The organism is Asanoa hainanensis, from assembly GCF_900188485.1.
GTDB lineage: Bacteria > Actinomycetota > Actinomycetes > Mycobacteriales > Micromonosporaceae > Asanoa > Asanoa hainanensis.
The window spans coordinates 1-57,671 of record NZ_FZPH01000006.1; the positions used below are offsets into that span (position 1 = coordinate 1).

The window sequence follows — 57,671 nt, forward strand, 5'->3', positions numbered from 1 at the left end:
GCCGCGGCGGTTGCAGGAGCTGCGGCTGGCGATCTCGGAGGCCAACAGCTCGCTGCTGCAGACGCTGGGCCGCTCGCCGACGGTGGCGGACGTCGCCGCGCACCTCAAGATCTCCGAGGAAGAGGTCCTGGAGGGCCTGGAGGGCGCCCGGGCGTACAACGCGGTGTCGCTCTCGACGCCGACGGGCGACAGTGAGCGGGGCACGGAGCTCGGCGACCTGCTCGGGTCGGAGGACACCTCGTTCGAGCTGGCCGAGCTGCGCGTGGCGCTCGGGCCCGCGCTGGCGACGCTGGACGAGCGCGAGCAGAAGATTTTGACGCTGCGCTTCTACGGCAACCTGACCCAGTCGCAGATCGCCGACCAGATCGGCGTCTCCCAGATGCACGTCTCCCGACTGCTGGGGCGCGCCCTGACGAAACTGCGCGGCGAGCTGACCGAGAGCAGCTTCAGCTGAGCGCTTCGAGCCGCCAGGCCACCTCGTGTCGGTCGGGTGACTCGGACTGGTCGAACAGGGCCAGGGCCAGCTTCAGCAACTGCCAGGCCCGATCCGGGTGGTCGTCGGTCAGGCAGATCGCCATCCCGAGGGCAGCTCGGGCGCGCTCCCGCACGTATCCGATGGCGGCGGCCAACTGTGCCGCCTGCTCGTACGCCTCGAGCGCGCCCGGCTTCCCCGCGGCGATCAGCGTTTCGGCGAGGTCGCTGAGGGCCGTTGCCCGCACGTGGTTGGTCCGGGTCGAGCTGGACGCGTCCAACGCCAGTCGGTGGTGCCGCTCGGCCTGGTCGTACCACCCGAGGCCCCGATAGGCACTGCCCAGGTCGTTGAGCACGTCCGCGGCGTCGAAGTTCCGCTGTCGCTGGTGCAGCGCCAGGCAGCTGCGCAGGATCCGGCGGGCCGGCTCGAACTGGCCGAGGCGGAGTCGGGTTGCCCCGAGCGCGGCCAGCGCGGTGAGCACTCTGCGCACGTCGGTCGCCTGGCGGGCGACGAACAACGCGGTCCGGCCGGTGCGCAGGGCCGCTTCCGTGTGGCCAAGCTGCGCGTAGCACATCCCCAGAATCGTCAGCCAGCTCGACGTCATGTCCGGGGCGGGGTCCTGCGCGATGGCGTCTTCCAACATGCGAGCCGCGGCCGAGACCCGCCCCTGCACCAGGAACACCGTCGCCAGGTTGCTTCGACTGACGTAGAAGCCGCTCTGATCGCCGATGGCGCGCCGGATGTCGATGGCCTCCAGCAGGTGGCGCTCCGCCAACGCCACCTCGCCCATGGTGAAGTGCCCGGACGCCAGGTAGTTGTGGGCGGCGGCGGCCAGGCCGTCGTTGCCCAACGTCCGGGCGGCCTCCAGCGCGACCGTCTGGGTCTCCACGATCTCTTCGAGCGCGCTGTTGTTGAAGAGGTGTCGCCAGATCGCCGTCGCCAGCTGTGCGCCGCGTTGGTGGTGACCTGACGCCGAAGCCGAACGGATCAAGCTGAGCAGGTTCGCGTGCTCGGCGGCGAACCAACCGGGACCCGGGCTGCCCGGCGTTAGCTCGGGGCGAAGGGTCGGCGCCTGCTCGAAGTGGCGGAGAACCACCCCGGAAGCCTCGCCCGGAGCCAGGCTCAGCGCCGCCGCGGCCGCGTAGTAGTCGTAGCAGTTGGTCGTCCAACCCGCCCGGACCTCGGCGGCGTCGATCGCGCTCGCCAGGCTGGCCGCGAAGCTCTTCATCAGGTCGTGCAGTCGGTAGCGCTCCACGTCGTGTTCGACCAGCAGGTTCGCGTCGGCCAGCGCGTCGAGGTCCTGCTGGGTGCGCTCCACGGCACCGCCCGTCGCGGCGGCGATCGACTGCGCCGACACGTCGTCGAGTGGCAGCGCGCCGATCGCGCGGAACGCGGTCTGCGCGCCAACGGTCAGCCGCTCGTACGAGGTGCTGAACGCGGCGGTCACCGTGCGGTCCTCGGCGGACAGGTACGCCAGCACCGCGCCCTCACCCAGCCGCTTCGCGAGGTCGGCGAGGGTCCAGGCGGTGCGGCGGCGCACCCGGGCGCCGGCCAACCGCAACGCCAACGGATGGCGACCGCAGAGTTCGACGATCCGGGCAGCCGCCTCGGGCTCGGCGTCGACCCGTTCCCGGCCGACGATCGCGGCCAGCAGCGCGACGCCCTCACCACCGCTGAGCACCGGCAACGACTCGGACCACGTGCCGGTCGTGTCGGTCAGCCGCCCCCGGCTGGTCACGATGACGAGGCTGCCGGGAGCGTCGGGCAGCAGCTGGGCGATCTGCTCCGAGCTCGCGGCGTTGTCGAGCACCACCACGCAGCGCCGGCGCGCGAGCTCGCCCCGCCACACCGCGGCCCGCCCGTCCGCGCCCGGCGGCCGGGCCGCGGCCGGATAACCGAGCTGGTCGAGCAGGATGCCCAGGGCCACGCTCGTCTTGCGGGCGGATCCCTCGGCGTGGCCCCGCAGGTCGACGAAGAGCTGACCGTCGGGATAGCGGTCCTTGACCAGGCGGGCCGTGTGTACGGCCAGGGTGGTCTTCCCGATCCCGGGCATCCCGTCGATCATCCAGACCAGGCTCTCGTCGGCCTCGGCCAGCTTGTCGACGGACGCGGTCAACCGCTCCACGACGTCGTCGCGGCCGATGAATCCGTGCGGTGGCCGGGGAAGCCACGACCTCGGTGCCGGCCGCTCGGGCTCGACCTCGCCCGCGTCCCGCAGGATGTGCCGCTCGAGGTCGAGGAACTTCTGCGACGGATCCAGGCCCTGGTGCTCGCGCAGGTGGGCCCGGACCGCTCTCCCCACGGCGAGCGCCTCGGTGCGCCGGTCCGTGCGGTGCAGGGCGAGCATCAGCAACGCGGCCGGGCGCTCCCGCTCCGGATGGGTGGCGACGATCTCGCGCAGCACCGGGATCTGCTCGTCGGGGAATCCGATGTGGATGCGCGCCTCGGCCAGCCGCTCGGTCGCATCCAGCCGCTGTTCCTCCAGCGCCGCCCGAGCCGGGCCGGCGAAGGCCGCGACGACGTCGGCCAGGGCGCTGCCCCGCCACAGCGCCACGGCCTCGCCCAGCTTGCGGGAGGCGGCCGTCCAACTGCCACGGTCGGCGGCGTCGGCCGCCTCCGACACCCGGCGGCGGAACACCTGGTAGTCGAGCTGTTCCGCGGTGCTGACCAACAGGTAGCCACCGGTCGTGGTCACGATCGCCTCGGGATGGCCGGCAGCGAGCAACACCTTGCGGATCGCGGCCACGTCGTTCTGGATCTGGCTGCGCGCGGTCGACGGCGGAAGCGCACCCCAGATCGCCTCGACCAACTCCGTGACCGTCACGGCACGGTTCGGCGCGAGCAGCAGGTAGGCCAGCACCGCGCGGCGCCGGGGACGATCGAGGCGAACCCACCCTTGCCCGGCGCGAATATCGAGCGTGCCGAGCACCCGAAAGCGCATCTGTTCCTCACGCGTCGCGATCGCCCAAGCGTAGAGGACTGCCCGCGACCATGCGGGTCGCGGGCAGTCCCACCCGTCAGGCGGTCGGGCCGGTGAGCAGGTCGTGCATCTCGCGTACGACCGTGTCGGCGTCGATCTCGCCGCTGGCGTGCTTGTCGAGCAGGGTGCGCAGCCGACCGTCCAGGGACACGTCGGCGGCGACCTCCTTGATCGTGGCGAGGGTGGCGTCCTGGTCGGCGTCGATGCGCTTGAAGTCGTCCTGGAGCCGCCGCTCCACGTCGGGTGCGACGGACGCCACGGCCCGGCTGACGGCCTCCAGCTTGAGCGCCAGCGCCTCGAGCCGCGTGGTGGCGCCGATGGGTGCCTTCTTCGTCGGGCCACCGGCGACGGCGGGCCGGCCCGCGGCCAGGCCTTCCACTCGCCAGATCAACGCGTCCCAGTCTTGTTGCTTCACGGTTGCCATGAAATCGCCCTCTTCGGAGATCGCCTGGTTGATCAGGCGCAGCAGGAGTTTCCGGTAGGCGCCGGCGCGGCGGCCTTCACTGTCGCGGAAGAAGCTGGTGTGGGTGTGCGTCCGATGGTTGGAATCGCCGCCGCTCCTGATCTTCAGGACGTCGAAGGTCTTTACCTCGTCCCCATCGGGCGTATAGATGATTTCCCGGATGTCCTCCGTGCCCGGCACCTTGGCCTTGAGCGCCGCGACGTAGAGGTGGTTGAACCGCAGGAACGCCCGCTGCGCCCGCTTCTTGGCGGCCGTGTCGTTGGCCGCCTCGAAGCGCCACTCGTTGCCGAGGTCGAACGCGCTGGCCGCGTTGGTCGCGTGCTTGTCCCGGTTCGACTGGGTCAGCGAGTAGGCGTCGTCACGCAGTTGGTTCTTGCCGAGGTGGTAGCTGGTGCCGCCATCGGCGTGGTCGGTGTCGCCCAGGATGCCCAGGGCGTTGAACGGGATGTGGATCAGAGCTTTCACGTCGCGCTGAACCTCGACCAGATCAGCGGGATTGAACGTCACGTCGAGTACCTCCTCCCGGTGCGAACGCAAGCGTAGGACCGGGCATCCCGCCGACGGGACCGTCGATCAGCCGCATTCGCAGCGTCGCGCGCCCGACAACGGCCGCTGATCAGGCCTTTCTGGACCGGTCGCGTATCACCGACCGGTCCGGCACCTCCGTACTCCGTCAACGATCGCGGTACAGGTTCTCGGTGAAGAAGGCGGCTAGTTCCATGGCGGCCTGCGGGACGTACCGGTCGTAGAGGTCGACGTGGCTGGCGCCCTCGATCCAGTGGAGGCGTTTGGGCCCGCCGGCGTTCTCGAACGCGTGCTGGCTCATCCACGCGGTGACCGCGCGGGTGCCGACCACCATGAGCAGGGGGCGGGGCGCGATGAGCCCGATGTGCGTGAACGGGTCGAACGTCGCGATCCGGTCGATGCTGGAGACGGTGAACTGTTTCGCCGAGGCTGGGTGCTGTGCCCGATCAGTGCGGTAGTACTCCCAGCCGTCGAAGACGTGCTGGCCCGCCGAACGGGCCTCCTCCTCGGTCGCCGGGAAGAGGTCGAACATGCGCGGCGCCGCGCCCGCCGCCTCCGCCGTCCGCGCCTCGGCGGCCGCGTCCAGCAGGGCCTGCAGCACCGCCGGATCCTGTGTGCCGTCGGCGCCGACGCGGAACTGCCGGCCGATGTCGGCGGCGCTGACGGTCGCGACCGCCCGGATCCGGTGGTCGGCCGCGGCCGCCGGGATGACGTACCCGCCGGACGCGCAGATCCCGAGCGCGCCGATGCGCTCGCGGTCGACCTCGGCGCGGGTGGTGAGGTACGACACGGCGGCCTTCAGGTCCTCGATCCGCTGGGCCGGATCCTCGAGCCCGCGCGGCTCGCCGCCGCTGGCACCCTGGTGGGCGGCGTCGAAGGTCAGCGCGACGAACCCGGCCTCGGCCAGCCGTACGGCGTACGCGCCGGCCGCCTGTTCCTTCACCCCGCTCGCGGGGTGCCCCACGACGATTCCCGCGCGGGGCCTGCCGGTGTCGCCGGAGGGTGTGTAAAGGTGTCCGGCGAGAGTGATGCCGGCGCTCTGGAAGGTCACATCGGTTCTCATGGGTCGAGCGTCCGTCGCGGCACGCGAACCGTGCAGAGGCGAGTTCCAGCCTGGGAAGAATCCTTCCCTCCCAGCACCGGGACGGGCCGAGCAACACTTGTCGCATGCCCGAGATGCGCCGCTCCGAGCTCGGGGCGTTCCTCAAGGCCCGCCGTGCGGACCTCCGACCCGCGATGGTGGGACTGTCGGAGGACGGCACGCCGCGCCGGGTGCCCGGGTTGCGGCGGGACGAGGTGGCCCGGTTGGCCTCGGTCAGCGTCGACTACTACACCCGGCTCGAACAGGGCCGGCTGCCGGCGTCCGCGACCGTCCTCGGATCGCTGTCCCGCGCGCTGCGGCTGGACGAGGCTCAGCGGGCCTACCTCTACGACCTGGCCGGCAAGCCGATGCCGAGCCGACCGCACCGGCCCGAGCAGCGCGTGCGTCCCGCGATGCAACGCCTGCTCGACCGGCTCGACCAGGCCCCGGCCATGGTGCTGGGCCGATACAACGACATCCTCGCCTGGAACGCGGCCGCGGCCGCCCTCTACGAGGACTTCGCCCGGCTGACGCCCGCCGAGCGCAACTACACGCGGCTGGTGTTCCTCAGCCCGACCTTCCAGGCGCTGCACGTCGACTGGGAGGACGCCGCCCGGGTGGGCGCCGCGACGCTGCGGATGGAGGCGGCCCGCGACCCCGACGACCCGCGCCTCGCGGACCTGGTCGACGAGCTGTCCCGGCGCAGCGCCGAGTTCCGGCAGTGGTGGTCGGGCTGGGTCGTCTCGACCGCCAGCTATGGCACCAAACGGTTCCGGCATCCGCTCGTCGGCCCGCTGACCCTCGACTGTGACACCTGGGCCAACCCGGACGATCCCGAGCAGCGGCTCGTCGTGCTCACCGCCGAGGCGGGCAGCCCGTCCGACGAAGCCCTGCGCATCCTGACGTCGTGGAACGCCGAGCTGATCACCCCGTCAGGCGGCCGACCGCGGCCAGGACCAGCGCCTCGGCTTCGGTGACGAGCAGCGGCGGCGCCTTTCGGCGGCGGCGGACCGCCCAGGTGTGGTTGAGGTCGTCGACGAACCGTTGCCGCTCGACCAGGAACGCCAGCTCGGGGTCGGCGCGGGCCTGGTCCCACATGAGGTCTTCGGTCGCCGCCAGCAGCGCGCGGCCGAGGTAGGACCACGCCTTCGGCAGGTAGGCGACCTTCTCGACGCGTTCGGCCGCGCACGAGTAGAGGCAGGCGATGGCGTAGAGGGTGCGGGCGTCGCCGGCGGCCGTCGGTGGCTGGTCGCGTAGCTCCTCGGCGGCGACCGCGGTGGCCGCCAGATCGCCCGAGAGGATCGCGCACTTCAACCGGCGTACGCGCTGCCGCTCCCGTTCGTCGGCCAGCTCGGTGGCCGTGCTCGACCGCACGTTGTCACCCGGGTTGGTGACCAGCCGCTGCTCGGCCTCGGCCCAGCTCTCGCTCGCGTCGAGGAACGCCCGGCGGGCCTTGGTCTCTACGTTTTCCGCACGGTAGGCGAAGCCGAGCCGCTCCTGGACGGCCCCGCGGATCGCCGCCGGACGGTGGTAGGCGCGCAGCGCGAACCCGACCTGGTCGAGGTCGTCGAGCGCCTCGGCACCGAAGGCCAGCGTGTGCCCCGCGTATTCCTTCATCGCGTCGAGGGTCAGCGCAGCCGCCAGCATCCGTTGGAGCTCGAGCCGGGTGGCCAGCGAGCGGCGGCGGCTCAGCCACGGCACCCGGAGCCCACCGGCCGGCATCGCCCGCAGGCGGCGGGCGACCAGCCGCAGCGCGACCCAGTGTGCGGCGGGCTCGATCAGCGCGACGAGCCGCTCCTGCCACGACTGTCCAGAAGGGTCGGTGCCGAGGGGTTCCCATAGCGTCGTCGCGGCGATCGGCGAGCCGTCGAGCTCGTGCAGCTCGATCGCGAGCCCGAGCCGCTGGTTGCCGGCGTCACCCCGCAGCAACGGTGCGGTCTGCACCAGGCAGCCGCGCGGGCTGGGCAGCGCGGAGCTGAGGGCGCCGAGGATGCCGTCGGCCTGGCCCGGTGCGACGGCCCGCAGGCCGTTGGCCACCGTCGCCATCGTGTCCTTGGCGGCCGACGTGATCGGCTCGGTGTCGTCGGTGATCGCGATCTCGGTCGGCAGTCGCTGCAGCCGCACGTCGCGCTGGAACACGTCGTCGACGATGCCCCGCGCGGCCGCCGCCTCGTCGGCGAGTGCCGCCTGGACCCGTTGCCGCAACCAGGGCGACAGCGTCAACGCCTCGCCCTCGCTGCCGGCGATCGCCGCCGGCAGCGGGGCGGTGTCGTTGATGACCAACTGCTGCCGCAGCCGTTCGCGGATCGCCCGGGTCAGCCCGACCAGGATCACCACGACCGCCACGACCGCGGCGGCGGCCAGCGTCGCCTTGCTGATCGTGTCGGCCAGCGCGCCGACCTCGTCGATGCTGAACGCGGCGGGGGTCATCGGGTCGGGTCGTCCCCTTGCGGCTCGCCGTCGTCTGCGAAGGTCGGCCCGATCCAGCCGCGCTCCGGACGCTCCTCGGTCGCGCCGGGCCACTGCTCGGGCTGCTCGGGCTGTTCGGGCTGCTCCGCGGCCAGGCCCTCGCGGACCAACCGGACGAGGGTCTCGTCGTCGACCTCGACGACGCTGCCGGCCGGATGGTTGATGCCGTCGCCGTCTGTCCACTCCTGATCGAGTCGTGCCCGCGCCATTGCATCTCCAATCGTCCCGGCTCAATCTAGAGAAAGCGCCGCCGCTGAGCGACCCCTGTGGACAACCGTCGAGGGAGGGAAGATGTCGGATAACTTCCTGCCGTCACGCCACGGGTTCACGTTCGACAACGTGTGGCCCGCCCAACCCGCCGTCGTCGTGCCCACCCCGTTCGGCGACGTGCCCTTCGGCAAGGCCAACGGCGGCCTCTGCGGCGGCATGGTGTTCGCCGCCCTCGACTACTGGAACGCCGGCCGGCAACCGCCCGCCAGCCGCCCGCCGCTGGGCACCCCGCTCTACTCGTTCATCGTGCGCCGGCTGCTGGAGTCGTGGCGGCTGCCGGGCGGGGTCGCCAAATACTACGAGTGGATGGGCATGCCCGACACCGACTCACCGACGTTCCAGCTCTTCGGGCGCCCGTTGCTGACCCGGCGCGGCATCGTCTACCGCACCGTCAGTGGCGAGTGGCCGAGCATCCGCACCGAGCTCGACCGTGGCTCGCCGGTGCCCCTCGGCGTGATCACCGTGTCGTCGCGACAACCCAAAGACCTGGCCCTCAACCACCAGGTCCTGGCGTACGCGTACGCCACCAACGGAAATGCCGTCACGGTTCGCGTCTACGACCCCAACCGGGGCAAGCGCGACGACATCGGGATCACGTTCCAGGCCGGTGCGTTCACCCACAACCTCGGCATCGGCGGGCGACCGGTGCGCGGGTTCTTCCGCACCGGCTACCGGGCGCAACGGCTACCGGGCGGCTGACACGGCCTTGGCCAGCTCCGGCGCGGTCTCCTCGGGCCGGCTGGGGTTGACCAGCAGGCCGGTGGCCAGTTCCAGGCCGGCGAACGTGGTCGTCCGCGGGTGGATCTCGACGTGCCACTGCCACCACCGGGCCACCTCTTTGGCCTCCACATCGGATGGTCCGGCGTGGACGACCAGGTTGTAGGCCGGGTTGTCGAGCACCTCGGCGAGACCGCGCAGCAACGGCGGCAGGATCCGGGCGACGGCCGCGAGCCCGTCGTCCGTGGCGTCCGCGAGGGTGCCGCGCCCGTCGCCGGGCACCAGGACCGTCTGGTGCGGCACCGCGGCGGCGTACGGCTGGTAGACCAGCACTCCGTTGTCGGCGACCACCCGTTCGGCCGCCGTGCGCTCGGCGGTGGCCAGGTCGTCGACCAGCCGGCGGCCGGTGTCGGTGTAGTGGCCGCGAGCCAGCCGCCACCGCCCCATCAGCCCCGGCGGGGCCTGGTCGAGCGCGACCAGTTGGCTGTGCGGGTGCCGCAACGACGCCCCGGCGGCGACACCGTAGTTCCGAAACACCACGACGGCGGCGGGTCGCGGCCCGCTCAGCGCCCGGGACCGCTCCCGAAGGGCCCCCAGGACGTCGAGCGCCTGCTCGTACGTGGCCGACTTGAGATCCCAGTCGTGGTCCGGCGACTCGACCAGCACCTCGTGGTCGCCGGTCGCCGGAAACCTCGGGAACAGCCCGGTCGCGCTCTCCAGGTCGGCGGCGGGGCTCACGATCGGGTATTTGTTGGCGAACGCCCGGACCCGCCAGGCCCCGTCGCCGGCGGCCGGCACCCGCAGCCGCTCGGGCGGCGTCTGCTCCTCGTGCCCCGGACAGAACGGGCAGCCCGTCGAGGCCCGCCGCGCGTCGTCCGGCCGCTCGGCCCGCTTCGGCGCGCTGAGGCGCCACTCGCCTGTCTCGGCGTCGACCCGTGTCTCGGTGATCACGATGTTCAACTTAATGGATCAAGCCACCCGTTAGCACTGTTGTGCTAAAGCGCGCTACGCTGCGGTTATGCACGGCATCGCACACCAGCCATCGATGTTCGACCTGGTCGAGGAGCCAACGCTCGGCCAGCTCGACGGGCGCGTCCAACGCACCCAGCTCACCCGGGGCGCCTGGGTCGACCACCTGCCCGGCTGGGTCGACGGCTCCGAGGTCATCCTCGAGACGCTGCTGGGAGACATCGGTTGGCGAGCCGAACGCCGCGAGATGTACGAGCGAGAGGTCGACGTGCCGCGCCTGCTGCGCTGGTACGACGCCGACGAGGAGCTGCCGCACCCGCTGCTCACGTCGGCGCGCGAGCACCTGACGTCCTACTACCAGCAGGAGCTGGGCGAGCCGTTCGTGACGACGGGCATGTGCCTCTACCGAGACGGCCGCGACAGCGTCGCCTGGCACGGCGACACGACGGGCCGCTCGTCGAGCCAGGACACCCTGGTCGCGATCGTCTCGTTCGGCTCACCCCGCCCGCTGCTGCTCCGCCCCCGCGGCGGCGGCTCCGACAGCCTGAAGTTCCCCCTGGGCCACGGCGACCTGGTCGTGATGGGCGGCTCGTGCCAACGCACCTGGGAACACGCGATCCCGAAGACCGCCAAGAAGGTCGGCCCCCGGGTCAGCGTCCAGTTCCGCCCGGTCGGCGTCAGCTAGCAACCGAGGTGCCGCGCGACGACGTCGCGGATGGTGGCCTCGTCCGGCAGGGTGCCACCCTGCGCTTCCGCGATCTCGCGCAGGGAGGTCATACGTACGCCGTCGAGCCGACATGCCGTGAACCGCTCGAAGACGCTGAGGTCGGGGTCGATGTTGAGCGCGAACCCGTGGCTGGTGATGCCCCCACCGATCCGCATGCCGATCGAGGCGACCTTGGCGTGGTCCGGCGTCCACACCCCGACGAGGCTGTCCGAGCCCTTCGGCGTATCGCGCCGGATGGTGTCGAGACCAAGGTCGGCGATCGCGCCGATCAGTGCGTTCTCCACCCAGCGGACGATGTCGGCCGGGCCTCGTTCGCGCAAGTTCATGACGAGGTATCCGATCAGTTGCCCGGGCCCGTGGTAGGTCGCGTACCCACCCCGGTCGACTGCCACCACGGGCAACCAGTCGCGATCCGCGGGCAGATCCTCCGTCGGCGTGTGCCGGCCGTAGGTGATCACCGGCGGGTGGCTGAGCAGGAACAGGCGGTCGGGAGCCGCGCTGCTCCGGCGCTGGTCGACCCACTCCCGCATGTCGCTGAGTGCTTCTTCGTAGGGCACTTCGCCAAGGTCGACCCGGCGCAGTCCCGTACGCGTCGCGTTCGTTGTCATCGCCTCCATACTGCTCGCCGGCCGGGCGTTGCTCGCCGTGACCGACGCCACGGCCATCAGTAGCCGGCGCTTCATCCGGCCTCTTGGCCATGCCTTTGGTCAGGCGCTGGCGGGCCTTGCGCGGCGGCGCCGGGCCGCGACAGCCGGCGCCCGGCGGATGGCCCACTCGGCGACCGCCGCGTTGATGACCCAGCCCATCGATATCGAGATGGCGGTGGTCAGGTCGCTCGTGCCGAACAAGCCCTCTCCGATGCTCCCGGTGAACGCCTGGGTGCCCGCGGCGACCGCCAGGGCGTAGGCGCGGATCATCCAGGCCCGGTGGGTGGCGATGTCGCGCCGCCGGATCGCGGCGAAACCCAGCACGATGGCCGCTCCCATGGCCGAACTGACCACAAGCCGGACGCCCCACAGCAGGTCGCCGCCCGGTGCGTCCGGGTAGAACAGCGTCATCCAGAGCCCGGAGCCGGCGACGAGCAGACCCGCCCCGACCAACACCCGGCCTGCCCTTCGGTGCCAGGCCGGCCGGCTCCGGCGCAGGCGGGCCGAGAACTGGAACGCGCCGAGGAAGGCGTAGACGATCGCCGCGAGCACGTGCACCACCACCGGCGCCGGAGAGGCGTCGACGCGCGGGTTGCCAGGCAGCAGCTGCGGGCCGCCGGCCAGTTCGAGTAGCCGCAGTGAACCGGCTACGGCCGGGACGAGGGTCAGGGCGACCAGCGCCACCGGGACGCGCCAGCCGCGGGTCATGCGTCGGCGTCCGTGGTGATGACGACCTTGGCTCGGGCGTGTTCGGTCTCCAGATAGCGGATGGCGTCGGGGACCGCGGCCAGTGGGTAGGTCCGGTCGATGACCGGGGTGAGGCGGCCGGCTTCAACGTGGGCGCGGAGCGTTTCGAGGTGCTCCCGGCCGGGGACGGCGGCTGGGATCTCGATGCGCTGGCGCACGAACGGCGCGAGCAGGCGGCCGCGGGCGAAGAGCAGGGCCGGGCCGATCAGGACGCCGCCCCGGTAGACACCGCCGCCGGACAGGATGAGAGTGCCGCGCGGGGTCAGGGCCCGCCGCAGCGCGGTCAGTGAGCGATTGCCCACCAGGTCGAGCACCACGTCGTGCCGGTCGACAACTCGGGCGAAGTCGACGCGTGTGTAGTCGATGACGTCGTCGGCGCCGAGCGAAGCCACGAGGTCGACGTTGCGGGTGCTGCACACTCCGGTGACGGTCGCGCCGGACGCCTTGGCCAGTTGGACCGCCAGGGTGCCGACCCCGCCCGAGGCGCCGTTGATCAAGACGCTCTGGCCCGGCTCGATGTATCGCACGCACGCCAGCGCCGTGACACCGGCCAGCGGCAGCGCGGCCGCTTGCCCCGCCGTCAGGTTCTCCGGCGCCAAGCAGACCAGGGACTCCGGCACGCACACGTACTCGGCGAACGCGCCGTTGGCCTCGCCCAGGTCGCCGAAGACCGCGTCGCCCGGGCGCACCTGCTGGACATCGGCGCCGACGGCCGAGACCCGCCCGGCGAAGTCGCGGCCACGGATCCGTGCGCGCGGCCCGGAGCTGCCGAACGACAACCGCGCGAGCCGGGGGTCACCTCGCATGATGTGCCAGTCGTACGCGTTGAGCGCCGCGGCCTCGATCCGCACCAGCACCTCGTTGTCCGCCGGCGTCGGCGTCGCGACGTCCGCGAGCGCGAGGACGGATGGCGGACCGTATCGATCCTGCACGATGGCTTTCATGACTCCCTCCCCGGGTGTACGGTGTACACCTCCTTGTAGAACAAGGTAGGTGTACGGCGTACACCTGTCAATGCGGTTAAGGTTTCGAAATGGCTGAGCAGGTCGAGACGCTGCGCCGGACGCCGCTGAGCAGGGACCGGGTCCTGCGCGCGGCCGTCGCGCTGGCCGACGAGGCCGGCATCGAATCCCTCAGCATGCGCAAACTCGCGCAGGAGCTCGGCGTCGTGCCGATGGCCCTCTACAAGCACGTGGCCAACAAGGACGAGCTGCTCGACGGCATGATCGACGTGGTCGTCGGCGAGATCGACCCGCCGGTGGCCGGCGGCGGCTGGAAGCGCGTGCTCCGCCGGCGGATCCTCTCGGCGCGGCAGGCGCTGCTCCGGCACCCGTGGGCGCCGATCGCGATCGAGTCGCGGAACCAGGCGACGCCGGCCATCCTCGGCTACCTCAACTCGATGGTCGGGACGCTCCGCGACGAGGGCGGGTTCTCCACCGACCTCGCCCACCACGTGATGCACGCGATGGGCAGCCGGATCCTGGGCTTCAGCCAGGAGCTGTTCGACGACTCACGGCGCGCCGGCCGGTCCGGCCCCGCCGATCCCGAGCCACCGGTGGGCTTCCCGGCCGAGGCCGCCGCCGCGTTCCCGCACCTGGCGGCGATCGCGGGCGCGGCGTCCCACGACGACGCGTCGGTCGTCGGCCCGGGTTGCGACGACCAGTTCGAGTTCGAGTTCGCCCTGGACCTGCTGCTGGACGGCATCGAACGCCTGCGCCAGCAGGGCTGGACCTCTGTCTAGCGCAGCCAGCGGCGGAGCCGGTCGTAGCGGTCGCCCGGCGGCGTGGTGGGTGGAACGCGACGCAGCTCGGCCTCGGTCGCGGGGCGCGCGGCGAACACCGCGCGCCGCAGGAGCTCGCGGTCGACCGCGACACCGCCTTCGGCGCTGACGATCACGTCGCCGCGACGGAGGACGTAGCCGTGCACGTCGTCGCGCCGCAGGTATTTCAGGTCCGGGCCGTCCGGCGAGCACGTCGAGATCGAGCACTGGTCGCCGTTGTCGGCCCGCACGGCGAAGACGATGATCCGCACGCTTTCCTCCCCGGTGCGGTGATCGGCCCGCAGGTACTGCACACCGGATGGCATCGCGAGCGGGCCCGCGACCACCACGACCAGGTCCCTGACGGCGACCTGGTAGCCGTGCTCGACGACCCCGCGGCGGTAGACGAGCCCGGGTTCCGGAAAGCACTGCGCCGCACTCAACGGCGAGTCGAAGAGGGTCTCGCCGCAGCCGGGGCCGCCCGGGTGGCGCTGGTACTCGGGGCCGTAGCCGATGACGTTGACGTACTGCAGTGGGGGAATCGTGCTGCGGTCGCTCGGCATGAACTCGCCCGTGCCGAGCCGGTGACGCACGGGCACGTTTCGGACGAGGGCGCTCATCCCGCCGGGCGGCGGCAGGCCTGGTCATCCAATCGCCACGGGGCCGCCTCTCGCCGTTGAGCTGCGCGCCACCACGGGCCGCGCATGATCATGCCGGCAAAAAATCTACGAGGCCGGTCCAGTGACGGACCGGCGAGAAGGGAGGATCCGTGCGATTCTCGATAGCCCGCGGGACCGCCCTGGTCGCGGTCGCCGCCGCGATGGTCGGTGTCACCGCTTGTGCCCCGCCGTCGAGCAACAACGAGGCCGCCGCCAGTGACGCGGCGAAGGCCACGAGCGCCGCCGACCTGGGCGGCCTGGACAAGCTCGTCGAGGCCGCCAAGAAGGAAGGCGCGCTCAACGTCATCGCGTTGCCGCCGGACTGGGCCAACTACGGCGAGATCATCACCGCTTTCACCGCGAAGTACGGCATCAAGGTGAACTCGGCGCAGCCGGACGCATCCAGCCAGGACGAGATCAACGCCGCCAAGCAGCTCAAGGGGCAGGGCGGCGCGCCGGACGTGTTCGACCTCGGCTCGGCGGTCGCGCTGGCCAACACCGCGACGTTCGCGCCGTACAAGGTGACGGCCTGGGACGACATCCCGGCCGCGCTCAAGGACGCCAGCGGCACGTGGGTCAACGACTACGGCGGCTACATGTCGATCGGGTACGACTCGTCGAAGGTGCCGGCTCCCACCAGCATCGCGGACCTGCTCGGCTCGGCGTACAAGGGGAAGGTCGCCCTCAACGGTGACCCGACGCAGGCCGGTGCGGCGTTCAACGGCGTCGTCGCGGCTTCGCTGGGCAACGGCGGTTCCGCCGACGACATCGCCAAGGGCGTCGACTTCTTCGGTGCGCTGAAGAAGTCGGGCAACTTCCTGCCCGTCGACCCGACCCCGGCGACGATCGAGTCTGGCCAGACTCCGGTCGTCTTCGACTGGGACTACCTCAACGTGGCCCAGGGCGCCAAGCTCAAGGGCAAGGTCGAGTGGAAGACCGTCGTTCCGGCGAACGCGGTGCTCGGCTCGTACTACGTGCAGGCCATCAGCGCCGACGCGCCGCACCCCGCGGCCGCCCGGCTCTGGCAGGAGTTCCTCTACAGCGACGAGGGCCAGAACCTGTGGCTCAAGGGTGGCGCCCGTCCCGTGCGGGCAGACGCCATGACGAAGGCCGGCACGCTCGACAAGACCCTGTTCGACGCGCTGCCCCCGGTCAACGGCACCCCGGTCTTCCTGACCGACGCCCAGACCAAGTCGGCCAACGACTACCTCGCCGCCAACTGGGCCAAGGCCATCGGCTGACGATGACCGCCCCCACCACGGGGACGCTCGGGGCGCCGACCACCACCGCTGTACGGGGTGGTCGGCGCCACCGGTCGCGGCTCCGCGACCTGCTGGGCGTCGTGCCGTTCTTCGTGTACGTCGTCATCTTCCTGTTCGTTCCGACGATCGTCGTGGTCGTCGGGGCCTTCGCCGGCGACGACGGCCGTCCCACGCTCGACAACATCTCGGCGCTGGCGGACGACTACATCGTCGAAGCCTTCGTCCGCAGCATCACGCTGTCGGCCGCGACGGCGGTCCTCGGCGCCGTCCTCGGCGCGGTGATCGCCTACGCCGTCGTGACCGCCGGACCGGACAGCCTGGTCCGCCGGCTCGTCACCTCGGCCTGCGGTGTGCTCGCCCAGTTCGGTGGCGTGACGTTGGCGTTCGCCTTCATCGCGACGATCGGGTTCAGCGGATTCGTCACGGTGTTCCTCAAGGACTCCCTCGGCATCGACATCTTCTCGGGCGGCGTGTGGTTGTTCGAGCTGCCCGGCCTGGTCCTCGTCTACACGTACTTCCAGGTGCCGTTGATGGTCATCGTCTTCCTCCCGGCGCTCGACGGGATCCGTCCACAGTGGCGTGAGGCGACCGAGAGCCTCGGCGGGTCGACCTGGTACTACTGGCGCCGCGTGGCGGCACCCCTGCTCGCGCCCGCGTTCCTCGGCTCCACCCTGCTCCTGTTCGCCAACGCGTTCTCCGCGTACGCCACGGCGGCCGCGCTGGTCAGCCAGGGCGCCCCGATCGTGCCGCTGCAGATCCGCTCCGCGCTGACCAGCGAGGTGCTCCTCGGCCGGGAGAACCTGGGCAAGGCGATGGCGCTCGGCATGGTCCTCGTCGTCGCGCTCGTCATGTGGCTCTACGGCCTGCTACAGCGAAGGACAGCACGATGGCTGGATTGAGACAGCGACGCGTCCGGCGCCAGCGGGCCCTCCGCTGGATCGTGGTAACGCTGTTCGCGGTGCTGACTCTGCTGCCGCTCGTCGCCATGTTCGAGTTCACCACCCGGGACGGGTGGGACACCTGGCGCGTCTTCTTCGACTGGAAGGCGCTCGGCGAGACGTACCCGATTCTCTGGACCGGCATGAAGGCCTCGTTCTGGCTCGTGCTGCTCTCGGTGGCGCTGACCCTGGTGCTGCTGGTGCCGACCGTGGTCTGGGTGCGCCTGCGGCTGCCCCGGCTGCGCCGGGTCGTCGAGTTCGTCAGCCTGCTGCCGTTGACGATCCCGGCCATCGTGCTCGTCGTCGGCCTCGCGCCCGTGTACGCGTGGGTCGTCTACTTCGTCGGCGGGTCCTCGGTGACGCTCTTCCTCGCGTACACCGTCCTCGCCCTGCCCTTCGCCTACCGCTCCATCGACGCCGGCCTGTCGGCGATCGACGTGCGGACGCTGTCGGAGGCCGCGCGCAGCCTCGGCTCGAGCTGGGCGACGGTCATGTGGCGCGTGGTCCTGCCGAACATCCGCTCCGCCGTGCTCTCCGCCGCGTTCCTCACGGTGGCTCTGGTCCTCGGCGAGTTCACCATCGCGTCCCTGCTCAACCGCGCCAACATCCAGGTCGCCATCAACCAGCTCGGCAAGAGCAGCGCGACGATGTCGGTCGCGGTGTCCCTCGCGGCGCTGGTGCTCGCCTTCGTGCTGCTGTTCCTGCTCTCCTTCGCCGGTCGCAGGCGCAATCGGGAAAGGAAGACATCGTGACGTCGTCCGGGGTACGCCTTTCGGCCTTACGCCGCAAGTTCGGAAACGTGCACGCCCTCGACGGGCTCGACCTCGACCTGGCGCCGGGCGAGCTCGTGGCTCTGCTCGGGCCGTCGGGTTGCGGCAAGACCACAGCCCTGCGCATCCTGGCCGGCCTGGAGGACGCGGACTCGGGCCGCATCATCGTGGGCGACCGGGACATCGCGAACGTGCCAGCCAACAAGCGCGGCATGGGCATGGTGTTCCAGGCGTACAGCCTCTTCCCGCACCTGACCGCGATCGAGAACGTGGAGTTCGGCCTGCGGCTGCGCAAGCAGTCCTCGACCGTGCGGCGCCGGCGGGCGCAGGAGATGCTCGACCTGGTTGGCATCGGCGCCCACGCCGCGCGTTTCCCGCAGCAACTCTCGGGCGGCCAGCAGCAGCGGGTGGCCCTGGCGCGGGCGCTGGCGTTCGAGCCTTCGGTGCTGCTGTTGGACGAGCCGCTCTCGGCCCTCGACGCGAAGGTCCGGGTGCAGCTGCGCGAGGAGATCCGCCGCATCCAGCTCGAGGTCGGCACGACGACCCTGTTCGTGACGCACGACCAGGAGGAAGCGCTGGCCATCGCGGACCGCGTCGGGGTGATGCGCGCCGGCCAACTGGAGCAGATCGGTTCGCCGGAGGACATCTACCGCACCCCGGCAACGCCGTTCGTGGCCGAGTTCGTCGGCCTGAGCAACCGCTTGGCGGGCCGCGTCACCGGCGATGTCGTCGAGGTGCTCGACACGAAGCTGCCGCTGGTCGGCTCTGTCCAGGATGGACCCGCGACGGCGCTGGTCCGCCCAGAGTCGGTCGACGTGACGGCCGACCCCGCCGGGGCGGGGCGGGTGGTCGCGGTGAGCTTCCTCGGCCCCCTGGCCCGCGTGACGGTGGCGCTGCCGGACGACACGCTGGTGGTCGCTCAACTGGAGAGCGCCCGCCTGCCCGAGCTGCCGACCGGCACGGCGGTGCGGGTCGTCCTGCGCCCGGTCCCGGTGGTCGTCTCGGCCGGCTAGCTAGGCGGTGGCTTGGCGGGCGGCCAGGGCGCGGAAGCGGTCCACCGCCCGGCCACGCACGGCCGAGCCGTGCCCGAACACGGCCACGTCGAAGTCGAGCTCGGCCAGGCGGGCGACGCTGGCCCGGGCCGCCGTCAGGTCGTCGGTCATCGCGCGCGGCGTGGCCCGCACCTTGCCCGCGGCGCTGCCGGCCGCGTCGCCGGTGAACAGCACACCCCCGCCGCGGTCGAGCAGGTAGGAGACGTGACCCGGGGTGTGGCCGGGCGTGTGGAACGCACGCATGCCGACGACGTCCAGTGGGCCGTCGGCGGTGAGCATCTCGTCGACGGGAGCCGGCTCAGGGTCCTTGACCACGAGCCCGGCGAGTCTCTGCACCGCGGTCAGCGCCGGCCGCCGTGCGCCCGTGATGACCGGGACGTCCAGCTCGTGTGCCACCACCCGCGCCCCGGAACGCCGCCGAAGCTCGGCCAAGCCACCGACGTGGTCCATGTGCTGATGGGTGACCAGGATGGTGGTGATGTCGCCGACCGCACGCCGCGCGTGGGCCAACGCCCGTAAGACGGCCGGCGCCCGACCCGGCAGGCCGGTGTCCACCAGCACCAGCCCGTCATCCATCACGACCAGGTGCAGGTTGACGAACCCGGTGCGCAGCTCCAACACCCCTTCGGCCACCTCGCGCATGCCCATCATCGTCCCATCGAACGGCTACGGGTCCAGCAGGTAGACGACCGCCTCCGGGGTGTCGACCCGGGTCAGCGGCAGGCCGCTGGTCGTGCCCCAGATCGTTCCCTCGTACGGCGTGCCCACGACCTGGTCCCGCACCACCACGACGCTGCGTACCCCCGTCGCCCTCAGCAGGGCCACCGACGACGCGTCCGGGAAGTGGAGGGCGGCGGCACGGGCGGCGCCCTGCCGCGGCGGGGTGAACGCGGCCGCGCCGTTGACCATGGCCGGGAACCGGTCGGTCGCCCACAGCATCGGGATGCCGTCGATCGTCGCGCCGCTGGGCAGCACCAGCAGCGGTGCCTCGGCGGTGGCCAGCACCGGCGGGGCCGCGGGCACGGACGGGTGCGGGGTGGTGTTCAGGCCCTCGGCCATCGCGAGCAGCGGCAACAACGCCAGGGCCAGGGCGGCGGGCCGCCAGGCGATTCGTCTCGCCAGGGCGGTCACCGAGCCGGCGGCGAGGACCGCCAGCAGCAACGTCGTCCAGACGACCAGGCGACCGGGGGTACGGATGCCGTCGAAGCCGGGAAGCACGTACGGCAGCCCGTACGTGAAGCGGCCGCCGCCGGGACCCTGGGTGCCCATCCCCAGCACGATGCTCGCGACCACCGCGGCGGCGAGCAGCAGGCGCTGGCGCAGCGTCCAGACCGACAGCACGAGTCCGAGGGCGGCGAGCGCGTACAGCGTGTAGCCCGGCAGCAGCGACACCTCGCCCCGGTGGCCCAGGTCCGCGCGGGCGTCGGCGAACATGTCGCCCCAGACGATCGAGGTGCTGGGTGAGGTGAAGAAGCCGCGCAGGGGCGGCGAGGTCCAGGTCAGATCCTGCCAACTGCGGCGCACGTACGGGAACTGCTCGGCGACGCGCAGGTACGGGCTCGCCATGAACGCGGCCACAGCCAGGAAGACCGTCAACCCGACGCCGTCCGCGAGCAGCAGGCGGCGGGTCAGCGGCGGTCGGCGCCGCAGCCAACCGACGAGCGCGACGACGCAGACCAGGCCCAGCACGTACCCGAACGGGACTCCGATCCCGAAGCCGAGCGAGAGCTGCCAGGCGGCGACGCACCACCCCGCGACGGCCCAGCCTGGGCGCACGCGATCAGGTCGGTAGCCGTGCCGCAGCGACCAGCCGTGCCCGCGGGCGAGCATGGCGAGCGCCAGCGCGATCCCGCCGGTCGAGAGCACCTGTAGGTGACCCGCCTGGGCCAGCCGCCACGGCGCACACGCGAACCCGGCCCCGGCCAGCGCGCCGGCCACCCGACCGGCGCCAAGCTGCCGGACCAACGCGTACGCGCCGACGAACGCGAGTGCGACCGCCAGCACGAAGACGACGTTGTAGCGGACCAGGGCTGCGACGGGGCCGCTGCCGATCAGCCCCGCCGGCGCGTACCCCAGCAGGGTGTCGGTGAAGGCGAAGCTGTTCGCCTCGGGAAAGAACGCGTTGGCCTGCCACAGGCTCAGCGGATCGGTCCGCAGCGCATGGCCTGACCAGGCCATCTGCCAGGCCTGCATGGTCGGGTCGCCAATGTCGGACGGGATCGTCGTGGCGGGATGCCGCAGCGTCGGCCAGGTCACCAGCGCGGCGAGGGCCAACCCGCCGAGCACGACCAGGGTCCACTCGTGCCAGAGCCGAGCCCACCACCGAGCCTTCGGCGCCGGCGGAGGAATCAACGCCGGTTCGACCTTTGTAGGTGCAATCCCCGTAACGACCACGGTGGAGAGGATGTCATTGACCCCGGCGCGCGAGCGATCGGCCGAAGGGTGCATTTCGGGTCTCGCCCACCACGGGGCAGCGCGATTGTGAGTTGTCCGACACTCTTCTCGGATGCGCTTTCGGAGCGGGGGCATCGTGGTCCTGGTGGTCTTGGGCCTTTCGTTCGCCGGCGGCCCGGCCACCGCCGTCCGCCCGACGCCGAACCCGTTGCCGCAGAACGGCATCGCCTCGACCACGGTGCGGTTCACGCGCTGGCCGCCGGCGCCAGCCCCGTTGCCGCCGCCGTGGTTGCCGCGGACCATCACCGTGGTGGCCAGCGGCGACGTGCTGCTGCACGCTCCACTGTGGCAGGACGCGGCGCGGGCCGCGGGTGGTCGTGGCTACGACTTCGCGCCGTTGCTGAGCGACGTCGCCCCCGTCGTCCGGGACGCCGACCTCGCGATCTGCCACCTCGAGACGCCGGTCGGGCGGCCGGGCGGGCCGTTCACCGGCTATCCGATCTTCAAGGTGCCGCCGCAGATCACTCGGGCGCTGAGCGCCACCGGCTACGACTCGTGCTCCACCGCCTCCAACCACAGTCTCGACGGCGGAGCGGTGGGGGTCAGGCGGACCCTCGACGCGCTCGATGGCGCGGGCCTCGGACACACCGGCACGGCCCGGAGCGCGGCGGAGGCGGCCCGCCCGACGGTCTACGAGGTCGACGGCGTGCGGGTGGGCCACGTCTCGTACACCTTCAGCTTCAACGGCTTGTCGGAGCCGAAAAACCAGCCGTGGCTGGCGAACCAGCTCTCCGCGGCCGCCCTGAAACGCGAGGCACGCCGGGTTCGCGCGGCCGGCGCCGAGTTCGTCATCGCGTCGATCCATTGGGGCACCGAGTACGCGCACCAGCCGGACGCGTTGCAGCGCCGGGTGGTCCGCGAGGTGCTCGGCTCGCCCGACGTCGACCTGGTCGTCGGCCACCACGCGCACGTCGTGCAGCCGTTCGAGCGGATCGGCACGGAATGGGTCGCGTACGGCCTCGGCAACCACGTCTCCAGCCAGGGTTTCTCGAACGACACCCGGGACGGGGTGCTGGCGCGCTTCACGCTCACCGAGGTGGCACCCGGCAGGTTCCAGGTCGCCCGTGCGGAGGCGCTCCCGACGTGGATGCTGCTCGGCGGCGGGCGACCCGCGCGGGTGCTCGACGCGGCGCGCTGCGCCCAGAGCCCGCGGAACTCCGCCACGCTCCGCCGCGACTGCCTGGCATCGTGGCGGCGGACCGCCGGGCACGTATCCGGTCGGCGCGCCCCCGGTTTGGTCGTCGTGCGCTAGGCGCTCCAGACCGGACGCACCTCGACCAACCCGAGGGCCGCCTCCGGGATCTTCGATGCCCATTCCATCGCGCGCTCCTGCGTCGGGCAGTCGACCAGGTAGAAGCCGGCCAGCTGCTCTTTGGACTCCGCGAACGGGCCGTCGGTCGGCAGGCCCAGGGCGGCCAGCGCCTCGGGCTGGGCTTTCAGGCGGTTGGCCGTCGACGGGTCGGCCAGGCGTTCGCTCAGCACGAGCTCGCCGGCGTCGGCCATCGCGGCGCCCACCGAGAGGTGTTCGGCCATGCCGGCGGCGCGCTGCTCGTCGGTGAAGCTCTCCCAGATCGCCCGGGACCGCGGGTTTCCGTACACCATGATCAGATATTTCATGCCCCTCAGTGTCGCGCGGCTCGGGGAGATCAGGCGCAGACTGGGCCGGTGAGCCGAGAAGCCTTCAAAGCGGCGCGGGACTATCTCCTCGAGGTCGCCGACGACTACGAACGGGCATTCGCGGAGTTCCGGTGGCCGCGCCTGGACACCTTCAACTGGGCGTTGGACTGGTTCGACCCGATGGCCGAGGGCAACGACAACCCCGCTCTGTGGATCGTCGAAGAGGACGGTTCGGAGGCCAAACGATCATTCAGCGAGCTGGCCCGGCGGTCCAACCAGGTGGCCAACTGGCTGCGTTCCGAGGCTGGCGTCGAGCGCGGCGACAAGGTCATCGTGATGCTGGGCAACCAGGTCGAGCTGTGGGAGACGATCCTCGCGTGCGCCAAGCTCGGCGCGGTGATCATCCCGGCTACGCCGCTGCTGGGGCCGGCCGACCTGCGCGACCGGCTCGACCGGGGTGGGGCGCGGCACGTGCTCACCACCAGCGCGTCGACCGGCAAGCTGTCGGACGTCGCGGGCTCGTACACCCGGGTCGCGGTGGGCGGCGACGCGCCGTCGGGATGGCTCGACTACTCGGCGAGCTCTGCTTCATCCGCTGCGTTCGAGCCGGACGGCGTGACGAACGCCGCGGATCCGCTGCTGCTCTACTTCACCTCCGGGACCACGGCGCTGCCGAAGCTGGTGGAGCACACGCATGCCTCGTACCCGGTGGGTCATCTGTCGACCATGTATTGGATCGGCTTGCGGCCCGGCGACGTGCACCTCAACATCTCCTCGCCGGGCTGGGCCAAGCACGCCTGGAGCAACATCTTCGCGCCCTGGAACGCGCAGGCGTGCGTCTTCCTCTACAACTACAGCCGGTTCGACGCCGGCGCGTTGATGGCGCAGATGGATCGGTGCGGGATCACGACGTTCTGCGCACCGCCGACCGTCTGGCGCATGCTGGTGCAGGCCGACCTGGGCAAGCTGACCAACCCGCCGCGGGAGGCGGTGGCCGCCGGCGAACCGCTCAACCCCGAGATCATCGAGCAGGTACGCCGAGCGTGGCGGCTGACCATCCGCGACGGCTTCGGGCAGACCGAGACGACGGTGCAGATCGCCAACACGCCGGGGCAACCCGTGAAGCCCGGGTCGATGGGCCGAGCGCTTCCCGGGTACGCGGTCGCGCTCGTCGACCCGCTGACCGGCCAGCCGGGCGACGACGGCGAGATCTGTCTGGACCTGGCGGACCGGCCGCTCGGGTTGATGGTGGGCTATCACGGTGATCCCGAGCGCAACGCGGAGGCGATGGCGGGCGGCTACTACCACACGGGCGACGTCGGTTCCCGGGACGCGGACGGCTACATCACGTACGTCGGGCGGATGGACGACGTCTTCAAGGCCTCGGACTACCGGATCTCGCCGTTCGAGCTGGAGAGCGTCCTGATCGAACACCCGGCGGTCGCTGAGGCCGCCGTGGTGCCGTCGCCGGACCCGCTGCGGTTGGCCGTGCCGAAGGCGTTCGTGGTGCTGGCCGCGGGCTGGTCGCCGGACGCCTCGACGGCGGCGGCGATCTTCGCGCACTGTCGCGAGCACCTGGCGCCGTTCAAGCGGGTGCGGCGGCTGGAGTTCGCGCCGCTGCCCAAGACGCTCTCGGGGAAGATCCGCCGGGTCGAGCTCCGGACCGGCGACCACGAGGCCTATGCGGCCGGCGGCCGGCCCGCGACGGAGTTCCGCGAGGAGGACCTGCGGGCTAGTTGACCGTTTTATGCTGTATGCCCGATCCCCGGACGGCCCGGAAGGCCTGGATAGCCGAAGGGGCTGTGCATGCACGCGTTCCTGGCCCGGCTCGGCCGCACCTGCGCCCGCCACCACTGGGTCGTCATCGTCTCGTGGCTGGTGCTCGTGGTCGGGCTGGCCCTCGGGAACGCGCGGTGGGGCGGCGACTACGTCAACAACTACACAGTGCCGGGCAGCCAGTCCGCGCAGGGCACCCAGGTGATCGCTGACGAGTTCCCGGGGCAGAGCACGTTCGTCGGCCAGTTGGTCTTCCAGGCGCCGCCGGGCACTTTGGTGACGTCGCAGCAGGCCGCGATCGACCAGTCGTTCGCCAACACCGCCGCGCTGCCGCACGTGGTCAGCGCGGTCAGCCCGTTCGCCATGTCACCGCCGACGGTGTCGGCTGACGGCACGATCGCGTACGGCAACGTCGACTACGACATCTCGACCGACACACTCGGGTACTCGTACCTTCAGCAGCTCGACCAGGCGGTGGCACCGGCCCGGGCGGCGGGCCTGACCGTCGACTACGGCGCCGCCTCGGGCCAGATCGACAAGGGCACGAACGACATCCCGTCCGAGATCGTCGGCATCGTGGTGGCCTTCGTCCTGCTGTTCCTGATCTTCTTCTCCTTCGTGGCGGCGCTGATCCCGCTGGTCGCGGCGGTGTTCTCGGTGCTGGGCGCGCTGTCCATCATCGGGCTGTTGGCGGCCCTGTGGAACTTCCCGACGACCGGGCCGACGCTGGCCACGTTGTTGGGCCTGGGTGTCGCGATCGACTACGGGTTGTTCCAGGTGGCCCGACATCGAGAGGACCTCGGCGCCGGCAACGACTACGTGGGCGCGGCCGGGAGCGCGAACAATCACTCCGGGATGGCGATCCTGGTCGCCGGCACCACGGTGATCATCGCGATGCTCGGGCTGTTCATCGCCGGGTTGCCGTTCATCAGCGCGCTCGGAGTCTCGGCGGCGCTCGGCGTCGCGATGACGATGCTGGCGGCGCTGACGTTGATTCCGGCTTTTCTCGGGTTGTCGGGGCGGACCGTTCGCGCGATGCGCCGCCATCGCAAGGCTGCGGGTGGTACGCCGGGCGTGGCGGTCCCGCCGGCACCGCCGCACCCTCGACCCGGTGGCGACGAACCGGACCTGGAGGCGGGACACGGCAGCGCCCCAGGCTACGGGACCGGGCCGACCAACCGGGGTCAGGGATCCGGCTATCCAGCCGGCAGGGAACCCGGGGACACTTTTGGCACCGGGGCGGGACCCGGCGGCACCGGTAGCGGCGAGGCCGGACCCGGCGGCTCTTATGGCACCGCCGCCGGACCCGGCGGCACGGGTGGCGGTGGGGCCGGACCCGGCGATTGGCACGGGGGCGAAGCACAAGAGTCAGGGTTCGGCGCCCGGCCCGGTCCCGGATCCCCGGCCGCGGGCGAAGCGCGGCCCGATCCGATCACCCACCCCGCGCACGAGCATGGTGCCTTCGCGCGCTGGGGTCGTTATGTCAGCAAGCACCCGTGGCCGTGGGCGGCGGCGGCCGTGGCGGTGCTGCTGGTGATCACGATTCCGTTGATCTGGATCGACTTCGGCCAGCTCGACCCCGGCACCGACCCGACCAGCGACACCGACCGCCGGGCGTACGACCTGATCGCCGAAGGTTTCGGTCCTGGCGCCAACGGGCCGTTGACCGTGGTGTTGACCTTCCCGGCCGGCACCGATCCGACAACGCTGCTCACCAGCACCCAGCTCACCCTCGAACAGCAGCCCGGCGTCGCGTCGGTGACACCGCCGCTGGTCAATCCGCAGGTCACCGCCGCGATCATCAACGTCATCCCGACCACCGGGCCGCGTGACTCGGCGACGAACGACCTCGTGCATCACCTCCGCGACGACGTGCTGCCCACGATCCCGGCGACCAGCTACCTGACGGGGCAGACGGCCAGCTACGACGACTTCACCGCGCGCACCGTCGAGCGCCTGCCGTGGCTGATCCTCGCCGTCGTGGTGCTGTCGCTGCTGTTGTTGACCACCGCCTTCCGCTCGCTGGTGATCGGCATCCAGGCCGCGCTGATGAACCTGCTCTCGGTCGGAGCCGCGTACGGCGTGATCGTCGCCGTCTTCCAATGGGGCTGGGGTGCGTCACTGATCGGCGTGGACATGTCGCTGTCCATTCCCGCGTACGTCCCGATGATCATGTTCGCCGTAGTTTTCGGGCTCTCGATGGACTACGAGGTCTTCCTGATGTCCCGCGTGCACGAGGCCTACGTGCGCACCCACGACACCCGGCGCAGCGTGGCACTCGGAATCGGCGCCACGGCCCGCGTGATCACCACCGCCGCACTGATCATGATCGTGGTGTTCATCAGCTTCGTCGCGGACCCGGACCCGACGATCAAGATGCTGGCCGTCGGCATGGCGGTATCAGTGCTGCTCGACGCCAGCATTGTCCGCATGATCCTCGTGCCGGCGATCCTGGCGCTGCTCGGCGACCGGGCATGGTGGATCCCGCGCTGGCTCGACCGCATCCTGCCCCGGCTCGACATCGAGGGCGAGCTGCCGCCCAAGCCGGAGCTCCAGGACGCGCACCGATGAGCCCGGCCGCCCGCCGAAAGCCCCCGGGCCTGGGCTGGCCGGCGGTGATCGAGCCGATGCTGGCGGTCCCGGGCGAGATACCGACCAACCCCGGCTGGGCGTACGAGTTCAAGTGGGACGGCGTCCGCACCGTCGCCTACACCGACGGCCGAGGCGGCATCCGGCTGATGTCGCGCAACGACCTGGACGTGACGGCGAGCTACCCGGAACTCGGCGTAGTGGCCGACCTGCTGGGCCGCCGCCGCGCGGTCCTGGACGGCGAAATCGTCACCTTCGACAAGCGTGGCGTCTCCTCCTTCTCGTCGCTGCAACGCCGGATGCACGTGGTCAGCCCGAGCCCGAAGCTGGTCACGGACACCCCGGTCGTGTACGGAGTGTTCGACGTCCTCTTCCTCGACGAGCCACTGACGTCTCGCCCGTGGCACGAGCGCCGCGCCGTGCTCGACGACCTGGGCATCGACGAGCAGCCGGTGCTGGTAGCGCCCTACTTCGACAGCGACCCCGACGCCGTGATGGCGACCGCGCGCGAACGCGGCCTGGAGGGTGTGGTCTCGAAGCGGGTCGACGGCATCTACCACCCGGGCCGGCGTTCGCCGGTCTGGCTCAAGACCCCCTTCATCCAGACCACCGAGGTGGTGATCGTCGGCTGGAAACCCGGCGCCGGCCGGCGCGCGGGAACGATCGGTTCGCTGGCCCTGGGCGCCTACAACGACCAAAACGAACTCACCTACTGCGGCGGAGTCGGCACCGGTTTCACCGACGACATGCTCGCCGAACTGCTGGCCCTGCTCGGCCCGCTGGAAACCGACCGCTCACCGCTGGCGCAGCAGATCCCGGCGGCGGACCGGCGCGCGGTGCGCTGGGTGCGCCCCAAGGTGGTCGGCGAGGTGGTCTTCCGGTCGGTCACCCCGGACGGCCGACTGCGCCACCCAGCCTGGCGCGGCCTGCGCCCGGACCGCCGCCCGCGCGAGGCCCGCCTCCCACGCCCCTGACCACCGCGAGCACCCCACGACTCGGCCGCAGCCAGAGCCCATCGCTTGACCACGTCGGCGGTGGCGCAGCCCGCATGCGCGTCGCGGCTCGAACCCCAGGCGCATCTTGCTTGCTGCTCTCCCGGACGTGGCGCTCACGCTGCGCCGCGCGGCGGCCCCGTGGGGGCTCGTTGGATCGTCACGTAGCCCCTAAGGATCGCGGCGCAATCCACGCAGACCGCCCCACGACCCCGCTCAAGCCCCACGCGGACCGCAGCGCAAACCCCGCGCCCGTGCGGATTGCCGCGCGGACTTGTGGGCCCCTGTGCGGACCGCCGTGCGGCCTCGCGAACGTCCCGGGCATCAGTGGTTTGCTGTCATCGCGCCTCCCGGTGGGCCGGCGGCGATTCGGGTGCGGATCTCGGTCATTCGTTCCGCAGTGTGGTGTGGCATTTCCCAGCGCGACTCCAACCACCAAGTCGCCCCCGCGTCGACCCAAGGCGCGACGATGCCCGCCGCCGCGGCGCGGTCCGAAGACGGCGTCTCCCCTTCGGCGATCACGGCGTAGCCGGCCGGCATGCCCTGCTGCGCAAGCCAGGCCCGCATCTCGCGCACTCCGTCAGGACCCCCCTCGCCGTCGAACTCGGGCACGACCCCGTCGCAGCGCAGGGCCCGGCGAAGAGAACGGGGGCGCGGCCAGCGCGCCACCACCCAGATCGGGATTCGTGCTTGAACGGGCCGCACCGCCTCAGAAAGATCAGAACGCGCGCAGGAGAAGTCGTAGAAATCCCCGTGGAAGCTGGTCGACCCCGACCAGAGCGCCCTGATCAGGTCGATGCCCTCGTCGAGGCGTAGGGCCCGGCCGCGCCGGTCGACCACCTCCCCCGTGTCGGGCAGGTCGGTCTCTATAGCGCCCAGGCCCACGGTCAGGATCGAACGCCCCGCGGACAGTTGGTCTAGGGTCGCCACCTGGCTGGCCACCGTCCACGGGCGGCGCCACGGCAGCGGCGTCAGCATCGTGCCCAGGCGAACCCGCGAGGTCGCCATCGCCATCGCAGCGAGCAACGACCACGCATCGACGCCGTAGGCCGCCTCCCACACGAACACCGCGTCCCAACCGGCCTGCTCGGCCAGGACCGCCTGTGCGACCTGCTCGCCAGCCGGCCCGCCGGGCAGAATCACCCCGTACCTCATGGGGAAATGGATACCAGGGCCCTCCGACAAGAAACTTGACCCTCGACCTGGTCGAGGCACCACGGTGAGGGATGTGGAGAGCGACATGCGGAGCATCGGCGAGACCGCCCGGGCCAGCGGGCTGAGCGTGAGCGCGCTGCGGTTCTACGACCGCGAGGGCGTGCTCGTGCCGGCGCTGGTGGACCCGGAGAACGGCTACCGCTGGTACACCGACCGGCAGATCCGCCAGGCCCGGCTCGTCGCCGGGTTGCGGCGGGTCGGCATGCCGGTCGCCGAGATCGCCGCGGTCTTGGGCACCGACGCGCCGACGGCGCACCGGTTGCTGGACCAGCACCTGCACCGGCTCGAGGCCGGCCTCGACGATGCCCGCCGTGAGCTCTCCCGCGTCCACGCCCTACTCGACACGCAGGAGCGACCCATGACCACCGTGACCCTGTCCCGCACCGCCCTGATCGCCGCGCTCGGCGACGTCCGCTTCGCCGCAGGCCAGGACCCCGAACTGCCGATGCTCTCCGGCGTCCTGGTCGAGGTCGAGTCCGTCGCCGTGATCTTCGTGGCCACCGACCGCTACCGGATGGCGATCCACCGGGAGGACGCCGTGGTCGACGGCCCAGCCATCAAGGTGATCGCGCCGCTCGATTGGGTCGACCGGGTCCGCGCGCACGAGAAGGAAGAGCCGATCACCCTGCACCTGGGCACCGAGACGATCGAGGCGTCCGGCGCCGGTTGGGCGATCAAGGACAAGCCGCTGGCGTACGACTACACCGACTGGCGCCGGGCCATCGAAGCACGCTCCGCCGGCGGCACCCCCCGCACCGCACCGGTCGACGCGACCGCACTGCGCGCGACCCTTACAGCAACCGACACCCCGCGGGTGTTCCGCCACGATCACGAGCTCGTCGTCCTGGCCATCGGCAACAGCGGCGGGATCGACATCGTCGGCGAGCAGGAATCCGAGGGCGGCGTGGCCGTCAACCGCGAGTTCCTGCTGCAGGCGCTGGACGCGAGCGGCGACGGCCAGCTCCTGCTTGAGCTCGACGGCCCGATCCGCCCGCTCGCGATCCGCCGCCCGACCGACGACCGCGCCTACTCGCTCCTCATGCCGGTGAAACTCTGAGAGAAGGCGGCCTACAAACCGCGGGCGAGCCGGTGGTACGCCGCCGTCCAGCGCAGCTCTTGCACGAATCGCCGCACGGTGGTCTGGCCGTCGATCAGGGCGAGCTCGGTGCCCGTCATCTCGGCCAGGTCGTGCAGCTCCGCCGAGCCGACCGCCTGTGACAGGGCGGTGTGGTGCGGCCCGCCCGCGGTCAGCCACGCCTCGGCCGAGGTGAGCAGGTCCGGACGCGGGATCCAGATCGCCCGCGCCACCGGCAGGTTCGGCAGCGGGTGGTCGGCCGGCACCACGTCGACCTCGTTGGCTACCAGCCGGAACCGCTCGCCGAGGTCGGCGAGCCCGACCACCACCGCCGGGCCGGGTGCCGCGTCGAAGACCAGCCGGACCGGGTCTTCCCGGCCGCCGATCGACAGCGGGTGGATCTCGGCGCGCGGGGTCTCGCCGGCGATCGACGGGCAGACCTCCAGCATGTGCGCGCCCAGCGTGCGCTCGTGGCCGGGCGTCAGGTCGTACGTGTAGTCCTCCATGAACGACGTGCCGCCGGACTGCCCGGCCGACATCGCCTTGAGGGTGCGCACCAGCACCGCGGTCTTCCAGTCGCCCTCGCCGCCGAAGCCGTAGCCGTCGGCCATCAGCCGCTGCACCGCGAGGCCCGGCAACTGCCGCAACCCGCCCAGGTCTTCGAAGTTGGTGGTGAACGCCCGGAACCCGCCGGCCTCCAGGAACGACCGTAGCCCCAGCTCGATCCGCCCGGCGTAACGAAGCGACTCATGCCGCGCCCCACCCGAATGCAAGGCCGGGTCAAGGCGATAGAGCGAGTCGTACTCCGCGACCAATTTGTCTACATCGGACTCCGCAGCGGCGGCGACCGCGTCGACCAGCTCAGTCACCCCGTACGTGTTGACGGATACCCCGAACCGGACCTGGGCCTCGACCTTGTCGCCCTCGGTGACCGCCACGTTGCGCATGTTGTCGCCGAACCGGGCCAGCCGCAGCGAACGCAGCTCGGCCCGTCCCAGCGCGGCGCGCGCCCAGGTGCCGATCCGGGCGGTCACCCGAGGGTCGCTGACGTGCCCGGCCACGGTCTTGCGAGGCACGCCGAGCCGGGTCTGCATATAGCCGAACTCGCGGTCGCCGTGCGCCGCCTGGTTGAGGTTCATGAAGTCCATGTCGATGTCGGCCCACGGCAGCGCCACATTGGACTGAGTGTGCAGGTGCAGCAGCGGCACGTCGAGCGCGTCGAGCCCGGCGATCCACATCTTGGCGGGCGAGAACGTGTGCATCCAGGCGATCACCCCGACCACGCCCTCGGTGGTGGCCGCAGCCCGGCAGGCCCGCAGGATGGCCTCGGCCGAGGTGAGCACCGGCTGCCACTCCACCGCGGCCGGCACGGCGGCGGACGCGTCCAGCACGGCGGCGATCCGTTGTGACTGTTCAGCCACCTGGCGCAGCGTGTCCTCGCCGTAGAGCTCCTGGCTGCCAGTCAGAAACCACAAACGCGGTGTGCTCATCCGGATCTCCCCATCGAGAGCGGTGCGGCGGTCAGGCGGCAAAGCGGCGGGCGTGCAGGCGGTGCAGCACTCGGGACGCACCCCGGCCGAAGTGGTCGTGAAGCTCGCGGTAGTCGGCGTAGATCGGGTCGTACGCGTCGGCACGCTCAGGCGAGGGGCGGTAGACCTCGGGCCCCCGGCTGCCCATCACCGCGGCGGCCGCCCGGACGTCGGGATAGTGCCCGGCGGCCACGGCCGCGTGGATGGCCGAGCCGAGCGCCGGACCCTGCGCCGAGCCGATCACCGCGATGGGCCGGCGCAGGACGTCGGCGTACACCTGCATGAGGAAGGCGTTCTTGATCAGGCCACCCGCCGCGACGACCTCGGTGACCGGCACCCCGGCCGCCGAGAACGTCTCGACGATCATCCGGGTGCCGAACGCGGTCGCCTCGACCAACGCCCGGTACTGCTCCTCGGGGCGGGTGGCCAACGTCTGCCCCAGGATCACTCCGGACAGCGCGTGGTCGACCAGCACCGAGCGGTTGCCGCTGTGCCAGTCGAGCGCGACCAGCCCGTGCGCACCGACCGGCTGGGCGGCGGCCAGCGCGCTGAGGTGGTCGTGCAGGTCGACACCGGCGGCGGCAGCGGCGGACACATAGGACGGTGGTACGCAGTTCGCAGCGAACCAGGCAAAAATGTCGCCGACGCCGCTCTGGCCTGCTTCGTAGCCCCACAGCCCGCGCACGATGCCGTCAGCGACCACGCCGCACATCCCCGGCACCGCGGCCAGCCGCTCACCGGACAGCACGTGGCACGTCGAGGTGCCCATGATGGCCACCAGTTGGCCGGGTTCGACAGCCCGGGCGGCCGGAGCGGTGACGTGCGCGTCGACGTTGCCGACCGCGACCGCGATCCCCTCGGGCAGCCCGGTCAGCTCCGCCGCCCGCGCGGTGAGCGACCCGGCCCGATCGCCCAATGCGGACAGTGGGTGGCGCAGCTTGTCGACGAAGCCGGCGAAGCGCGGGTCGAGCAGCGCGAGGTATTCCGGCGACGGGTAGGCGCCGTCCTGGTGGATGCCCTTGTAGCCGGCCGTGCAGACGTTGCGGGTCTCGACGCCGCACAGCTCCCAGACGATCCAGTCGGCCGCCTCGATCCAGCGCTCGGCGCGGTCGTAGAGCTCCGGATCCTCGTCGAGCAGCTGGAGGCCCTTGGCGAACTGCCACTCCGCCGAGATCCGCCCCCCGTAGCGCGGCAGCCACGGCTCATTACGGTCGGCGGCGAGCGCGTTGATCCGGTCGGCCTGGCCCTGTGCGGCATGGTGTTTCCAGAGCTTCGGGTACGCGTGGGGCCGGTCGGCCAGGCCGTCGACCTCGCACAGCGGCGTGCCGTCGGCCAGCGTCGGCAGCACGGTGCAGGCGGTGAAGTCGGTGCCGATGCCGACCACCTCGGCCGGCTCGACACCGGCCACGGCGAGCGCCTTGCGCACCGCCTCGCGCAGCACGTCGCGCCAGTCCTGTGGCACCTGCAGCGCCCACGACGGAGGCAACCGGCGACCGCCGGGCAGGGTCTGTTCGACGGCGCCGTGCGCGTACTCGTGGACGGCGGAGCCGACCTCGGCACCGTCGGCCACCCGCACCACCACTGCCCGCCCGGAGAGCGTCCCGAAGTCGACGCCGACCACGTAAGGCACGGCCACCCCCTATCGACGGCGCCGGGTGACGGCGCGCTGGAGGACGATGAAGACGAAGAGGAACATGCCGATGAAGATCTTGGTCCACCAGGAGCTGAGGTCGCCCTGGAACGTGATGATGGTCTGGATCAGGCCCAACACGAGTACGCCGAGCACGGTGCCGAACAGGTAGCCGGAGCCGCCGGTGAGCAGCGTGCCGCCGATCACCACCGCGGCGATGGCGTCGAGCTCCATGCCCGAGGCGTGCAGCCCGTACCCGGAGAGCATGTAGAAGCTGAGCACCACGCCGCCGAGCGCCGAGCACAGCCCGCTGATCGTGTAGACGGCGATGCGGGTGCGGCCGACGCGCAGGCCCATCAGCATCGCGGACTGCGGGTTGCCGCCCACCGCGTAGACGTCCCGGCCGAAGGTCGTGTAGGCCAGCACGTACGCGGCGACCAGCACGACCACGAGGGCGATCAGCACGCTGATCGTGATGAAGAAGCCGCCGAACCAGAGTTGGGCGTTCGCGACCGATACCCAGAACGGGTTGTCGATGGAGATCGAGTCGGTGCTGATCACGTAGCAGAGCCCGCGGGCCAGGAACATCCCGGCGAGCGTCGCGATGAACGGCTGCACGTCGAAGTAATGGATCATCAGGCCCATCAGGAACCCGATCGTCGCGCCCATCAGCAGCGCGACCGGCAGCACGACGGCGGCCGGCCAGCCGTTCTCCAGCAGCAACGCGACGATCATCGTCGTCAGCGCGACAACCGAGCCCACCGACAGGTCGATGCCGCCGGTCAGGATCACGAACGTCATGCCGACCGCGACCACGAGCAGGAACGCGTTGTCGACGAAGACGTTGAGCACGATCTGGGTGTCGGAGAACCCCGGGTAGTTGATCACCCCGAGGCCGTACATGAGAGCCAGCAGGACCGCGGTGGCGGTGACGGGCAGGTATTTCTGTCTGACCGGAATCGCCCGTACGCGGTCGGCCACGTTAAGCGGCGGCCGAGTCTTCAAATCGATCATGCCGTCACCTCCGCGGGCTGGCGCCGGGCAAACTTGGCGCGGAAGGCGGGCGACTGCACGAGGCAGAGGATCACCACGACCACCGCCTTGAAGAGCAGGGCCACTTCGGGCGGGATGCCGATCGTGTAGACCGTCGTGTCGAGGGTCTTGATCAGCAGGGCGCCGATCACCGTGCCCGCGATGGAGAAGCGGCCGCCGAGCAGCGAGGTGCCGCCGATCACCACGGCGAGGATCGCGTCGAGCTCGATCAGCAGGCCGTTGTTGTTTCCGTCGGCGCTGGACACCGTCGAGCTGACCATCAGACCGGCTACGCCGGCACAGACCGCGCAGACGACGTACGCGATGATGATCAGCCGCCGGGACCTGATGCCCGCCAGTCGGCTGGCGCCGGCGTTGCCGCCGACCGACTCGAGCAGCATCCCGAACGCGCTGCGCCGGATGACCACCGCGACCAGCGCGACCACACCAGCGGCAATGATCACTGGCACCGGGATGCCGAACAGGAAGCCCGCGGCGATCGTCTTGTACGGCGGAGAGTTGACGTTGACGATCTGGCCGTCGGTGATCACCTGCGCGACGCCTCGGCCGGCGACCATCAGGATCAGCGTCGCGATGATCGGCTGGATGCCGACCACGGAGACCAGGAAGCCGTTCCACGCACCGAGCCCGGCGCTGAGCGCCAGTGCCAGCGCCACGGCGACCAGGACGCCGCCGACCGCGCCCTGGTCGTCGAGGCCGGCAATCTGCTGGCACGCCATCGCACCCGAGATCGCCACGACGGCGCCGACCGACAGGTCAATCCCGCTCGTCGCGATGACCAGCGTCATGCCGAGCGCGACCAGCATCAACGGCGCGCCCTGCCGAAGGATGTCGATCAGGCTGCCGAACAGGTGACCGTCGCGGACCTCGATCGAGAAGAAGTCCGGCGTGAAGAACAGGTTGCTGAGCAGCAGCGCGACCAGCATCGCGACCGGCCAGAACAGTCGGTGCCGCACGACGTTCATGCCACGCCTCCACTCGCGATGGCCGCCATGACCCGGTCGGTGTCGAGGCCGTCGGTGTTGTCGAGCTCGGCGACCAGCTTGCGGTCGCGCAACACGGCGACCTTGTGGCTGAGCCGCAGCACCTCTTCGAGCTCGGCGGAGATGAACAGCACCGCCATGCCGCCGTCGGACAGCTCGACCACGAGCTTCTGGATCTCGGCCTTGGCGCCGACGTCGATGCCGCGGGTGGGCTCGTCGAGGATCATCAGCTTCGGCTCGGTGATCAGCCAGCGGGCCAGCAGCACCTTCTGCTGGTTGCCGCCGCTGAGATTGCGCACGGGGATCTCCGGGTCGGCCGGACGGATGTCGAGCGCCTTGACGTAGCGGGCGACCAGCTCGTCCTGCCTGGTGCGGGGGACCGGGCGCGCCCAGCCGCGGTCGGCCTGCAGTGCCAGGATGATGTTCTCGCGCACCGTCAGCTCTTCGACCAGCCCGTCGGTGCGTCGGTTCTCCGGGCAGTAGGCGATCTTCTGCCGCATCGCCGACTGCGGCCCGCGGAGCGCGACCGGCTCGCCGTCGACCGCGATCTTGCCCTGGTCCGCGTGGTCGGCGCCGAACAGCAGCCGGGCGACCTCGGTGCGACCGGAGCCGAGCAGGCCGGCCAGGCCGACGACCTCTCCTTTGTGGATGGCCAGCGAGAACGGCGCGATCGCCCCGTTGCGGCCGAGCCCGTCGGCGCTGACCACCGGTGTGCCCCGCTCCAGCGCCGCCACCTCGCGCCGCGGCGCCTCCTCGATGTCTTCGAGCGCGGCGAGCTCCTTGCCGATCATCGCCCCGACCAGGTCGAGCTGACTCAGGTCGGCGGTGCGGTATTCGCCCACCCGGCGGCCGTTGCGCAGCACCGTCATCCGGTCGGCGATCTCGTAGACCTGGTCGAGGAAGTGGGTCACGAACAGGATCGCGATGCCCTCCTCCTTGAGCCCGCGCATGACGCCGAAGAGCTGGTCGACCTCGGAGGCGTCGAGGCTCGACGTGGGCTCGTCGAGCACCAGCACCTTCGCGTCGACGTCAAGGGCACGGGCGATGGCGACCATCTGTTGTACGGCGATCGAGTGCGTGCCGAGGTCGGAGCCGACGTCGATCTTCAGATGCAGCCGGTCGAGCAGCTCCTCGGCTCGGCGCCGCACGGCCGACCACCGGATGCGCCCGAACCGCGTCGGCGCGCGCCCGATGAGCACGTTCTCCGCGACGCTCAGGTTCGGACAGAGGTTGATCTCCTGGTAGACGGTGCTGATGCCGGCCTGCTGCGCCTGGTGCGGCCCGGCGAAGGCGACCGACTCGCCGCCGAGGGTGATCTCGCCCTGGTCGTGGTGGTACGCGCCGGTCAGCACCTTGATCAGGGTCGACTTGCCCGCGCCGTTCTCGCCCATCAGGGCGTGCACCTCGCCCGGGTACAGCCGCAGGTCGACGCCGTCGAGCGCGACGACGCCCGGGAACCGCTTGCCGATGCCGCGCATGACGAGCAATGGCTCGCTCATGGTGCCTCTCCTGTGGCGGGAAGGGCGGCCCCGGCGCGAACCGGGGCCGCAGTCGACACTCAGTACTTGCGGTCGGGCAGGGCAGCCTTCGCCTGCTCCTGGGTGAACGTGGTCTCCTCGGTCAGCACCCGCTCGGGCACCGTCTCTCCGGCGACCACCTTTTTCGCCAGCTCCATCAACTGTGGGCCAAGCAGCGGGCTGCACTCAACGATGAAGTTGATTTTCCCGTCGGCCAGCGCCTGCATGCCGTCCTTGACCGCGTCGACAGTCACGATCTTGATGTCGACACCTGGCTTCTTGCCGGCCGCCTCGATCGCCTCGATCGCGCCGAGACCCATGTCGTCGTTGTGCGCGTAGAGCAGGTCGATGTCCTTGTTGGCGCGCAGGAACGCCTCCATGACCTCCTTGCCCTTGACCCGGGTGAAGTCGCCGGGCTGGGAGGCGAGCATCTTGAACTTCGGGTCGGAGCCGAGCACCGACGCGAAGCCCTCCTTGCGGTCGATCGCCGGAGCCGCACCGGTGTTGCCCTGGAGCTCCACCATGTTGACCGGGCCGGCGGCGCTGGCGAACTCCTTCTTGACCCACTCGCCGGCCTTGGTGCCCTCGACGACGAAGTCGGAGCCGATGAACGTCTTGTAGAGCGTCTTGTCGGGCGAGTCGACCGCGCGGTCGGTCAGGATCACCGGGATGCCGGCGTCCTTGGCCTCTTTGAGGACGGTGTCCCAGCCGGATTCGACCACCGGCGAGAAGGCGATGATGTCGACCTTCTGCGAGATGAAGGTCCGGATCGCCTTGATCTGGTTTTCCTGCTTCTGCTGTGCGTCGGAGAACTTGAGCTCGATCCCGGCTTCCCTCGCGGAATCCTGGACCGACTTGGTGTTGGCCGTCCGCCATCCACTTTCGGCGCCGACCTGGGAGAACCCCATAACGATCTTGCCGTCGTCCTTGCCGGCGGCCGCGCCGCCGCCGCTATTGCGGGAACCCTCGCCACCGCAGGCGGCCAGTGTGGCGGCGACGAGCACGCCACCGAGCACCACCGCGGACATTTTCCTGAGCACGGCTTCCTCCTCACGTACATCGATGGCTCGCGTGTTGCGAGAATGTTAGCGTTCTCATAATCGACGTCAATAGCTCCGAAAGAACGATTGTTAACGTTCACAGCGCGGCTATGATCGACAAGGCGGGTAGAGTGTCGGCCGAGGAGTTGCCATGGATCAGCCGTCTCCGCCACGACCGGCGGTGATGATCGACGTCGCGCGACTGGCCGGCGTCTCACACCAGACCGTCTCGCGCGTGCTCAATGGACACCCGAGCGTCCGCGACGAGACGCGCGAACGCGTGCTGACCGCCGTGCGCCAGCTCAACTACCGCCCCAACGCGTTGGCCCGCGGGCTGGCCGGCCGGCGGTCCCGGGTGCTCGGCGTGGTCAGCTTCGACACCATCCTCTATGGACCAGCTGCCACCCTGCTCGGCGTCGAGCGCGCCGCCCGCGCCGCCGGCTACGGCGTCAGCATCGTGACGCTCGAGCAGCTCGACCACGACGGCGTCAGCGACGCGCTCAGCGCGCTGGCCGAGCAGTCGGTCGCGGGCGTCGTCATCATCGCGCCGTTCACCAACACCGCGGCCGCTCTGCGCAGCCTGCCGATGGGGATCCCGGCGGTGGTGGTCGAGGCGGGCGCCAGCGGTGGGTTGCCGGCCATCTCGGTCGACCAGATCGCCGGCGCCGAGCTCGCCGTGCGCCACCTGCTGGAGCAGGGCCACGAGACGGTCTGGCACGTACGCGGTCCGCAGAACTGGCTGGAGGCCAGAGATCGCGAGAGCGCCTGGCGGTCCACACTGGAGGCCGCCGGTCGGTCCGTGCCACCGGTCATCGACGGTGACTGGAGCGCTGCCTCCGGCTACCAGGCCGGCTTGCGGCTGGCCGGCGACCCACGGGTCACGGCGGTGTTCTGCGCCAACGACCAGCAGGCCCTCGGATTGCTGCGGGCCTTCCACGAGCGTGGCGTCCGCGTGCCCGACAACGTGAGCGTGGTCGGCTTCGACGACATCCCGGAGGCGGAGTTCATGTCGCCGCCGCTCACGACGATCCGCCAGGACTTCGACGAGGTCGGCCGGCGCTGCCTGGCGATGCTCCTCGACCTGCTCGACTCCCCCGTCGAGACGCCGGTTTATCCGCGGGTGACGCCGGTGCTGGTGTCCCGGGCGAGCACGGGCATCCGCCAATCGGCCAATGCGAACTCGTAGATCAACTAACTAAGATCATCCCCCCAATCGCAAGAAAGCGGGGGAAGCTCAATGCGAATGCGTGGCACAACGCTGCTCGCTGTCAGCCTGCTCGTAGCTGCCGGTCTTCCGGCCGGCACCGCGGCGGCAGCCGAACCACCAGCCAACATCTACGTCTCGACCGCCTGTGGCAGCGGCGGTGACGGCTCCGAACAGGCACCGTTCTGCACGATCTCGGCCGCAGCCGGAGTCGTCCAACCTGGTCAGACCATCGTGGTCGCCGCAGGCGTCTACGACGAGCAGGTCTCGATCGTCCTGCCGTCCGGAGAGCCGGGCAAACCGGTCACGGTCAAGGGATACCGAGGTCCCGGCGGCAGCACGAAGGTGACCAATGACCAGGAGAAGATCCCGTTCGTCCTCTCCGGTGTGCACGACGTCGTGATCGACGGGATCGACGTCACCGCGCTGCGTACCCCGGCCATCTCGGTCGAGAGCTCGACCGACATCACGGTCACCAACGGCTGGGTCTACACCGTCCTGTCGACCGGCATCGACATCAAGGGCGACTCCCGCCGGGTGACCGTCAGCGACACTACGGGCGCGGCTGTGACGGGGTCGTTCGTCGCGGTCGGCGCGGGGAGCAGTGACACCCTGCTGGTGGGCAACAGCGTGCACGTGTACGGCGCCAACACCGGTTCAGACAAAGCGGCGATCGCGCTGTCCAACGCTCCTCGGACCACGATCACGAACAACACGATCGTCACCGAATGCTTCGCGGGTGTCCGGGTCTCCGGCGAGTCAGCGGGCTTCGGCCTCTTCAACTCGATCGTGCGGACTGGGGAGCCCGGAACCCAGCCCTGTTTCCACCTTCCGCTCCCGGAACCCTCGAAATTTCCGGCCGTCTCCGTCGACGGCGCCGCCATCGCCGACAGCCACCTCGACTACAACGTGGTGAACCCAGTGCTGGGTGCACCGTCCTACTCCTGGGGCGGCACGGCCTACGCAACCCCAGCCGAGTTCACCGCAGCCAGCGGGCAGGGCGCACACGACATCGGTGCGGACGCGCGATTGGCGAACAACCTCGACGCCGGTGACTCCGGGTGGACCCTGGACTCGAACTCGCCGGCGATCGACTCGGCTTGGGTCGACGCACCAGGCCGACCCGCCACCGACCTGCGCGCCAACCCGCACGCGGACAAGCTCGAGACGCCCAACAGCGGCGGCGGGTTCGTCGACCGCGGCGCCGTCGAACTGGTGCCGACGCCGACCTACACGACCAACCTGTACCGCGTGCGCGGCGGCGGCGCGTTCGAGACGAACACGACGGTCACCACCCGGAGCAGTTGGGCGCTGGACGGGCCGATCGGATCGTTCGCGTTCGAGGTTCCCGGCCGCAAGACGATCGTCAACCGCACCGGCACGGCCCGGATCACCTTCGACCGGGCGGGACCGGCCTGCGTCGGCGTGCGGGCGAGTATGAACAACTTCCGCAGCGAGTACTCCCTGCACAGCGAGTCGCCGTGCGTGCTGGTGGGTGGCGCGTTCACCGCGGTCACACCGGAGCGGGTGCTCAACACCAAGGCGGCGGTCGGCACCACCCGCAGGACGCCGCTGGCGCCGCACGAGACGATCGAGCTCGCGCTGCCCGGCCCGGCGGCCCAGAGCAGCGCGGTCGTGCTCAACGTGACGGTGACCAACCCGACCGTCAACGGCTACCTCAAGGTCTACCCGTCCAACGAGAACGAGCCGGTCGCCTCGAACATCAACTTCGCGGCGAACCAGACGATCCCTAACCTGGTCACCGTTCCGGTGGTCAACGGCCGGGTGAAGATCGTCAACGGCAGCGCCGGCACGGTGCACGTGCTCGCCGACCTGGCGGGCTACTACGCCAACACCGGCCTCGGTCTGACCTCCGGCACGCCGGCGCGGGTGCTCGACACCCGCAACGCGATCGGGGTCCCGGGCACCACCCCGCTCGGCGCCAACGGGCGGGTGACGGTCGACCTGTCGGCCAAGGTCCCGGCCGGCACCACCGCGGTCGCGCTCAACGTCGCGGTCACCAACCCGACCGTCGGCGGCCACCTGACCGCCTTCCCGCCGGGCGGCGCGGTTCCCGGCACGTCGAACCTCAACTTCGTCGCCGGGCAGACGGCCAACAACATGGTCATCGCGCCGGTCGTCGACCGGAAGATCTCGTTCGCGTACGGCGGCAGCGGCAGCGTGCACGTCCTGGCCGAGCTCAACGGCTACTTCGCGCCCGGCGTCGCCGACACGTACGTGCCGGTCTCGCCCCGGCGGATCAAGGACACCCGCACGAACTCGACCGGAATCGGGCCGGGCCAGACCATCGAGGTCGCGGTGCCCGACGACTGCCAGGACCGTGAGTGCGGCGCCACCGCGCTCGTGGCCAACCTGACCGTCACCGGAGCCCAGTCGGCGGGGTACCTGACGGTCTACCCGTCGGGCCAGCCGCGGCCGACCGCGTCCGTCATCAACTTCGGCAAGAACCAGACCATCGCGAACCTCGTCACGGTGGGCCTGCACAGCAACTCGTTCACGGTCTTCAACAGCAGCGCGGGCACCGTGCACGTCGTCGTGGACCAGGCCGGTTTCTACATCGCGCCGCCTGCCTGATCCTGGCCGTTGTCGAAGCGGGCCCGGTGTCGTCACCGGGCCCGCTTCGCCATATAGGCGTTGGACGTCGGCAGGAACATGAGCACACAAGCGGTGAGCACCGCCGCGACGTGCACGACACGGCTGACCGCGAACGACACGTCGACGGCGTCCAGGTCCGTGACCGCCTGGCTGAGCGAGTTGCCGTCGGCCAACCACAGGATGGGATCGACCACCAACGACAACGTGCCCAGGACGCCCAGGCCGATCGCCAGGACCCAGCGCGCCCAGTTCCGGCCCGCCCGCATCCGCACCGCTACCAGCACCGCCGCGACGAACACGGCGAGCCGGACGGTCACGCCGACGACCGCGCCGTCACCCGCCCGTCCACTGAGGACGACCAGGATCGTCTCGAAGGCTCCGGCGCCTACGGCGATGAGCCACATCACAAAGGCCGCACGTATGGTTCGCATGCCATAGAGCGTCCCGAAAACACCACCGCTCCCGACATCCCGCACACCTCCCGGTCCGCGGTAGGGCTCACCTCACCCGATGAGCCAATGGGAACCGGTCGACCGACCCGCTAACCTCACCCAAGATCACTCGATACGGGGAGAGCGAGATGCGAGTGGCTCGCAGCGCGACGCTGTTGGCAGTGGGCGTGTTGATGGCAGCCGGCCTTCCAGCCGGGAGCGCCGCCGCGACCGCGCCACCTGACACGATCTTCGTATCCAAGGGCTGCCAGGACGGCGCCGACGGCACGGAGCAGAAGCCTTTCTGCTCGATCTCCGCGGCCGCCACCGAGGCCGAGCCGGGCCAGACCATCGTCGTCGGTCCAGGCGTCTATCAGGAGTCGGTTTCCCCGCCGTCCGGCGAGCCAGGCAGGCCGATCACCATCAAGGGATACTTCGGGCCGGGCCAGCGCACCACCGTGGCCACCGCGAACGGCAATCCGTCCTTCGTCCTGAGCGATGCGCACGACATCGTGCTCGACCGGATCGACATCTCCGGAGCCAACAACCCCGCCCTGGTCATCGACAACTCCGCCGACGTCACGGTCACCGGCGGCTGGATCCGGTCGGTCAACGTCAACGCCGTCGACCTGCGGGGCGACTCGCGACGGGTGACGATCAGCGGCAACGCCGCTTCGGTGACACGGACCTCGTTCATGACGATCGGCGCCGGTGTCACCGACACCATGCTGGTCGGCAACAGCCTGATCGCGACCCTGTGGACCCAGCGACCCGCCGCGCTCGTCACGATTGCCGACGCGCCGCGGACCACCGCGACCAACAACACGATCGTCACCGACTGCAACGTCGGTATCGCCGTCACCGGTGCGTCGAGCGGCTTTCGCCTCTACAACACGATCGTGCGTACGCGGCCGGCCGGTAACGAGTACTGTTCCGGCCCGGCGGTCCCAGATCCGGCGACCGTGCCGGCGGTGACCGTCGACAGTGCGGCGACGCCGGACAGCCTCATCGACTACAACGTGATCGACCCGGTGCCGGGCGCCCCTGCGTACTCGTGGCGTGGCACCGCCTATCCCACCCCGGCCGCGTTCCACTCGGCCACCGGACAGGGCGCTCACGATATCGGCGCCGACGCCAGGCTGTATCTCAGCGGGTTCACGACGGGCGCTGGGTGGGACCTCGAATGGGACTCGCCCGCGATCGACTCGGCCTGGACCGACGCGCCGGGTCTGCCGGCCACCGACCTGCGCCTCAACGGCCGCGCTGACAAGCCCGACATGCCGAACAGCGGCGGTGGATTCGTCGATCGCGGTGCGATCGAGCTCGTTCACCCCCCGGCGATGGGGTTCGTGACGGGTCGGGCGTACAGCGACAACCCGCTAGAGACAGTCACAACAGTCGAGTCCTCGAACCCCTGGACCCCGGACGGTCAACCGCTCGGATACCTCGCCTTCTCGGTCGAGGGCCGGCCGACGATCGTCGACCGCACGGGCCCCGCACGGCTCACCTTCGACCGCCCTGGCCGTGCCTGCGTCCAGGTCAGGCGCACCGTGACCGGTTTCCGAGAGTTCTCGTCTCCCGGGGCCCTGGATACCTGCACGTTCCTCGGCGCATCGTTCAACGCGGTCACCCCGCAGCGGGTGCTGAACACCAAGGCCGGGGTCGGCGTGCCCCGCACCACCGCGCTCGCCCCGCACGAGGAGATCGAGCTGCCGTTGCCCGCGCCGGCGGCGACCAGCAGCGCGGTGGTGCTGAACGTGACCGTGACCAACCCGACCTCGAACGGCTACCTGAAGGTCTACCCCACCGCCGAGCCGGTCACGTCGAACATCAACTTCGTGGCGAACCAGACCGTCCCGAACCTGGTCACCGTGCCGGTGGCCAACGGCCGGGTGAAAATCAAGAACGGCAGCGCGGGCACCGTACACGTGCTCGCCGACCTCGCCGGCTATTACGCCGCCGCCGGCTTCGGTCTGACCAGCTTCGGCCCGGTCCGGGTGCTCGACACCCGATCCAGAGTCGGCGTCCCGGGCACCACTCCCGTCGGCGCCAACGGGCGCGTCACCGTCGACCTGTCCTCGCGGGTCCCAGTCGGCACCACCGCGGTCGTCCTCAACGTCGCCGTCACCAAGCCCACTACAGGCGGCCATCTGACAGCGTTCCCGCCCGGCGGCGCGGTCCCAGCGACGTCGAACCTCAACTTCGTCGCTGGTCAGACGGCCAACAACATGGTCATCGCACCCGTCGTGGACCGCAAGATCGCCTTCGCGTACGGCGGCAGCGGCACCGTGCACGTCCTCGCGGACCTCAGCGGCTACTTCGCGCCCGGCATCACCGACACCTACCTGCCGGTCGAGCCGAAGCGGATTCTGGACACCCGTCAGCCTGGCTCGACGGCCGTCGGACCGGGCCAGACGATCGACGTCCAGGTGGACCGGGGAGCTTGCCCGACATTCGGGTGCCGGACGTCCGCCCTGGTCGCCAACTTGACGGTCACCGGGGCGCAGTCGGCGGGCTACCTGACCGTCTACCCGAACGACGGGGCCCCCCGCCCGGCCGCCTCCGTCATCAACTTCAACAAGGGCGAGACGATCGCCAACCTGATCACCGTCAATGCGGAGATCGGCGGCTTCTTGCTCTACAACAGCAGCGCGGGCACTGTCCACGTTGTCGTCGACCAAGCGGGCTACTACCTCCTGGCACCCACGGCCTGATCCGTAACGGGGAGAACGAGATGCGAACAAGTCGTAGAACGGCGCTACTGGCGATCGGGGTGTTGGCGGCGACCGGTCTGTCTGCCGGCGCGGCCTCCGCCGCCCCGAGGGAACCAACTCCGCCGTCGCCATCCAGGACTCGACGGACATTGTCCTCACCAACGGCTGGCTCACGTCGGTCAGAGGCCCGGGCGTCGACATCAAGGGCGACTCGCACCGAGTGCGGGTCAGCGGCATGGTCGGCCGGGCGGCCGTCGGGTCGTTCGTCAACGTCGGCGCCGGCGCCACTGACACCGTGGTGTCCGCCAACAGCGTCGAGGGAATCTGGTCCAGCGTAGGTCCGATCGTGCCGGCGATCGTGGTGACCGACGCGCCGCGGACCACTCTGACCAACAACACGATCGTCACCAACTGCGTCCCGGGCGTCACGGTGACCGGAGCGTCGACCGAGTTCGGGCTCTACAACACCATCGTGCGGACCAGGTTGGCTGACGTCGCCGGCTGCAGCGGCAACGCCGACCCGGCGACCGCGCCGGCGGTCTCCGTCGCCAGCGCGGCGACGACGGGCAGCCGCATCGACTACAACGTGATCGACCCGGTGCCGGGCGCGGCGGCCTACGTCTGGGACGACACGACCTACCCGGACCCGGCCGCGTTCCACACTGCCACCGGCCAAGGCGCCCACGACATCGGCGCGGACGCGAAGGTCAAGGGTGGCTACGAACTGGACGACGTCGGGTGGGGTCTGAACCTCGACTCACCCGCTATCGACTCCGCCTGGGCCGACGCGCCCGGGCTGCCCGCCACCGACCTCTTCGGCAACGCGCATGCCGACAAGCCCGACACCGCCAACAGCGGTGGCGGTTTCGTCGACCGCGGCGCGACCGAGCTCCTGCCCAGCCTGACGTTCACCAGCACCACCGCCCGCGTACGCGGTGGCGGCACGTTCGAGACCGAAACGAAGGCCACGGTCACCTCCCCGTGGACGGTGGACGGGCCGGTCGGAGCCGTCGCTCTGCAGTCCGGGGGCAAAACCATCCTCGACCGCACCGGCCGGTTCACCTTCGCTCACGCCGGCCTGTCCTGCGTCTCGGTCAGGACCAGCGAAGACGGGTTCCGCCGCTATCCGGCTGAATACCTCAAGAGCAACTGTCTGATGCTAGGCGCCGCGTTCACCGCGGTCACGCCGCAGCGGGTGCTCAACACCAAGGCCGCCGTCGGTGTGAACCGCACGACCCCGCTCAACCCGCACGAGGAGATCGAGCTCGCGCTGCCCGCCCCGGCGGCCAACAGCGACGCGGTCGTGCTCAACGTGACCGTGACGAACCCGACCACCAACGGCTACCTCAAGGTCTACCCCACGACCGAGCCCATCGCGTCGAACATCAACTTCGCGGCGAACCAGACGATCCCCAACCTCGTCACCGTGCCCGTCGCCAACGGCAAGGTGAAGATCAAGAACGGCAGCGCCGGCACCGTGCACGTGCTCGCCGACCTCGCCGGCTACTACGGGAACGCAGGCCTGGGTCTGACGTCGAACACCCCGGCCCGGGTGCTCGACACCCGGTCGGCCCTCGGCGTGCCGGGCACCGCGCCGCTCGGCCCGAACGGCCGGGTGACGGTCGACCTCTCGTCCAAGGTCCCGGCCGGCACCACCGCGGTGCTGCTCAACGTCGCGGTCACCAAGCCCACCGCCGGCGGGTACCTCACCGCTTTCCCGCCGGGTGGAGCCGTTCCAGCGACGTCGAACCTCAACTTCGTCACCGGGCAGACGGCCAACAACATGGTCATCGCACCCGTCGTCGACCAGAAGATCTCGTTCGCGTACGGCGGCAGCGGCACCGTCCACGTCCTCGCCGAGCTCAGCGGCTACTTCGCGCCGGGCGTCGCCGACACCTACCTGCCGCTCACCCCGCGCCGGATCTTCGACACCCGGGAACGTGGCATCACCCTCGGCGCCGGCCAGGCGTACGAGATCTCCACCTACGACGACAGCTGCTACGAGTACGGCTGCCCGGCCACCGCCGTCGTGGCCAACCTGACCGTGACCGGCACGCAGTCGCCGGGCTACCTGACCGTCTACCCCGCCGGCCAGCCCCGCCCGACCGCCTCGGTCATCAACTTCGGCGTGAACGAGACGATCGCCAACCTGGTCACCGTCGGCCTGCACGACGGCGCGTTCATGGTCTACAACAGCAGCGCCAAGCCGGTGCACATCGTCGTCGACCAGGCCGGCTTCTACCTGTCGCCGCCGCCCGCCTAGCCACACCGACATGAACAAAGGCCGGTGCCCGTGATCGGGCGCCGGCCTTCGTCGTGTCAGGCGACGAGCTCGAGCTCCTGCTCCGCCACGGAGGGAGCCGGCTTGCGGTCCCGCATGATCACGGTGGCGACCACCGCGGCGGCGAGCACACCGATCGCACTGATCGTGAAGGTGGTCGACATCGCCCCAGTGAAGGCCGCACGAGCGGTGTCCGCCAAACCCAGGCCGGGGTCGCCGAGGGCTCCTGCGATCGAGTGCAGCGCCTCCTCCGGCACGCCGGCCGGCATCCGGTTGGCGTAGCCGTTGGTCAGCAGCGAGCCCAGGATCGCGATGCCGAGCGCCGAGCCGGCCTGCTGGATCGTGTCGTTGAGCGCCGCACCGACACCCGCCTGCTCCGGCGGGATGACGCCCATGAGCGCGGTGACCGCGGCCGGCATCGCCAGGCCCGCACCCAGACCGAGCAAGCCCAGCGCGATGGCCGGGACGACGAACCCGGTGGTGGCCGAGACCGTGGTCAGCAACACGAACGAACCGGCCATGACGACCATCCCGACCAGCATCACGAAGCGCTCGCCGATCGCGGCGACCAGCTTCACGCCAGCACCGTTGCCGGCCAGGGCCGCGACCGCCAGTGGCACGAAGGCCAGGCCGGCCTTCAGGGGCGAGTAGCCGAGGACGAACTGCAGGTACTGGGTCAGCACCAGCAGCAGCCCACCGTTGCCGATCTGCACGAGCGACAGCGACAGCGAGCCGCCGCTGAACCTGCGGTGCTTGAACAGGCCCAGGGGCACCATCGGAGCCGGCGTGATGTTCTCCCAGACCACGAAGCCGACCAGGCCGACCACCGCGACCGCCAGCGTGATGCCGGCGCGGTCGCCGAACGCGCCGTGCTTGGGCAGCTCGATGATCCACCAGACCAGGGCGGTCATGCCCACGGCCGACAGCACCGCGCCGATCGGATCCGGCTTCTGCCACGGGCCCTTCGACTCCGGCATGAGGACGAGCGCGGCGACGATGGCGAGGGCGACGATCGGCACGTTGATCCAGAAGATCGACTGCCAGGCGAAGCGGTCGACCAGCAGGCCACCGAGCACCGGGCTGCCGACCAGGCCGAGCATCGACACCGAACCCCAGGCGGCCATGGCCTTGGGCCGTTCGGTCTCGTCGAAGACGGTGATCAGGATGGACAGCGTCGACGGCATGATCAGCGCGCCGCCGATGCCCATCGCGACCCGGACCGCGATCATCTGCCCCGGGTCCGAGACGAACGTGGCGGCCAGTGACGCGGCCCCGAAGAGCACCAGGCCGATGATCATTACTTTGCGTCGGCCGAACCGGTCGCCGAGGCTGCCCGAGGTCAGCAGGAGCCCGGCGAACACCAGGATGTAGGAGTCGAGGATCCACTGCATGTCCTGCGCGGTGGCGCCAAGCTCGGCGGTCATGTGCGGCACCGCGACGGTCAGGGCCATGCTGTCGACCACCAGCACGAGGCTGCTCAGGCACAGCACCACGAGGATCCACCAGCGGTGCGGGTTGCGGTTTTCCATGAGGGGCGTCCTACACCCTGAGCCGGGCCGCCATCGTCCGCGAGGCGATCGTGATGCTCGACGCGGAGGGCGCGGACGCGCTGAGCATGCGCAAGCTCGGCGCCCGGCTCAACGCCGGCGCCACGTCGCTCTACCGGCACGTGGCGACCAAGGACGAGCTGATCGAGCTCGCCGTCGACGAGGTGTTCGGCGAGATCACCGTGCAGCCTGCCGGCACCGACTGGCGGACCGCCGCGCGCGCGGCCGCCCAGTCGTTCCGCACGACGGCGCTGCGCCACGCCTGGCTGGGCGCGCTGCTCGGGCAGACCGGCATGGCCCAGCTCGGCCCCAACCTCGGCGCGTTCAGCAACGGCCTGGTCGACCTGTTCACCGCCGCCGGCTATCCCGAGCCGACGGGCGCCCTCGACACGCTGCTGTCGTACGTCAACGGCATGACCACGGCCGAGGCGGCCTGGCTCACCTCCGTCGCCCGCGCGGGCCAGACGGAGGCCGAGTTCGTGGTCGCGCTCGGCGGCGAGCTGACGGAAGACCCCGCAGCGGTGCGCGACGCGAAGTTCGCCTACGGCCTCGAGGTCGTCCTCGACGGCCTCGCCACCCGCCTGAAATAGCAGGGCGGACCCTCCCGAAGAAGGGCCCGCCCCAGGCACCGGCTAGCTGAACGCCTTCACTTCGAGCAGGCCGACCGAGCCCGCACCGCTGGTCAGCGCGACGCGCAACCGGGTGGTGCTCACCTGCCCGAAGGTCACGGTGTTGTAGGCGTTGAGCGCGACCGGATAGCCGCTCGCCGACGGAACGTTCACATAGGAGCTTCCGTTCCAATACTGCAGCGTCCACGACGCCGGCACGCGTACACCGCCGTTGTCGTCGAAGAAGTAGACCTGGGCCGACGACAGCGTCTGCGCCGACGACCAGGTCAGCTCCGCCCACTGGGCGCCCGTGTTGGGCCAGGTTCCCCAGCGGTCGTTCACGGTGTCGTTCGACGAGGGCGGGTCGATGCCGTCGTTGATGGCCGCGACGCTCTCCCACGACGAGGTGTACGACGCGGACGGCGTCGCCGACAGAGCGAGGTTCCCCCCAGGCTCGGGATCGGGATCCGGATCCGGGTTCGTGCCACCGCGGTTGTAGAGCTTCAGCTCGGTCAACCCGGTCTTGGCCGACCCCGAGGCGTGCGTGAACTGCACCCGCAGCCGGGTCGTGTTGACCGGCGTGAAGCTCACCTTGTTGTAGTTGGACTGCGGCGTGCCCGGCGTCTTCACCTGGTTGCCGGCCGCCACGAACGCGCTGCCGTTCCAGTACTGCACGGTGTACGACGCCGGCGGCCGGTACCGGTTGGTCGCCCGGTCGTTGCGGAAGTAGATCCGCGCCTCGTCCACCGCCCGGCTGGTCCCGAAGTTCACCTCGTACCAGTCCGAGCTGTTGGGGCTCCCGTACGCACCCCAGATCGGGGCGTTGGTCGGGAGGCCGTCGACGGCACCGGCCGTCGAGGTGCCCGACGCGGTGTACGAGGCCGAGACCGACGCACCCGACGCGAGGTTGGGCAGGGTGGAGGTCAGGTCGACGCCGGCCTTGGCCGCGATGTCGACCATCCGGGCGCTGTTCAGGTTGACGTTCTGCGGGGTCTGGAGGCCCGAGAACGAGGTGCTGAAGTTGACCACGCCAGAGCCGGACGGGAACGTGACCGCACCGGTGGCGGGGTTGTAGAGCACGCGGGTGAGCCGGTCGACGGTGGCCACCCGGGTGCCGTTGAGATAGATGGAGTAGCCCTGCGGCACGCCGCTGTAGCGGGTCACGCCGTCGGCCGGGTCGTCCCAGACGACCGACAGGTTGGCGTTGCGGTAGCGCAGGTTGTTGACCGCGAAGTGCGTCCAGCCGATGTTGATCGGGGAGAGCTCGATCTGCGCGTCGGCGCGCGGCCGCAGCCCGGCGACGTCTTCGATGACGGTCCAGTTGCTGCTGCCCAGGATGTTGTGATGGATCCACGAGCGGTACTGGATGCTGCTGCCGTTCCAGTCGGCCCAGAACTCGTTGGCGTCCGGGTAGCGGGTGTCGCCGCCCGGATACTGCGCCCAGGCGTTCCAGTAGAGCAGCTTCTTGTAGTCGTCGTTGGTCATCCAGGAGTTCGGGTAGTTGCGCAGCGCCGACGAGTAGAGCCGGAACTGCACCGTCGAGTTGATGGTGGAGAAGTTGTTGCTGCCCGGCTGGCCCGCGGCCGCCGCGGCGGCCTTGTCCCGCTGGTTCGCGGTGTAGAACGGGAAGATCGGGTAGTCCGCCGGGTCGGCGAACAGCCGCAGCGCCTCGCGATACTGCGCGGTGTTGGGCATCAGGCCCACGGAGTACGGGTAGTAGTTGTTGATTTCCTTCCACGGCACGAAGGCGTTCGTGCTGACGTGCTTGTGCTCGAGCAGCTGCCGGGACGGGTTCCACAGCGTGTTGATGACGCCGTTGCGGATCCGGTCGGCCAGCGTCTGCAGCTCGGTGGCCTTGGCGGTGTTGCCGAGCATCGCGTACGCCTGCTGCGAAGCGACGGCACCGGCCCAGACGTAGGCCGTCTCGGCCCGGTCCAGGTTGCCGGACCGCCAGTGGAACGACACCGCGTCGGCGTCGTTGCCGGTCAACGCACCCCAGTTGTACTCGATGACACCGTTGTTGTTGGTGTCGTAATAGGAGAGCTGGCCCTTGGCGTCGCCCTCCGCGTAGCGCGCGAAGTTCTGGAGCAACGCCGGCTGTCCACCATGGATCTGGAAGGCCTTCCAGGCGGCCTCCGACACGTACTGCGTGTAGGAGTTGGACCAGTTCTCCGGGTCACCGGGGTTGTCGACGAACCGCCCGTTGGCCGAATATTGCCCGATCGACAGCCAGGGACCGTACGAGTACTCGGGCGATCGCAGGTACTTCAGGTCGTCGATGTGCATCGGCTGGGTCAGCACGATCGCGTTGTTGTAGCCGGTGACGCCCTCGATCGACTGCGGGAACTGGTAGTCCTGGCCCGGGATGTCGACGTCGAGGTAGTTGTAACGCATCAACCACCAGCGGTAGTAGATGTTCTTCTTGATGGCGGCGTCGGGCACGTCGATGTACGGCAGGTTCGTCGCCCACCACTGGTTGTAGGCCCGCACGTGGGTGGCGTACGCCGTCGCCGGCGTGAAGCCCCGGTAGCTGTTGTACTCGGTCAGCGACGCCGGGATCTCGTTGGCCACCAGGCCGAGCTGCACCTTGGTGGTCACGGTCTGGCCAGCGCCGACGGTCACCGAACGGGTGAGCCCGCCGCTGCTGACCGTGAACCCGTCACCGGAGAACCGCGGGAACAGGGTGGTCAGGTTGTTCTTGACCGCCCGCGTGCCGGTGAGCTCGGTGCCGCTGCCGGTCGCCGCGTACGGCGAGACGGCCCGCAGCGAGACGGTCGCCGACGCCGTGCCGGTGTTGGCGACGTCCAGGTTGGTGACCATCACGTTGTTGTGCGTGATGAACTTCGTGACCGTGATCCGGATCGACCCGCTGGTGTGCACGCTACGCCAGTAGCTCGGCGCCTGGAACCGTTGCGCCGACTGCTCGGTGAATGTGCCGGGCGACGGCGTGATCGTGTAGGCGCCCTGGCTGCTGATGTTGTCCCAGTAGGCGGCGTTGCCACCGAACCCGATCACCGAGGGCGTGTGCGTGTTCATGTACGCGCCCCGGCCGCGGGTCATCAGCCAGGTGCCGGCCGGGTCGTTGCCGGAACGGCCGAGCAGCCGGTCCATCCAGAAGTCGGTGCCGGAGCTCTCGGCGTCGTAGATGGCCTGCATGGTGCTGCCGGTGTTGTAGCCGACCGGGGGCTGCGGAATCGAGCCGGTGTTGTTGAAGGTGGGGAAGCCGATGGTCTGTGCGGCGTGGGCGGGGGTAGCGGCGATGACGCTCAACAGGCTGCCGGTGAGAACGGCGACGAGGCCGGCGGCCAGTCGGGGACGGCGGGTACGCAGGGACATTGGGGCTCACCTCCTAGGACTGAAATGCCTGCCATTCGAGGACTCCGGTGGACAGCCCGGAGCGAGACGTGATCGACAGCCGCAACCTGGTCGTGCTGACCGTGTTGAAGGTCGTCGAGTTGAACGTGTTGCCGGCCACCCCGCAGGCCGACTGACCGGGTACGGCGACGTACGCGCTGCCGTTCCAGTACTGCACCTGGCACGACGCGGGCAGGTCGATGCCCTGGTTGTCGTCGAACCAGTACGTGGCCACCCGGTTGATCGACCGGGCCGACGGCCACTGGTACTCGATCCACTGGGTGCCCTGCTGCGGCCAGTTCCCGTACGCCAGGTTCGACCGGTCCTGGGAGTTGGCCGGCGTGCCGCCGTTGTTGATGGCTGCCAGCGACTCCCAGGAGGACACATAGGACGTCGATGCCGCGGCGCTGGGCGCGATGTTCGTGCCAGACGTCGGCGGCGTGGTCGGGCCGCCTGGGTTGGACGGCGGGCCGGTGGTGGTCTGCACCACCCGCTGGATCGTGCCGTCGCTGTTGAAGTACATCCGGTCGACGGCCACCGAGCGGCGGAAGTTGCCGCCGCCGGGCGCGTTCGCGTTGTGGTAGACCATGTACCACTGGCCGTTGAACTCGACCACGCCCGCGTGGTTGGTGGTCGACGAGACCTGGCCGAGCACGATGCCACGGTGGGTCCACGGCCCCATGGGGTTGGTCGCCGTCGCGTACCGCTGGCAGGCGTAGCTCGACGACGTCACGCAACCGTTCGTGTCGTTCGCCGCGTAGATCATGTAGTACAGACCGTTGCGCTTGAACATGAACGGGGCTTCCCAATAGTTCGTGAGCCCGGTCGGGGTGACCACCGAGCCGACGGTGTCGATCATGTTGGACGCCAGCCGGACGGCCCGCGGTGCCCAGTAGCCGCCCCAGTACATGTAGGCCTGGCCGTCGTCGTCGACGAACACCGTCGGGTCGATGTTCAGACCGGACGAGTTGGCGGTGCTGTCGCTGATCAACGGGCCGCCCTTGGCGTCGGTGAACGGGCCCAGCGGGCTGTCACCGACCGCGACGCCGATGTTCATCCAGCCCGCGCCGTTGCCGTTGATGGAGGTGTACCAGTAGTAGCGGCCGTTGCGCGGCTCCACCTCGCTGGCCCACGCGTCGGCGCCGGCCCACGGGAACGTGGCGATGTTCGCCCGCACGCCGCGGTCGGTCCAGGTGGCGGCGTCCGTCGAGGAGAGCACGTGCCACTCGCGCATGACGAAGTTCTGCTGGCTGGTCGAGGCCTCGTCGCGGCCGGTGTAGATGTACATGGTGTCGCCGACGACCAGCGGCGCCGGGTCGGCGGTGTAGATGGCGGTGATGACCGGGTTGGCGGCCTGCGCGGCGACGCCGAACAGCACCGCGGCCGCCAGCGTCACCACCCCGCAGGCGATGGCCACTCGTTTGCGCATGACAACAGCTCCCTTACGAACCGGAGGAGTTGAGGGAGGCGATCTCACTGGCCGACAGCGCGCGGCTGTAGACGCGGAAGCTGTCGACGGCCGCGTTGAGATACGGGTCGCCGCTGTACTGCGAGCGCCCGATCCAGTTCTGGGTCGTCGTGCCGAGGATCGAGGGCCGGTTGGTGAGCGCGGAGTTGCGCGCCACCTCGGCCCCGTTGACGTAGAGGATGCCGAGGTTGCCGGTGTGCGTGATGGCGACGTGCGTCCACACCCCGGCGGGCAGGGCGGCCGGCGCGTCGATGCGCTGCTCGCCGCCCGCCCCGCCCGCGGTGATGGCGTAGCGGGCGGTGCCGCTGCCGCTGCGCGGCACGAGGAACATGTTGGTGCCGGTGCCGCTGCCGAAGTCGAACAGCCGGGCCCAGGTGGCCAGGGTGGTGACCCGGACCCAGGTGGCGACGGTGAACGAGGTGGCGCCGGCCAGGATGCCCGACGGCAGCGTCACGTACTGGCTGGAGCCGCTGAGGTTGACCGCGTTGCCGGTGCGGCCGGTGGTCCGCCCGGCGCCGCTGGACAGGGTCGCCGTGCGCCCGTTGCCTGTCGCGTCGGACGCCGTGGTGCCGGACGACTCGTCGAACTGGTAGTGGGCGACGAACGCCGGCAGCGTCGGCGTCGTGGTGACGTTCCAGTAGACGGTGTAGCGCACGCCGTGCGTCTTGTAGAACGGCAGCAGCGTGACCGACCCCGTCGAAGCGGTCGCGGTGTACTGCAACGGCGTGCTGGTGGCGGCCAGCGAGCTGGCACTGAGCGTGGGCAGTGCGGACAGGTTCGTCGTGCCGTACTGGCCGGCGAGCACGATCGGTCCGTGCTTGACGGCGCGGACGGCGGAGTTGTCGGGAGTCGGCTCGATCGCCAGCGACATCGGCAGGCTGATGTCGACCGTGTCGCCGCTGGCCCAGGTCCGGTTGATGGTCAGGTAGCTGCCGGGGGTCGGCGAGCCGGTCAGCGTGCCGTTGACCCGCACCTGCGCGCCCGAAGTCCAGGACGGAATGCGCACCCGCAGGTCGATGGCGCCGGACCCGGTGATGGTGAGCCGGCTGGTCGACGTCTCGGGATAGGTCGTGTCCTGCCGGATCGTGATGCCGCGCCCGGGCCAGGTCAGCGTGGACGCGATGAACAGGTTCACGTACAACGTGTTGCCGTTGTAGAAGTAGATGCTCTCGCCGTACTTCGTGTTGGTCTCCATTCCCGTGCCGTGGCAACAGGTGAAGTTGTTGTAGTCGTTGCTGTACGTCTTGATGCCGCCCGCCCGCAGCGGCACGTAGTAGCAGTGGAAGCCGTGCGACGAGCTCGGGTTCTGGGCGCCGAGCAGGTGGTTGTAGAGCGCCTTCTCGTAGAAGTCCATGAGCTCGGCGGCCCGGTTCGGGAACGTGAAGAACAACTGCCGGGTCAGCTTGAGCATGTTGTACGAGTTGCAGCACTCACAGGTCGAGTCCGAGAGCTCGCTGGCGATGGCGTTCGGCGGCTGGAAATACTCTCCGTTGGAGTTGCCGCCGATCGCGTACGAGTGCTGGTTGACCACGAAGTTCCAGAAGTTCGACGCGATGTCGCGGTAACGGGTCGTGCCCGTGGCATGGAAACCGCGGATCGCCGCGAGCGCCTTGGGGATCTGCGTGTTGGCGTGGAACCCGTTGAGCTGGTCGCTGTTGTTGGCCAGCGGGTCGAAGATCTGGGCGTGGTCGAAATACTGCGCCGTGGTCAGGTGCGCGGCGTTCTCGCCGTACTGGTAGAGGTTGTAGAGGGTCTCGCCGACACCGCCGAACTCCGTGCGCAGCATCGCCTGGCGCTGCGCCAGCGTCAGCCGGCTGTTGCGGAACTGCACCCAGGCGGCCTTGCGGTTGAGGATCGTCAGCGCCTGGGCGTTGCCGGCCAGCAGATGCATGTCGAGCAGGCCAGCCATGATCTTGTGCAGCGTGTAGTAGGGCGCCCAGACCGCCTGGCCGGTCTCGACCCGGTCGATGAAGCTCTCCGGGTACGCCGAGAGGTAGCCGGTGTTGAAGCCGCGGGCGGTGGCCCGGTCCTGGCACAACCCGAGCTGGGTGACGATGTAGTCGCCCTTGGTCTTGTAGGACGTGTCACCGGTGCTGGCGTACGCCTGGGCGAGCGCGGTGAGCACGTGCCCGATCGAGTGGCCGCGCAGTTCCGTGGTCGGCGACTCCCAACCGCCGCACGCGGTGGCCGACGAGGCCAGGCCGGCGTTGAGGCGGAACATGTGCAGGAGCCGGTCCGCGTCGAGGAACGTCAGGTAGGACATCGTCCGGCCGGCGTTGGCCTGGAAGGGTCCGGCGAGCAGCCGGACGGCGGAGAGCGGGAAGGCATACGCCGAGACACCGGAGTCGGGGCGGGCTGCCTGTGCGGTGGTGGGTAGCGCGACGGCGGCGGTGGTGGCCACCGCCGTTGCCGCGCCGGCCTTGAGGACGGTCCGGCGCGACAGCGGGGGTCTGTGCATGCGCGGCACCTTTCACAGAAGGGTTAATAGCCGTACCGGTTCTTCAGGTGGCGCCACCAGTCGCGCAGCATCCACCGGTCGAACTCGGTGATCGACGAAGCGCTGCCGGCGCGCATGATGAAGCCGCCGACACCGCTGGGCGTCCAGTCGTAGAAATCGTCGAGACCGTAGGTGTGCCCGATCTCGTGGAGGAGGATCGTCATGTTCTCGGCGTTGAGGTTGTTCATGAAGTACTCGCGGCCCATCCGCTGACCCCAGTCGCCGCCCGCGCCGCCGCCGAAGCCGTCGGTCAGCCAGAGCGAGTGGTCGTAGTGCCGCGCGGCACCACCCGGGCAGTTCGGGTACTGACCGCTCTGGTTGAAGAACCGCCCGCACGGCGCACCGCACTGGGGCGCGTTCTCGCGGATGTCGCCGACGTAGATGTCGACGGAGGTGTCGGACCACTGGAGCTGGGCGCGGTCCCGCACGGCCCAACCGACCACCCGGACCGGCACGTCGCTGTACGGGAAACCGTTGTGCCCGAACATTTCGGCCATCCACTTGCGATACTGGCGGGCCAGGGCGGCGTGCACCTGGTCGCGCTGCGCGGCCGTGACCGACGCCGACGAGTCCCACCGCACGCAGTAGTTGATGTAGCCGCGGTTGGCGAACAGCTGGTCCCAGCCGTAGTTGCGGAACGCGTACAGGTTGCCGTTGTTGTAGGTCTGCTCCTGGTGCGTCCAGACCTGGCCCAGTGGGGTGACGAGGTTGCTGGGCGGGTTCCAACCACTTGTCGGCGGCGGCGTCGTCGTCGCGCTGTGCGCTTTGACCTCCAACAGCCCGACCGACCCGGCTCCGCTTTGGAGCACGACGCGCAGCCGGGTGGTGCTGACCGCGGTGAAGGTGACGGAGTTGTAGCGGTCCGCGGCCACCGGGTAGCCGCTGGCGCCGGACACGTCGACGTAGGCGCTGCCGTTCCAGCTCTGCACCCGCCACGAGGACGGCAGGCGGACGCCGCCACCGTCGTCGAAGAA

At 70.3% G+C, this 57,671-nt stretch carries 45 protein-coding genes (1 of these 45 running past the window's edge); 19 read left to right on the forward strand and 26 right to left on the reverse strand.

Features of this window, described 5'->3' with window-relative positions; all coding sequences use genetic code 11:
- A partial coding sequence (locus tag CHC05_RS16220; protein ID WP_144022622.1) for a sigma-70 family RNA polymerase sigma factor occupies positions 1–454 on the forward strand: 454 nt, incomplete at its 5' end.
- On the opposite strand, the gene CHC05_RS16225 is transcribed toward CHC05_RS16220, so the two are convergent.
- From CHC05_RS16225 to CHC05_RS16235, 3 genes are all read right to left on the reverse strand, one after another.
- Positions 447–3,413 (reverse strand): AfsR/SARP family transcriptional regulator, encoded by a 2,967-nt coding sequence (locus tag CHC05_RS16225; RefSeq protein WP_089249606.1) that lies wholly within the window; start codon positions 3,411–3,413, stop codon positions 447–449. The genes CHC05_RS16220 and CHC05_RS16225 overlap by 8 nt on opposite strands.
- 76 nt (positions 3,414–3,489) lie before the next feature.
- Entirely contained in the window at positions 3,490–4,422 is a 933-nt protein-coding gene (locus tag CHC05_RS16230) for a hypothetical protein (RefSeq protein ID WP_144022623.1), read from the reverse strand.
- 166 nt (positions 4,423–4,588) lie between these two features.
- A complete protein-coding gene (locus CHC05_RS16235) occupies positions 4,589–5,503 on the reverse strand; it encodes an alpha/beta hydrolase (RefSeq protein WP_089249610.1) in 915 nt (304 codons plus the stop codon).
- A 104-nt stretch (positions 5,504–5,607) separates the two neighbouring features.
- On the opposite strand from CHC05_RS16235, the gene CHC05_RS16240 reads away from it, so the two are divergent.
- Complete coding sequence (locus CHC05_RS16240; protein ID WP_089249612.1) at positions 5,608–6,498, forward strand: helix-turn-helix domain-containing protein; 891 nt, start codon at positions 5,608–5,610, stop codon at positions 6,496–6,498.
- On the opposite strand, the gene CHC05_RS16245 is transcribed toward CHC05_RS16240, so the two are convergent.
- Together CHC05_RS16245 and CHC05_RS16250 are read right to left on the reverse strand one after the other, a co-directional pair.
- On the reverse strand, positions 6,446–7,951 hold the full coding sequence (locus tag CHC05_RS16245) for a hypothetical protein (RefSeq protein ID WP_089249614.1): 1,506 nt from the start codon (positions 7,949–7,951) through the stop codon (positions 6,446–6,448). The genes CHC05_RS16240 and CHC05_RS16245 overlap by 53 nt on opposite strands.
- A complete protein-coding gene (locus CHC05_RS16250; protein WP_089249616.1) occupies positions 7,948–8,199 on the reverse strand; it encodes a hypothetical protein in 252 nt (83 codons plus the stop codon). Before CHC05_RS16250 ends, CHC05_RS16245 begins: the two co-directional genes overlap by 4 nt.
- A gap of 82 nt (positions 8,200–8,281) precedes the next feature.
- Here CHC05_RS16250 and CHC05_RS16255 point away from each other — a divergent pair, with 82 nt between their 5' ends.
- Positions 8,282–8,959 (forward strand): hypothetical protein, encoded by a 678-nt coding sequence (locus CHC05_RS16255; protein ID WP_089249618.1) that lies wholly within the window; start codon positions 8,282–8,284, stop codon positions 8,957–8,959.
- On the opposite strand, the gene CHC05_RS16260 is transcribed toward CHC05_RS16255, so the two are convergent.
- Entirely contained in the window at positions 8,945–9,928 is a 984-nt protein-coding gene (locus CHC05_RS16260) for a galactose-1-phosphate uridylyltransferase (RefSeq protein ID WP_179266215.1), read from the reverse strand. The genes CHC05_RS16255 and CHC05_RS16260 overlap by 15 nt on opposite strands.
- A gap of 67 nt (positions 9,929–9,995) precedes the next feature.
- Here CHC05_RS16260 and CHC05_RS16265 point away from each other — a divergent pair, with 67 nt between their 5' ends.
- The gene (locus CHC05_RS16265; RefSeq protein ID WP_089249622.1) at positions 9,996–10,631 is read left to right on the forward strand and encodes an alpha-ketoglutarate-dependent dioxygenase AlkB; all 636 of its coding nucleotides are present in this window, start codon (positions 9,996–9,998) and stop codon (positions 10,629–10,631) included.
- Here the strand turns inward: CHC05_RS16265 and lipB are convergent.
- The 3 genes from lipB to CHC05_RS16280 all read right to left on the reverse strand — a co-directional run bounded on the left by lipB (position 10,628) and on the right by CHC05_RS16280 (position 13,011).
- Positions 10,628–11,281, reverse strand: a complete 654-nt coding sequence (gene lipB / locus CHC05_RS16270) for a lipoyl(octanoyl) transferase LipB (protein ID WP_089250327.1) — start codon at positions 11,279–11,281, stop codon at positions 10,628–10,630. The two genes, CHC05_RS16265 and lipB, sit on opposite strands and share 4 nt — an antisense overlap.
- A 99-nt stretch (positions 11,282–11,380) precedes the next feature.
- Positions 11,381–12,028 (reverse strand): DUF2306 domain-containing protein, encoded by a 648-nt coding sequence (locus tag CHC05_RS16275; RefSeq protein WP_089249624.1) that lies wholly within the window; start codon positions 12,026–12,028, stop codon positions 11,381–11,383.
- On the reverse strand, positions 12,025–13,011 hold the full coding sequence (locus CHC05_RS16280) for an NAD(P)-dependent alcohol dehydrogenase (protein ID WP_089249626.1): 987 nt from the start codon (positions 13,009–13,011) through the stop codon (positions 12,025–12,027). Before CHC05_RS16280 ends, CHC05_RS16275 begins: the two co-directional genes overlap by 4 nt.
- An 89-nt stretch (positions 13,012–13,100) precedes the next feature.
- On the opposite strand from CHC05_RS16280, the gene CHC05_RS16285 reads away from it, so the two are divergent.
- Positions 13,101–13,808 (forward strand): TetR family transcriptional regulator, encoded by a 708-nt coding sequence (locus CHC05_RS16285; RefSeq protein WP_089249628.1) that lies wholly within the window; start codon positions 13,101–13,103, stop codon positions 13,806–13,808.
- Here the strand turns inward: CHC05_RS16285 and CHC05_RS16290 are convergent.
- On the reverse strand, positions 13,805–14,425 hold the full coding sequence (locus tag CHC05_RS16290; RefSeq protein WP_144022624.1) for a hypothetical protein: 621 nt from the start codon (positions 14,423–14,425) through the stop codon (positions 13,805–13,807). The two genes, CHC05_RS16285 and CHC05_RS16290, sit on opposite strands and share 4 nt — an antisense overlap.
- Positions 14,426–14,595: 170 nt before the next feature.
- Between CHC05_RS16290 and CHC05_RS16295 the strand changes: the two genes are divergently transcribed.
- Genes CHC05_RS16295 through CHC05_RS16310 form a run of 4 tightly spaced genes read left to right on the forward strand, consistent with a single transcriptional unit; the run spans position 14,596 to position 18,468 of the window.
- A complete protein-coding gene (locus tag CHC05_RS16295; protein ID WP_245870920.1) occupies positions 14,596–15,726 on the forward strand; it encodes an ABC transporter substrate-binding protein in 1,131 nt (376 codons plus the stop codon).
- 2 nt (positions 15,727–15,728) lie between these two features.
- A complete protein-coding gene (locus tag CHC05_RS16300; protein ID WP_245870922.1) occupies positions 15,729–16,646 on the forward strand; it encodes an ABC transporter permease in 918 nt (305 codons plus the stop codon).
- Positions 16,634–17,437 (forward strand): ABC transporter permease, encoded by an 804-nt coding sequence (locus CHC05_RS16305; protein ID WP_089249632.1) that lies wholly within the window; start codon positions 16,634–16,636, stop codon positions 17,435–17,437. Before CHC05_RS16300 ends, CHC05_RS16305 begins: the two co-directional genes overlap by 13 nt.
- Positions 17,434–18,468 carry an ABC transporter ATP-binding protein gene (locus tag CHC05_RS16310; protein WP_089249634.1) on the forward strand — a complete coding sequence of 345 codons (1,035 nt, stop codon included), beginning with the start codon at positions 17,434–17,436 and terminating at the stop codon, positions 18,466–18,468. The genes CHC05_RS16305 and CHC05_RS16310 overlap by 4 nt, the downstream gene beginning before the upstream one ends.
- Here CHC05_RS16310 and CHC05_RS16315 read toward each other — a convergent pair whose 3' ends face one another.
- Positions 18,469–19,149 carry an MBL fold metallo-hydrolase gene (locus tag CHC05_RS16315; RefSeq protein WP_179266216.1) on the reverse strand — a complete coding sequence of 227 codons (681 nt, stop codon included), beginning with the start codon at positions 19,147–19,149 and terminating at the stop codon, positions 18,469–18,471.
- A gap of 24 nt (positions 19,150–19,173) precedes the next feature.
- Complete coding sequence (locus CHC05_RS41475) at positions 19,174–20,859, reverse strand: hypothetical protein (protein WP_089249636.1); 1,686 nt, start codon at positions 20,857–20,859, stop codon at positions 19,174–19,176.
- Between the two features lie 154 nt (positions 20,860–21,013).
- Between CHC05_RS41475 and CHC05_RS16325 the strand changes: the two genes are divergently transcribed.
- Complete coding sequence (locus tag CHC05_RS16325; RefSeq protein ID WP_245870923.1) at positions 21,014–22,213, forward strand: CapA family protein; 1,200 nt, start codon at positions 21,014–21,016, stop codon at positions 22,211–22,213.
- Here the strand turns inward: CHC05_RS16325 and CHC05_RS16330 are convergent.
- Complete coding sequence (locus CHC05_RS16330) at positions 22,210–22,578, reverse strand: YciI family protein (protein ID WP_089249638.1); 369 nt, start codon at positions 22,576–22,578, stop codon at positions 22,210–22,212. The genes CHC05_RS16325 and CHC05_RS16330 overlap by 4 nt on opposite strands.
- A gap of 48 nt (positions 22,579–22,626) precedes the next feature.
- Here CHC05_RS16330 and CHC05_RS16335 point away from each other — a divergent pair, with 48 nt between their 5' ends.
- From CHC05_RS16335 to ligD, 3 genes are all read left to right on the forward strand, one after another.
- Positions 22,627–24,318, forward strand: coding sequence for an AMP-binding protein (locus CHC05_RS16335; RefSeq protein ID WP_089249640.1), 1,692 nt, complete (start codon positions 22,627–22,629; stop codon positions 24,316–24,318).
- 66 nt (positions 24,319–24,384) lie between these two features.
- A complete protein-coding gene (locus CHC05_RS16340; RefSeq protein WP_089249642.1) occupies positions 24,385–26,925 on the forward strand; it encodes an MMPL family transporter in 2,541 nt (846 codons plus the stop codon).
- Complete coding sequence (gene ligD / locus CHC05_RS16345) at positions 26,922–27,917, forward strand: non-homologous end-joining DNA ligase (protein ID WP_218824569.1); 996 nt, start codon at positions 26,922–26,924, stop codon at positions 27,915–27,917. Before CHC05_RS16340 ends, ligD begins: the two co-directional genes overlap by 4 nt.
- 342 nt (positions 27,918–28,259) lie before the next feature.
- Here ligD and CHC05_RS16350 read toward each other — a convergent pair whose 3' ends face one another.
- Positions 28,260–29,090 carry an LLM class flavin-dependent oxidoreductase gene (locus CHC05_RS16350; protein ID WP_089250339.1) on the reverse strand — a complete coding sequence of 277 codons (831 nt, stop codon included), beginning with the start codon at positions 29,088–29,090 and terminating at the stop codon, positions 28,260–28,262.
- 85 nt (positions 29,091–29,175) lie between these two features.
- On the opposite strand from CHC05_RS16350, the gene CHC05_RS16355 reads away from it, so the two are divergent.
- The gene (locus CHC05_RS16355) at positions 29,176–30,207 is read left to right on the forward strand and encodes a DNA polymerase III subunit beta family protein (protein ID WP_089250341.1); all 1,032 of its coding nucleotides are present in this window, start codon (positions 29,176–29,178) and stop codon (positions 30,205–30,207) included.
- An 11-nt stretch (positions 30,208–30,218) separates the two neighbouring features.
- Here the strand turns inward: CHC05_RS16355 and araA are convergent, their stop codons facing one another.
- Genes araA through CHC05_RS16385 form a run of 6 tightly spaced genes read right to left on the reverse strand, consistent with a single transcriptional unit; the run spans position 30,219 to position 37,965 of the window.
- Entirely contained in the window at positions 30,219–31,715 is a 1,497-nt protein-coding gene (gene araA, locus CHC05_RS16360) for an L-arabinose isomerase (protein ID WP_089249644.1), read from the reverse strand.
- A gap of 31 nt (positions 31,716–31,746) precedes the next feature.
- Positions 31,747–33,390 (reverse strand): ribulokinase, encoded by a 1,644-nt coding sequence (araB, locus tag CHC05_RS16365; protein WP_089249646.1) that lies wholly within the window; start codon positions 33,388–33,390, stop codon positions 31,747–31,749.
- A gap of 3 nt (positions 33,391–33,393) precedes the next feature.
- Positions 33,394–34,398, reverse strand: coding sequence for a galactofuranose ABC transporter, permease protein YjfF (yjfF, locus tag CHC05_RS16370; RefSeq protein ID WP_089249649.1), 1,005 nt, complete (start codon positions 34,396–34,398; stop codon positions 33,394–33,396).
- The gene (locus CHC05_RS16375) at positions 34,395–35,402 is read right to left on the reverse strand and encodes an ABC transporter permease (RefSeq protein ID WP_089249651.1); all 1,008 of its coding nucleotides are present in this window, start codon (positions 35,400–35,402) and stop codon (positions 34,395–34,397) included. The genes yjfF and CHC05_RS16375 overlap by 4 nt, the downstream gene beginning before the upstream one ends.
- Complete coding sequence (locus CHC05_RS16380; RefSeq protein WP_089249653.1) at positions 35,399–36,919, reverse strand: sugar ABC transporter ATP-binding protein; 1,521 nt, start codon at positions 36,917–36,919, stop codon at positions 35,399–35,401. Before CHC05_RS16380 ends, CHC05_RS16375 begins: the two co-directional genes overlap by 4 nt.
- 59 nt (positions 36,920–36,978) lie before the next feature.
- Positions 36,979–37,965: an ABC transporter substrate-binding protein gene (locus tag CHC05_RS16385; protein WP_089249655.1), complete on the reverse strand. Its 987-nt coding sequence runs from the start codon at positions 37,963–37,965 to the stop codon at positions 36,979–36,981.
- A gap of 163 nt (positions 37,966–38,128) precedes the next feature.
- Between CHC05_RS16385 and CHC05_RS16390 the strand changes: the two genes are divergently transcribed.
- Together CHC05_RS16390 and CHC05_RS16395 are read left to right on the forward strand one after the other, a co-directional pair.
- Positions 38,129–39,163, forward strand: a complete 1,035-nt coding sequence (locus tag CHC05_RS16390; RefSeq protein WP_089249657.1) for a LacI family DNA-binding transcriptional regulator — start codon at positions 38,129–38,131, stop codon at positions 39,161–39,163.
- Positions 39,164–39,220: 57 nt separating this feature from the next.
- Positions 39,221–41,776, forward strand: coding sequence for a DUF1565 domain-containing protein (locus CHC05_RS16395; RefSeq protein WP_179266217.1), 2,556 nt, complete (start codon positions 39,221–39,223; stop codon positions 41,774–41,776).
- Positions 41,777–41,808: 32 nt separating this feature from the next.
- Here CHC05_RS16395 and CHC05_RS16400 read toward each other — a convergent pair whose 3' ends face one another.
- Positions 41,809–42,228: a hypothetical protein gene (locus CHC05_RS16400; protein ID WP_144022626.1), complete on the reverse strand. Its 420-nt coding sequence runs from the start codon at positions 42,226–42,228 to the stop codon at positions 41,809–41,811.
- Positions 42,229–42,377: 149 nt separating this feature from the next.
- On the opposite strand from CHC05_RS16400, the gene CHC05_RS16405 reads away from it, so the two are divergent.
- Positions 42,378–44,942, forward strand: coding sequence for a right-handed parallel beta-helix repeat-containing protein (locus CHC05_RS16405; protein ID WP_144022627.1), 2,565 nt, complete (start codon positions 42,378–42,380; stop codon positions 44,940–44,942).
- Positions 44,943–45,177: 235 nt separating this feature from the next.
- Positions 45,178–47,205, forward strand: coding sequence for a hypothetical protein (locus CHC05_RS16410; RefSeq protein WP_179266218.1), 2,028 nt, complete (start codon positions 45,178–45,180; stop codon positions 47,203–47,205).
- A gap of 56 nt (positions 47,206–47,261) precedes the next feature.
- On the opposite strand, the gene CHC05_RS16415 is transcribed toward CHC05_RS16410, so the two are convergent.
- Positions 47,262–48,752 carry an MFS transporter gene (locus CHC05_RS16415; protein ID WP_089249667.1) on the reverse strand — a complete coding sequence of 497 codons (1,491 nt, stop codon included), beginning with the start codon at positions 48,750–48,752 and terminating at the stop codon, positions 47,262–47,264.
- A gap of 32 nt (positions 48,753–48,784) precedes the next feature.
- On the opposite strand from CHC05_RS16415, the gene CHC05_RS16420 reads away from it, so the two are divergent.
- Positions 48,785–49,360, forward strand: a complete 576-nt coding sequence (locus tag CHC05_RS16420; RefSeq protein WP_281257684.1) for a TetR/AcrR family transcriptional regulator — start codon at positions 48,785–48,787, stop codon at positions 49,358–49,360.
- Positions 49,361–49,402: 42 nt separating this feature from the next.
- Here CHC05_RS16420 and CHC05_RS16425 read toward each other — a convergent pair whose 3' ends face one another.
- The 4 genes in view from CHC05_RS16425 to CHC05_RS41480 are tightly spaced (at most 23 nt apart) and all read right to left on the reverse strand, a layout consistent with a single transcriptional unit that may run on beyond the window.
- A complete protein-coding gene (locus tag CHC05_RS16425; protein ID WP_089249671.1) occupies positions 49,403–52,714 on the reverse strand; it encodes a discoidin domain-containing protein in 3,312 nt (1,103 codons plus the stop codon).
- Positions 52,715–52,727: 13 nt separating this feature from the next.
- Positions 52,728–54,161, reverse strand: a complete 1,434-nt coding sequence (locus tag CHC05_RS16430) for a glycoside hydrolase family 43 protein (RefSeq protein ID WP_089249673.1) — start codon at positions 54,159–54,161, stop codon at positions 52,728–52,730.
- Between the two features lie 13 nt (positions 54,162–54,174).
- Complete coding sequence (locus CHC05_RS16435) at positions 54,175–56,658, reverse strand: glycoside hydrolase family 127 protein (RefSeq protein WP_089249675.1); 2,484 nt, start codon at positions 56,656–56,658, stop codon at positions 54,175–54,177.
- 23 nt (positions 56,659–56,681) lie between these two features.
- Positions 56,682–57,671: the 3' portion of a cellulose-binding protein gene (locus CHC05_RS41480; RefSeq protein ID WP_245870925.1), read on the reverse strand. It continues 300 nt past the right edge of the window; only the last 990 of its 1,290 coding nucleotides appear in the window; its start codon lies off the right edge, out of view; it ends in the stop codon at positions 56,682–56,684.

What these genes read in the sequence shown, in the direction of transcription:
- CHC05_RS16225 (WP_089249606.1), bottom strand. Translation starts at nt 3,413, where the DNA reads ATGCGCTTTCGGGTGCTCGGCACGCTCGATATTCGCGCCGGGCAAGGG.
- CHC05_RS16235 (WP_089249610.1), bottom strand. Translation starts at nt 5,503, where the DNA reads ATGAGAACCGATGTGACCTTCCAGAGCGCCGGCATCACTCTCGCCGGA.
- CHC05_RS16240 (WP_089249612.1), top strand. Translation starts at nt 5,608, where the DNA reads ATGCCCGAGATGCGCCGCTCCGAGCTCGGGGCGTTCCTCAAGGCCCGC.
- CHC05_RS16245 (WP_089249614.1), bottom strand. Translation starts at nt 7,951, where the DNA reads ATGACCCCCGCCGCGTTCAGCATCGACGAGGTCGGCGCGCTGGCCGAC.
- CHC05_RS16250 (WP_089249616.1), bottom strand. Translation starts at nt 8,199, where the DNA reads ATGGCGCGGGCACGACTCGATCAGGAGTGGACAGACGGCGACGGCATC.
- CHC05_RS16255 (WP_089249618.1), top strand. Translation starts at nt 8,282, where the DNA reads ATGTCGGATAACTTCCTGCCGTCACGCCACGGGTTCACGTTCGACAAC.
- CHC05_RS16265 (WP_089249622.1), top strand. Translation starts at nt 9,996, where the DNA reads ATGCACGGCATCGCACACCAGCCATCGATGTTCGACCTGGTCGAGGAG.
- lipB (WP_089250327.1), bottom strand. Translation starts at nt 11,281, where the DNA reads ATGACAACGAACGCGACGCGTACGGGACTGCGCCGGGTCGACCTTGGC.
- CHC05_RS16275 (WP_089249624.1), bottom strand. Translation starts at nt 12,028, where the DNA reads ATGACCCGCGGCTGGCGCGTCCCGGTGGCGCTGGTCGCCCTGACCCTC.
- CHC05_RS16280 (WP_089249626.1), bottom strand. Translation starts at nt 13,011, where the DNA reads ATGAAAGCCATCGTGCAGGATCGATACGGTCCGCCATCCGTCCTCGCG.
- CHC05_RS16285 (WP_089249628.1), top strand. Translation starts at nt 13,101, where the DNA reads ATGGCTGAGCAGGTCGAGACGCTGCGCCGGACGCCGCTGAGCAGGGAC.
- CHC05_RS16300 (WP_245870922.1), top strand. Translation starts at nt 15,729, where the DNA reads ATGACCGCCCCCACCACGGGGACGCTCGGGGCGCCGACCACCACCGCT.
- CHC05_RS16305 (WP_089249632.1), top strand. Translation starts at nt 16,634, where the DNA reads ATGGCTGGATTGAGACAGCGACGCGTCCGGCGCCAGCGGGCCCTCCGC.
- CHC05_RS16315 (WP_179266216.1), bottom strand. Translation starts at nt 19,149, where the DNA reads ATGCGCGAGGTGGCCGAAGGGGTGTTGGAGCTGCGCACCGGGTTCGTC.
- CHC05_RS16325 (WP_245870923.1), top strand. Translation starts at nt 21,014, where the DNA reads ATGCGCTTTCGGAGCGGGGGCATCGTGGTCCTGGTGGTCTTGGGCCTT.
- CHC05_RS16330 (WP_089249638.1), bottom strand. Translation starts at nt 22,578, where the DNA reads ATGAAATATCTGATCATGGTGTACGGAAACCCGCGGTCCCGGGCGATC.
- CHC05_RS16340 (WP_089249642.1), top strand. Translation starts at nt 24,385, where the DNA reads ATGCACGCGTTCCTGGCCCGGCTCGGCCGCACCTGCGCCCGCCACCAC.
- ligD (WP_218824569.1), top strand. Translation starts at nt 26,922, where the DNA reads ATGAGCCCGGCCGCCCGCCGAAAGCCCCCGGGCCTGGGCTGGCCGGCG.
- CHC05_RS16350 (WP_089250339.1), bottom strand. Translation starts at nt 29,090, where the DNA reads ATGAGGTACGGGGTGATTCTGCCCGGCGGGCCGGCTGGCGAGCAGGTC.
- CHC05_RS16355 (WP_089250341.1), top strand. Translation starts at nt 29,176, where the DNA reads ATGCGGAGCATCGGCGAGACCGCCCGGGCCAGCGGGCTGAGCGTGAGC.
- araA (WP_089249644.1), bottom strand. Translation starts at nt 31,715, where the DNA reads ATGAGCACACCGCGTTTGTGGTTTCTGACTGGCAGCCAGGAGCTCTAC.
- yjfF (WP_089249649.1), bottom strand. Translation starts at nt 34,398, where the DNA reads ATGATCGATTTGAAGACTCGGCCGCCGCTTAACGTGGCCGACCGCGTA.
- CHC05_RS16375 (WP_089249651.1), bottom strand. Translation starts at nt 35,402, where the DNA reads ATGAACGTCGTGCGGCACCGACTGTTCTGGCCGGTCGCGATGCTGGTC.
- CHC05_RS16380 (WP_089249653.1), bottom strand. Translation starts at nt 36,919, where the DNA reads ATGAGCGAGCCATTGCTCGTCATGCGCGGCATCGGCAAGCGGTTCCCG.
- CHC05_RS16385 (WP_089249655.1), bottom strand. Translation starts at nt 37,965, where the DNA reads ATGTCCGCGGTGGTGCTCGGTGGCGTGCTCGTCGCCGCCACACTGGCC.
- CHC05_RS16390 (WP_089249657.1), top strand. Translation starts at nt 38,129, where the DNA reads ATGGATCAGCCGTCTCCGCCACGACCGGCGGTGATGATCGACGTCGCG.
- CHC05_RS16395 (WP_179266217.1), top strand. Translation starts at nt 39,221, where the DNA reads ATGCGTGGCACAACGCTGCTCGCTGTCAGCCTGCTCGTAGCTGCCGGT.
- CHC05_RS16400 (WP_144022626.1), bottom strand. Translation starts at nt 42,228, where the DNA reads ATGCGAACCATACGTGCGGCCTTTGTGATGTGGCTCATCGCCGTAGGC.
- CHC05_RS16405 (WP_144022627.1), top strand. Translation starts at nt 42,378, where the DNA reads ATGCGAGTGGCTCGCAGCGCGACGCTGTTGGCAGTGGGCGTGTTGATG.
- CHC05_RS16410 (WP_179266218.1), top strand. Translation starts at nt 45,178, where the DNA reads ATGGTCGGCCGGGCGGCCGTCGGGTCGTTCGTCAACGTCGGCGCCGGC.
- CHC05_RS16415 (WP_089249667.1), bottom strand. Translation starts at nt 48,752, where the DNA reads ATGGAAAACCGCAACCCGCACCGCTGGTGGATCCTCGTGGTGCTGTGC.
- CHC05_RS16425 (WP_089249671.1), bottom strand. Translation starts at nt 52,714, where the DNA reads ATGTCCCTGCGTACCCGCCGTCCCCGACTGGCCGCCGGCCTCGTCGCC.
- CHC05_RS16430 (WP_089249673.1), bottom strand. Translation starts at nt 54,161, where the DNA reads ATGCGCAAACGAGTGGCCATCGCCTGCGGGGTGGTGACGCTGGCGGCC.
- CHC05_RS16435 (WP_089249675.1), bottom strand. Translation starts at nt 56,658, where the DNA reads ATGCACAGACCCCCGCTGTCGCGCCGGACCGTCCTCAAGGCCGGCGCG.